At 69.1% G+C, this 46,089-nt stretch carries 39 protein-coding genes; 24 read left to right on the top strand and 15 right to left on the bottom strand.

Annotation, left to right across the window (positions count from 1 at the left end):
* The first annotated feature begins 79 nt into the window (after positions 1 to 79).
* From J7U37_RS20715 to J7U37_RS20700, 4 genes are read left to right on the top strand one after another with little or no spacing between them, the layout of a single operon-like run.
* A complete protein-coding gene (locus J7U37_RS20715) occupies positions 80 to 1,165 on the top strand; it encodes a BMP family ABC transporter substrate-binding protein (RefSeq protein ID WP_247636935.1) in 1,086 nt (361 codons plus the stop codon).
* Complete coding sequence (locus J7U37_RS20710; protein WP_247636934.1) at positions 1,162 to 2,742, top strand: ABC transporter ATP-binding protein; 1,581 nt, start codon at positions 1,162 to 1,164, stop codon at positions 2,740 to 2,742. The genes J7U37_RS20715 and J7U37_RS20710 overlap by 4 nt, the downstream gene beginning before the upstream one ends.
* Positions 2,735 to 3,895, top strand: coding sequence for an ABC transporter permease (locus J7U37_RS20705; protein ID WP_082503903.1), 1,161 nt, complete (start codon positions 2,735 to 2,737; stop codon positions 3,893 to 3,895). Before J7U37_RS20710 ends, J7U37_RS20705 begins: the two co-directional genes overlap by 8 nt.
* Entirely contained in the window at positions 3,888 to 4,823 is a 936-nt protein-coding gene (locus J7U37_RS20700; protein WP_056178617.1) for an ABC transporter permease, read from the top strand. Before J7U37_RS20705 ends, J7U37_RS20700 begins: the two co-directional genes overlap by 8 nt.
* 18 nt (positions 4,824 to 4,841) lie before the next feature.
* Here J7U37_RS20700 and J7U37_RS20695 read toward each other — a convergent pair whose 3' ends face one another.
* Positions 4,842 to 5,966, bottom strand: coding sequence for a glycosyltransferase 61 family protein (locus tag J7U37_RS20695; RefSeq protein WP_247636933.1), 1,125 nt, complete (start codon positions 5,964 to 5,966; stop codon positions 4,842 to 4,844).
* 270 nt (positions 5,967 to 6,236) lie between these two features.
* Between J7U37_RS20695 and J7U37_RS20690 the strand changes: the two genes are divergently transcribed.
* The gene (locus tag J7U37_RS20690) at positions 6,237 to 6,725 is read left to right on the top strand and encodes a cupin domain-containing protein (RefSeq protein WP_082503905.1); all 489 of its coding nucleotides are present in this window, start codon (positions 6,237 to 6,239) and stop codon (positions 6,723 to 6,725) included.
* Positions 6,726 to 6,785: 60 nt separating this feature from the next.
* On the opposite strand, the gene J7U37_RS20685 is transcribed toward J7U37_RS20690, so the two are convergent.
* A complete protein-coding gene (locus tag J7U37_RS20685; RefSeq protein WP_056483551.1) occupies positions 6,786 to 7,382 on the bottom strand; it encodes an SH3 domain-containing protein in 597 nt (198 codons plus the stop codon).
* 288 nt (positions 7,383 to 7,670) lie between these two features.
* Here J7U37_RS20685 and J7U37_RS20680 point away from each other — a divergent pair, with 288 nt between their 5' ends.
* The 3 genes from J7U37_RS20680 to J7U37_RS20670 all read left to right on the top strand — a co-directional run bounded on the left by J7U37_RS20680 (position 7,671) and on the right by J7U37_RS20670 (position 10,369).
* Positions 7,671 to 8,675, top strand: a complete 1,005-nt coding sequence (locus J7U37_RS20680) for a D-glycerate dehydrogenase (protein ID WP_056178628.1) — start codon at positions 7,671 to 7,673, stop codon at positions 8,673 to 8,675.
* A 144-nt stretch (positions 8,676 to 8,819) separates the two neighbouring features.
* Positions 8,820 to 9,860, top strand: a complete 1,041-nt coding sequence (locus J7U37_RS20675; RefSeq protein WP_247636932.1) for a PAS domain-containing protein — start codon at positions 8,820 to 8,822, stop codon at positions 9,858 to 9,860.
* An 83-nt stretch (positions 9,861 to 9,943) separates the two neighbouring features.
* Positions 9,944 to 10,369, top strand: coding sequence for a SufE family protein (locus J7U37_RS20670; RefSeq protein WP_056178633.1), 426 nt, complete (start codon positions 9,944 to 9,946; stop codon positions 10,367 to 10,369).
* A 16-nt stretch (positions 10,370 to 10,385) separates the two neighbouring features.
* Here the strand turns inward: J7U37_RS20670 and J7U37_RS20665 are convergent, their stop codons facing one another.
* Both J7U37_RS20665 and J7U37_RS20660 read right to left on the bottom strand, forming a co-directional pair.
* Positions 10,386 to 11,261, bottom strand: coding sequence for a DUF6456 domain-containing protein (locus tag J7U37_RS20665; protein WP_247636931.1), 876 nt, complete (start codon positions 11,259 to 11,261; stop codon positions 10,386 to 10,388).
* A gap of 223 nt (positions 11,262 to 11,484) precedes the next feature.
* Positions 11,485 to 11,919: a MucR family transcriptional regulator gene (locus J7U37_RS20660; protein ID WP_056178636.1), complete on the bottom strand. Its 435-nt coding sequence runs from the start codon at positions 11,917 to 11,919 to the stop codon at positions 11,485 to 11,487.
* Between the two features lie 454 nt (positions 11,920 to 12,373).
* On the opposite strand from J7U37_RS20660, the gene J7U37_RS20655 reads away from it, so the two are divergent.
* Positions 12,374 to 14,527 carry a S9 family peptidase gene (locus J7U37_RS20655; protein WP_247636930.1) on the top strand — a complete coding sequence of 718 codons (2,154 nt, stop codon included), beginning with the start codon at positions 12,374 to 12,376 and terminating at the stop codon, positions 14,525 to 14,527.
* A 110-nt stretch (positions 14,528 to 14,637) separates the two neighbouring features.
* Here the strand turns inward: J7U37_RS20655 and J7U37_RS20650 are convergent, their stop codons facing one another.
* Together J7U37_RS20650 and J7U37_RS20645 are read right to left on the bottom strand one after the other, a co-directional pair.
* Positions 14,638 to 18,213 carry an AsmA family protein gene (locus J7U37_RS20650; RefSeq protein ID WP_247636929.1) on the bottom strand — a complete coding sequence of 1,192 codons (3,576 nt, stop codon included), beginning with the start codon at positions 18,211 to 18,213 and terminating at the stop codon, positions 14,638 to 14,640.
* A 158-nt stretch (positions 18,214 to 18,371) separates the two neighbouring features.
* A complete protein-coding gene (locus J7U37_RS20645) occupies positions 18,372 to 18,623 on the bottom strand; it encodes a hypothetical protein (RefSeq protein WP_247636928.1) in 252 nt (83 codons plus the stop codon).
* A 197-nt stretch (positions 18,624 to 18,820) separates the two neighbouring features.
* Between J7U37_RS20645 and J7U37_RS20640 the strand changes: the two genes are divergently transcribed.
* The 4 genes from J7U37_RS20640 (at position 18,821) to J7U37_RS20625 (ending at position 23,504) form a co-directional block, all read left to right on the top strand.
* Positions 18,821 to 21,193 (top strand): UvrD-helicase domain-containing protein, encoded by a 2,373-nt coding sequence (locus J7U37_RS20640; RefSeq protein ID WP_247636927.1) that lies wholly within the window; start codon positions 18,821 to 18,823, stop codon positions 21,191 to 21,193.
* 412 nt (positions 21,194 to 21,605) lie between these two features.
* A complete protein-coding gene (locus J7U37_RS20635; protein ID WP_056178653.1) occupies positions 21,606 to 22,322 on the top strand; it encodes a PhoH family protein in 717 nt (238 codons plus the stop codon).
* Between the two features lie 135 nt (positions 22,323 to 22,457).
* On the top strand, positions 22,458 to 22,715 hold the full coding sequence (locus J7U37_RS20630; RefSeq protein WP_056178656.1) for a hypothetical protein: 258 nt from the start codon (positions 22,458 to 22,460) through the stop codon (positions 22,713 to 22,715).
* A gap of 162 nt (positions 22,716 to 22,877) precedes the next feature.
* Positions 22,878 to 23,504 (top strand): LysE family translocator, encoded by a 627-nt coding sequence (locus tag J7U37_RS20625; RefSeq protein WP_056483567.1) that lies wholly within the window; start codon positions 22,878 to 22,880, stop codon positions 23,502 to 23,504.
* Positions 23,505 to 23,529: 25 nt separating this feature from the next.
* On the opposite strand, the gene J7U37_RS20620 is transcribed toward J7U37_RS20625, so the two are convergent.
* Positions 23,530 to 25,005, bottom strand: a complete 1,476-nt coding sequence (locus tag J7U37_RS20620; protein ID WP_056483570.1) for a murein L,D-transpeptidase family protein — start codon at positions 25,003 to 25,005, stop codon at positions 23,530 to 23,532.
* 351 nt (positions 25,006 to 25,356) lie between these two features.
* Entirely contained in the window at positions 25,357 to 26,319 is a 963-nt protein-coding gene (locus J7U37_RS20615; protein WP_056178664.1) for an acetyl-CoA carboxylase carboxyltransferase subunit alpha, read from the bottom strand.
* A gap of 335 nt (positions 26,320 to 26,654) precedes the next feature.
* On the opposite strand from J7U37_RS20615, the gene J7U37_RS20610 reads away from it, so the two are divergent.
* From J7U37_RS20610 to J7U37_RS20600, 3 genes are all read left to right on the top strand, one after another.
* The gene (locus J7U37_RS20610; protein WP_247636926.1) at positions 26,655 to 27,773 is read left to right on the top strand and encodes a patatin-like phospholipase family protein; all 1,119 of its coding nucleotides are present in this window, start codon (positions 26,655 to 26,657) and stop codon (positions 27,771 to 27,773) included.
* Positions 27,774 to 27,842: 69 nt separating this feature from the next.
* Positions 27,843 to 28,586 carry an acetoacetate decarboxylase gene (locus tag J7U37_RS20605; protein WP_247636925.1) on the top strand — a complete coding sequence of 248 codons (744 nt, stop codon included), beginning with the start codon at positions 27,843 to 27,845 and terminating at the stop codon, positions 28,584 to 28,586.
* Positions 28,587 to 28,700: 114 nt separating this feature from the next.
* On the top strand, positions 28,701 to 29,486 hold the full coding sequence (locus tag J7U37_RS20600) for a 3-hydroxybutyrate dehydrogenase (RefSeq protein ID WP_056178671.1): 786 nt from the start codon (positions 28,701 to 28,703) through the stop codon (positions 29,484 to 29,486).
* A gap of 81 nt (positions 29,487 to 29,567) precedes the next feature.
* Here the strand turns inward: J7U37_RS20600 and J7U37_RS20595 are convergent, their stop codons facing one another.
* From J7U37_RS20595 to meaB, 3 genes are all read right to left on the bottom strand, one after another.
* On the bottom strand, positions 29,568 to 29,912 hold the full coding sequence (locus J7U37_RS20595) for a CsbD family protein (RefSeq protein ID WP_056178674.1): 345 nt from the start codon (positions 29,910 to 29,912) through the stop codon (positions 29,568 to 29,570).
* A gap of 236 nt (positions 29,913 to 30,148) precedes the next feature.
* The gene (locus tag J7U37_RS20590; RefSeq protein WP_348773010.1) at positions 30,149 to 30,772 is read right to left on the bottom strand and encodes a peptidase C15; all 624 of its coding nucleotides are present in this window, start codon (positions 30,770 to 30,772) and stop codon (positions 30,149 to 30,151) included.
* A 6-nt stretch (positions 30,773 to 30,778) separates the two neighbouring features.
* Entirely contained in the window at positions 30,779 to 31,777 is a 999-nt protein-coding gene (meaB, locus tag J7U37_RS20585) for a methylmalonyl Co-A mutase-associated GTPase MeaB (RefSeq protein WP_247636923.1), read from the bottom strand.
* 264 nt (positions 31,778 to 32,041) lie between these two features.
* Between meaB and J7U37_RS20580 the strand changes: the two genes are divergently transcribed.
* Positions 32,042 to 33,100 carry an alpha/beta hydrolase gene (locus J7U37_RS20580; protein WP_200935857.1) on the top strand — a complete coding sequence of 353 codons (1,059 nt, stop codon included), beginning with the start codon at positions 32,042 to 32,044 and terminating at the stop codon, positions 33,098 to 33,100.
* A 93-nt stretch (positions 33,101 to 33,193) separates the two neighbouring features.
* Entirely contained in the window at positions 33,194 to 33,553 is a 360-nt protein-coding gene (locus tag J7U37_RS20575) for a hypothetical protein (RefSeq protein WP_056178680.1), read from the top strand.
* Between the two features lie 104 nt (positions 33,554 to 33,657).
* Here J7U37_RS20575 and zigA read toward each other — a convergent pair whose 3' ends face one another.
* Positions 33,658 to 34,878 carry a zinc metallochaperone GTPase ZigA gene (zigA, locus tag J7U37_RS20570; protein WP_056483574.1) on the bottom strand — a complete coding sequence of 407 codons (1,221 nt, stop codon included), beginning with the start codon at positions 34,876 to 34,878 and terminating at the stop codon, positions 33,658 to 33,660.
* 168 nt (positions 34,879 to 35,046) lie between these two features.
* A complete protein-coding gene (locus J7U37_RS20565; RefSeq protein ID WP_247636936.1) occupies positions 35,047 to 36,627 on the bottom strand; it encodes a L,D-transpeptidase family protein in 1,581 nt (526 codons plus the stop codon).
* Between the two features lie 256 nt (positions 36,628 to 36,883).
* On the opposite strand from J7U37_RS20565, the gene J7U37_RS20560 reads away from it, so the two are divergent.
* From J7U37_RS20560 to J7U37_RS20550, 3 genes are all read left to right on the top strand, one after another.
* Positions 36,884 to 37,741 (top strand): SDR family NAD(P)-dependent oxidoreductase, encoded by an 858-nt coding sequence (locus J7U37_RS20560; RefSeq protein ID WP_247636922.1) that lies wholly within the window; start codon positions 36,884 to 36,886, stop codon positions 37,739 to 37,741.
* Between the two features lie 197 nt (positions 37,742 to 37,938).
* The gene (gene zwf / locus J7U37_RS20555) at positions 37,939 to 39,417 is read left to right on the top strand and encodes a glucose-6-phosphate dehydrogenase (RefSeq protein ID WP_247636921.1); all 1,479 of its coding nucleotides are present in this window, start codon (positions 37,939 to 37,941) and stop codon (positions 39,415 to 39,417) included.
* Between the two features lie 108 nt (positions 39,418 to 39,525).
* The gene (locus J7U37_RS20550; protein ID WP_247636920.1) at positions 39,526 to 40,224 is read left to right on the top strand and encodes a GntR family transcriptional regulator; all 699 of its coding nucleotides are present in this window, start codon (positions 39,526 to 39,528) and stop codon (positions 40,222 to 40,224) included.
* Positions 40,225 to 40,236: 12 nt separating this feature from the next.
* Here J7U37_RS20550 and J7U37_RS20545 read toward each other — a convergent pair whose 3' ends face one another.
* Together J7U37_RS20545 and J7U37_RS20540 are read right to left on the bottom strand one after the other, a co-directional pair.
* On the bottom strand, positions 40,237 to 41,913 hold the full coding sequence (locus J7U37_RS20545) for a methyl-accepting chemotaxis protein (RefSeq protein WP_056178700.1): 1,677 nt from the start codon (positions 41,911 to 41,913) through the stop codon (positions 40,237 to 40,239).
* 150 nt (positions 41,914 to 42,063) lie between these two features.
* The gene (locus J7U37_RS20540) at positions 42,064 to 42,720 is read right to left on the bottom strand and encodes a GntR family transcriptional regulator (RefSeq protein ID WP_056178703.1); all 657 of its coding nucleotides are present in this window, start codon (positions 42,718 to 42,720) and stop codon (positions 42,064 to 42,066) included.
* Positions 42,721 to 42,902: 182 nt separating this feature from the next.
* Here J7U37_RS20540 and dctP point away from each other — a divergent pair, with 182 nt between their 5' ends.
* The 3 genes from dctP to J7U37_RS20525 are packed head-to-tail and all read left to right on the top strand — an operon-like array spanning position 42,903 to position 45,945.
* The gene (gene dctP, locus J7U37_RS20535) at positions 42,903 to 43,925 is read left to right on the top strand and encodes a TRAP transporter substrate-binding protein DctP (RefSeq protein WP_056483582.1); all 1,023 of its coding nucleotides are present in this window, start codon (positions 42,903 to 42,905) and stop codon (positions 43,923 to 43,925) included.
* Positions 43,922 to 44,596, top strand: a complete 675-nt coding sequence (locus J7U37_RS20530; protein WP_056483584.1) for a TRAP transporter small permease — start codon at positions 43,922 to 43,924, stop codon at positions 44,594 to 44,596. Before dctP ends, J7U37_RS20530 begins: the two co-directional genes overlap by 4 nt.
* Complete coding sequence (locus J7U37_RS20525) at positions 44,593 to 45,945, top strand: TRAP transporter large permease (RefSeq protein ID WP_247636919.1); 1,353 nt, start codon at positions 44,593 to 44,595, stop codon at positions 45,943 to 45,945. The genes J7U37_RS20530 and J7U37_RS20525 overlap by 4 nt, the downstream gene beginning before the upstream one ends.
* Positions 45,946 to 46,089 lie beyond the last annotated feature (144 nt).

Below are 46,089 nucleotides of genomic sequence, written 5' to 3'. Positions count from 1 at the left end.
AGAGACAGCGTCCACCCACCACCCCTCACCGCTCTCTGCGCCCCCATCCGGCGGCGTTTCTCCTGGAGGTTTCCACGACATGACACGACCCTTCTTCAAAGCCGCCGCGGTGGCGCTGGCACTCCTGCTCCCGCTCGCGCCGGCCGTCGCGGCGCCCTTCAAGCTGAAGGCCGAACCCAAGATCGCCATGGTGATCTTCGGGCAGAAGAACGACGGTGGCTGGTCGCAGGCCGCCGACGAGGCCCGCGTGAAGATGGAAGCGGCGCTGGACATGAAGATCCCGGCCGTGGACGGGGTGAAGGAGAACGCCACGGCGATCCGTCCGGTGGTCGAGCTCTTCATCAAGCGCGGCTACAACATCATCATCGGCACCGCCTTCGGCTATTCCGACACCTTCAAGGAATTGTCCGAGAAGTATCCCGACGTCGCCTTCCTCAACCTGTCGGGCACCACCAACGGGCCGAACCTCGAATCGGTCTACGGGCGCACCTACGAGAGCCAGTATCTGTGCGGCATGGCCGCCGGCGCCGTGTCCAAGACCGGCAAGCTCGGCTTCGTCGCGGCCAATCCCTTCGGCGTCGTGAACTGGACGATCAGCGCCTACGAACTCGGCGCCCGCAAGATGAACCCGAACGCCACGCTCAACGTGGTCTATACCGGCATCTGGAACGACCCGGTGAAGGAGCGCGCCGCGGCCGAGGCCCTGGTCGACCAGGGTGTCGACGTGCTCGGCCAGCACGTGGACACGCCCGCCACCCAGATCGTCGCGCAGGAGCGCGGCATCTACGGCACCGGCCACCACCGCGACATGCGGGAATTCGCCCCCAAGGCGACCATCTGCTCCTCGGTCTGGACCTGGGACAAGGCCCTGCTCCCCGAGATCAAGAAGATCATGGCCGGCACGTGGGTGCCGGCGCCCAACGGCGCCTTACTCAGCATGGCCAAGGGTGGCACCGATATCGCTTGCTGCGGGGCGGCCGTGCCCCCGGCGGCGGTCAAGGAGATCCTGGCCGAGCGCAAGGCGATCATCGAGGGCAAGCAGATCTATGCCGGCCCCCTCGAGGATCGCGACGGCAAGCTGCGGGTCCCGGCCGGACAGGTCCTGAGCGACGCGGACCTCTGGAAGATGGACTGGTACGTGAAGGGCGTGATCACCCAGAAATGACCGTTCGGCGGCCGGGCTTCGCACCCGGCCGCCATCCCGTGTCCGACGAAGCGATCAACCCCATGGACGGTGCAGCGATGGGCATGGCCCTCGAACTTCTCGGCGTCTCGAAGACCTTCGACGGCTTTCAGGCGCTCGCCGAGGCCGACTTCGCGGTGGAAACCGGCGAGGTTCACGCCCTGCTGGGCGAGAACGGCGCCGGCAAATCCACCCTCATGAACGTGGCGGCGGGCCTCTATCGGCCCGACCAGGGCCGCATCCGCGTGCGGGGCCGCGAAGTCGAGCTGAGCGGGCCGGTCGCGGCCCGGCACCTCGGCATCGGCATGGTCCACCAGCATTACAAGCTCGTCAAAGCCTTCAACGCCGTCGAGAACATCCTGCTGGCGCAGGGGGCGCCCCGCTACGGCACCGGCCTCGCCGAGGTCGAGGCGGCCATCCGCGCGCAGAGCGAGGCGGTGGGCTTCGCCGTCGATCTGCGGCGGCCGGTCGGAAGCCTGTCGGTGGCCGAGCAGCAGCGCGTGGAGATCCTCAAGGTGCTGGTGGCCGGCGCCGGTATCCTCATTCTCGACGAGCCCACCGCCGTGCTCACCGACCGCGAGGCGGAGGCGCTGCTCACCACCATGCAGGCCCTGGCCCGCCAGGGTGCGGCCGTCATCCTCGTCACCCACAAGCTCGGCGAGGTGCAGCGCCATGCCGACCGCGTCACCGTGATGCGCGGCGGCCGCATCGTCGCCAGCGCCGATCCGGCGAGCCTCACGGCGGCCGAACTCACCACCCTGGTGGTCGGCGCCACCGCGAACCCCGTCCCTTGCCCGGCCACCCGGATCGAAGGCCCGGTGCTCGCGGTCGAAGGCCTCGCGGGCACCCGGTCGGACGGGCTGCAGACCCTGCACGGCCTGAACCTGACGATCCGCGCGGGGGAGATCTACGGCATCGCCGGCGTCGGCGGGAACGGGCAGACCGAACTCGCCGAGATCCTCATGGGGGTGCGCCGCGCCGGGGCCGGGCGCATCGCGCTCGCGGGCGACGACGTCACCGCCACCGGTCCCAAGCTACGCCGGGCGCGGGGGCTGGCCGCGATCCCGGCGGACCGTCAGGTCTACGGGCTGGCCGGCGACCTCTCGGTCGCCGAGAACTACGCGGTGGGCGGGCTGACCTCCGGGCGCTTCGGCGGCTGGCTCCGGGTCGATCGCGCCGCGATCCGCGCCGGCACGGAAGCCGCCATCGCGGCCTTCGACATCCGGGGCGCGCGCAGCCCGCGCCAGAAGGCCAGCCTGCTTTCGGGCGGCAATGCGCAGAAGCTCGTCATCGCCCGCGAATTCGCCGGCCGGCCCCGCTTCGTCCTCGCCCACTCTCCGGCCCGCGGGCTCGACGTGCGGGCGACGGCCGATATCCACCGCCGCCTGCGCGAGGCCCGCGACGCGGGCGCGGGCGTGCTCCTGATCAGTGAGGATCTCGACGAGGTGATGCTGATGTCGGACCGGATCGGCGTCATGAGCCGGGGCCGGATCGTGGGCGAGTTCGACGCGCCCGCCGACCGGCAGGCCATCGGCGTCGCCATGGTGCACCATGCCTGAAACCCTTCCCATTCCCCTCCTGTCCCCCGCCCCCGAGCTGCCGGTGCCGGTGCCCGAATTGCCCGCGGCCAAGCTGGCCGGGCGCGGCCGCGTCACGGTCGAGATCCGGCAGCACGTCTCCGGCTGGTATCAGGGCGTCGTGCTCGCCTGCGGCCTCGTCGTCGGGATCGGGCTCGCGACCGCCATCCTGGTCGTCTCCGGCGTCGGCCTCTCGGATCTCTTCCAGGAATTCGTCGTCTCGATGGTGACCAGCCGGTCCAGCCTGGCGGCGGTGCTGGTCCAGGCGGGTCCCCTCGCCATCGTCGGGCTCGCGGCGGCCGTCGCCTTCCGCGTGCGGTTCTGGAACATCGGCATCGAGGGTCAGATGATCCTGGGCGCGATGGCGGCGACCGCCATCGCGATCCACGATGTCGGTCCGGCGCCCGCGCGGCTCGGCCTGATGATGCTGGCGGCGGCGCTGGCCGGGGCAGCCTGGGTCCTGGTCCCGGCCGTCCTCAAGATCCGCATCGGGCTGAACGAGGTCATCTCGACGCTGCTGTTGAACTACGTCGCGTTCAACGGGCTGCTGCAGCTGCTGTACGGGCCCTGGCAGGACCCGGTGAGCAGCTTCCCGAATTCCAAGCAATACGACCTCGCCGAGCGTCTCGGCAGTCTCGGCTGGGGTGACCTGACCTGGGCGCTGCCGCTGGCAGGTCTCCTCACCCTGCTGTGCTGGTGGCTGCTGAACGTCAGCCGCTTCGGGTTCCTCTCCCGCGTGGCCGAAGCCAATCCGCGCCTGGGCGAGGGTCAGGGCCTGCCGATGACGCGGGTGATGCTGGCCGCCGCCCTGCTGTCGGGGGCGCTGGCGGGCCTGGCCGGCTTCAGCATCTGCGCGGGCGTCGAGTACCGGCTGACCCAGTCGTTCTTCAACGGCTACGGCTTCTCCGGCATCCTCATCGCGTTCCTGGCCCGCAACAATCCGCTCGCCACCTTCGTCACCGCGGTGCTGGTCGGCGTGCTCTACGTGGTCGGACAGAGCCTGCAGGTGTTCTACGGCATCCCCAGCGCGATGGTGCAACTCATCCAGGCGGTGATCGTCATCGGCGTCGCCGCCTCCGATTTTTTCTTGCGGCACCGGGTGCGATGGGTGCCGGGAAGGCGTCCCGATGTTTGACTTCCTCGTCAACTGGCTGGCCAACGTGCCGATCTTCGCGCTGCCCTACGCGCTCGCCGCGCTCGGCCTCATCATCACCGAGAAGGCCGGCGTGCTCTCCCTGGGGGCCGAAGGCTTCCTGCTCATCGGCGCCATGAGCGGCATCGGCGTTCTGCTCGGGGTCGGCGACTATCCGCTCCTCGCGCTGATCGTGGCGGCGCTCGCGGCGGCTCTGCTCTCGCTGGTCTATGCGCTGCTCGTGGTGACGCTGCGGGTCAACCAGGTCATCGGTGGCCTCGCCCTGGTCTTCCTGGCGCAGGGCATGACCGGCGTGATCGCCACGCGGGCGGGCTGGACCAGCCGGCCCGTGGCGGGCCTGCACAACGTTCCCCTGGGGTCGCTCGCCGAGATTCCGGTGCTGGGGCCGATCCTGTTCCAGCACGATCCCCTGGTCTTCGCCACGGTGCCCCTCGTCGCCCTCGTCGCCTATGTCCTCAACCGCACGATGTTCGGGCTGCGGCTGCGGGCCGTCGGCGACGGCCCCGACGCGGCCGATGCCGCCGGCATCGGCGTCGCCCTGACCCGGTACGGGGCCATCGCCCTCGGCTCGGCACTGGTCGGGCTCGCGGGCGGCTATCTCGCGGTCGGTGTCGCCAAGATCTGGGTCGAGGGCATGACGGGCGGGCGCGGCTGGATCGCCGTCGCCCTCGTGATCTTCGCCCGCTGGCAGCCCTGGCGGGCGCTCGGGGGCGCACTCCTGTTCGGGGGCATCGAGGCGCTGATCCCCCGCATCGCCGCCGCCGGCCTCGCCCTGCCGCAATACCTCCTCCTGATGACGCCCTACCTGGCCACCCTCGCGGTCATGATCTGGATCTGCCTGCGCCAGGACGGCCGGAGCCTGGAGCCGAGGGCCCTCGGCGTCGCCCACATGCGCGAGGAGCGTCGCTGAGCCGGCCCGAAACCCCCGTCACCGATCCCGCGGCCAGCTCAGCCAGTCGAAGGCCAGGGCGAGGTCGGCGGGATCGACCGAGAATCCGCCCCCGCCCTCCGGGTCGGGGGCGCCGATCAGGTAGCCGGTCTGATGGCCCATCACGGCGTCGAGGCCCGATTGCAGGAAGCCGAGGTCGGCCTGATTGTCGCGGGCGGCCAGGACGAGGCTGCCCGGCTCCGCGAAGATCGAGCCGTGCAGGCCCGAGCCGTACTCGCCGACCAGGATTTCGGCCGACTGGAACAGGGCGACCTGCTCGCGCAGGCCGAGGCGCTCCGGTGTCACGCGGGTGAAGCCGCGGGCCACGGCCAGGTCTTCGAACAGCTGCCGCTGCACCAGCTGCCGGGGGCTGTGGGTGAGAGCGTTGGCCGAGCGCGCCACGAACAGCTTCGTCCGGGTGCGCGAGCCGCGCCCCCGCCCGAGGGCGGCCCGGCGCAGGCCGGCGGCGGCCTCGGCGAACAGAGGCGACACCCGCGTGCCGAACCGCAGCGTCGAGGGCACCAGGAGTTCGTCGCAGGCCACGCGGTCGCGGGTCCGGTCGTAGAACCGGCACTGGCTCTCGCCGATGCCGAGGAGCGCCAGCCAGGCCCGGGCGAAGCCGGGCGTGTCGTCGGGCAGCAGGAAGCTCAGGCGCTCGACCCGGTAGCCGGCTGCCCGCAGCAGGTGGAGCTTCGGCAGGAAATCGACGAGCCAGTGGCCGTAGCCGAGATGACCGGGGCCGGCGAGCAGCACCGACCGGCCGGGGGCTTGGACGCGCCTGGCCTCGGCCTGCCGGGCGCGCGTGCCCCGGTGGTGGCGGTTGAGGTAGTCGAGGTCGGTCTGCAGGTCGAGGCTGAGGTTGAACCGGCCATCGGTGAGGATCATGCCCTCGCCGACGATCTCGGCGTCGGGCAGCGCGTAGACCGCCGTCCCGAGCACCACGTGCTGGGCGTGATAGAGCCGCAGCAGGTCCGGTGTGACGGCGCCTGCCAGGAAGGCCGGCGGCATCAGGCGAGAGCGCTCCGCCCGGGTCACGTCGATCACCGTGCCGCGCCCGCCCTCGACGTTGCGGCGGAGATCGATCACGTCGTCGGCCGACAGGAGGTCCGGTTCACTCACCGCCATGGGCCGCTCCGTCCGCTCCGCCTGCCAAACCCGCTCCCTCGCCGGCCTGCGGCCTTGCGCCCGGGGCGCCGCGCCGGGGGCACGATGCCCAAGGACCCGCCGCCGTGGCAAGCCGGACTGGGCAAGCCGGACTGGGCAAGCCGATCCGGGCCTGCGAACCGGTTACGGCCCCGGTCCATCGTCCGGGCTCCCGGGCAGCGCTTTTTCCGCTAGGATGGCGCATCGCGCGCGAAAACCCGCGCCATCAGGACCGAATGGGGCACCCGAGTGATGCGGACCGACACCCTCGCGGAGAATGCGGACCACCCGACAAGCCTGTCGGCGGACCTGACAAGCCTGCCGGCGGACCCGGCCAGCCTGACGGCGCATGGCGTCTTCGACGTGGCGGCCTATGCGGCGCGCCTGCCCGAGACCTCGGACACCATGGTGGCGGATCATCGCTTCACCGACGATCCGGCCGCGAGCGCCCGGGTGTTCCGGGTCTACCACCCGACGCCGCCCCACAGTCATGCCTCCTGCGACGAGTACCTCTACGTCCTGTCCGGCCGCTGCCGGATGGCGTTCGGCGACGAGGCCCCGGTCACGGTCGGCCCCGGCACGCTGGTGTTCTTCAAGCGCGGGGTGGTGCATTCGGTGCCCGAGATCTTGGAGCACCCGATGGTGTTCCTCTCCGTCGACACCCCCCGACGCGAGCCCCGCGACATCCGCTTCGTCACCGACGGAACCGGGACCCCCGACACCTTCATGCGGCAATCCTGACCGGCACAACTTCTGACTGACAGCAGTGCCGAGAGGCAAAAATCCTGACGGGCCGATCGCCTAATCGACCTTCTCGTTGGGATAGACGCCCCAGAGCCGGTCCTGGCGGATGTAGCCGTCGACGTCGCCCCGCTTCGACGGCAGGGCCACGACGATGCGGCACCAGGTCCCGGTGCAGGATTTGACGTTGCCGATCACGCCGGCCTGGAGGCGGGCTTCCTCGCCGGAGGCGGCATCGGCCTTGGCGTAGAGCGGCACGGCGGCCTTGTCCGGGTTCTTGTCCGCGCCCTTTCCGGCGGTGACCACGGAGGTGCGCCGCCCGGACAGCAGCGAGTGCAGCACCCAGCCCTCGGTGCCCTCGGAGTCGCGGATGCGACGCCAGGTCTCGAACTCCGCCACGATCTCGATCGGCAGCCCCGCCCGCTGGAACACCCAGAGGGTGCGGTGGTCCTTCGAGGGTCCCTCGCGCAGGTTGACCCGGTCGGTCTTCAGGCTGGCGTAGCGCGGCAGCGGCAGCTTGGTTACCGGCCCGAGCGCGACGTCGGGGCCGGCGCCCGCCGCCGAGGCCGCCGCGACGGGGCCGGTGGACAGGAGGGTGGCGAGCAACAGGGCCGGCAAGGCGGTGGAAAGGGTCGGGAGCAGGGCAGGCGCGCGCATCGTCCGGTGATCCTTCACGCTGTCCGGGGCGGGCGTCGCCCCAGGGTGGCGGCGGGCCCCGGCGTGCATTGTGTTCCGCCGCCTCTCTGGTAGAGAGGCCCACAGGGTCGCAAGACCCCCGGGGTCGCCACAGCCTTGTGGGCTGCCGGCCCGTCGTCTCGAATGTCTTGACCGGTGCGTGGTTAACGCACGGTAAGCTTGCGGCGTCGTCCGCCGCGTCGGATCTCGGGCCGGGTCTCGGCCGGATCGGACGTGGACGCCGAGCGACACCGTGCGCGGGGAGGGTGCATGTCGTCGTTGAAGCGCAAGCCGCTCGTGGTCGTCACGCGGCGTCTGCCCGAGGCCGTGGAGACGCGCATGCGCGAGCTCTTCGAGATCCGGCTCAACACCGACGATGCCGCCCTGGCGCCCGACGCCCTTGTGGCGGCCCTGCGCGAAGCCGACGTGCTCGTGCCCACCGTCACCGACGAGATCGATTCGGGCCTCCTCGCCCAGGCCGGCCCGAACCTGCGGCTGATCGCCAATTTCGGCAACGGTGTCGATCACATCGACGTGGCCGCCGCCCTGGAGCGCGGCATCACCGTCACCAACACCCCCGGCGTCCTCACCGAGGACACCGCCGACATGACCATGGCGCTCATCCTCGCGGTCGCCCGCCGCGTCACCGAGGGCGCCCGGATCATTCCGGACGACGCCTGGACCACCGGCTGGTCGCCGACCTGGATGCTGGGTCGCCGAATCACCGGCAAGCGCCTCGGCATCGTCGGAATGGGTCGGATCGGCCAGGCCCTGGCCCGCCGGGCCAAGGCGTTCGGCCTGCAGATCCACTATCACAACCGCCGCCGGGTTCCGGCCCAGATCGAGCGCGACCTCGACGCGACCTACTGGGAATCCCTCGACCAGATGCTGGCCCGCGTCGACATCGTGTCGGTCAACTGCCCGCACACCCCCGCGACCTACCACTTGCTCTCGGCCCGCCGTCTCAAGTTGCTGAAGCCCGAGGCCGTGGTGGTGAACACCGCCCGCGGCGAGGTCATCGACGAGAACGCCCTCGCGCGCCTGCTCGAGGCCGGCGACATCTCCGGCGCCGGGCTCGACGTGTTCGAGCAGGAGCCTGCGGTCAGCCCCCGCCTCGTCAAGCTCGCCCGCGCCGGCAAGGTCGTGCTCCTGCCGCATATGGGTTCGGCGACGCACGAGAGCCGCGTCGATATGGGCGAGAAGGTCATCATCAACATCAAGACCTTCATGGACGGGCACCGGCCCCCCGACCGTATCCTTCCCAGCATGCTCTGAACGCAGGCCTCCCGGCGATCGGCACAGGTCCCTGGGGATGACGGCGTTCGTCACAACGTAGGATCGGAACGGGCCCATGCCCGGCACGTTGACCGGCACTGGCCATGGCGGGGTCGGTACCAGGAACGGGTGGATCAAAGTATCATGGCCGCGGACACACCGTCGACCGAGGCGGCATCGGTGAGCGTAATGGGGTGCGGCGAGTTCCGCCGTTTCGCGGATTTCGTGCCCTTGATGATGTGGCGTGCCGATCATCTCGGCGCCGCCGTTCATCACAACGAATCCTGGCTGGCCTTCACGGGCCGGTCGCCGGACGAGGAACTCGGCCACGGCTGGCGCCGCGGTCTCCATCCCGACGATCTTGAGCGTCACGCCGCCCTCGTGGCGAAGGCGTTCGAGGCGCAGGAGCCTTTCACGGCCGAATTCCGTCTCCGGCGTCACGACGGGGCGTACCGATGGCTTCTCGATACGGCCAAGCCCCTGCGGGAGAACGGCGATTTCGTCGGGTTCCTGGGCACCTGCTTCGATATCACCGATCGCAAGCACGCAGAGGAGGATTCCGAGCGCGCCCTGGTGGAGAAGGAGGCCTTGCTGGCCGAGGTCTACCACCGCGTCCGCAACAACCTCCAAGTGATGGTCAGCCTGATCGGTCTCTACGGGCGTGCCGCGCCGGCCCCGTGCCGGGGCAGTTTCGAGGCGCTCGGGCAACGGGTGCGCGCCATCGCGCTGGTGCAGCAGCACCTGCATGAAGCGCCGCACATCGCCTCTATCGACCTGCGCGACTACCTGCACCGCCTCGCCTCCGGCCTCGGGCAATTGCGCCGGGCCGGGCGGATCGGTGTCACCGTCGGCGGGCGCGGGACCAGTCTCGTCGAGCCGCGCACCGCCAATGCTCTCGGCATGATCGTGGCCGAAGTGGTGTCCGAGTGCCTCGACACCACGGCCGAATCCGTCGCCTGCGCCATCGCGATCCAGATCGATGCGGCGGCCGGCGGTCCGGTGCGGCTGAACATCGTGTCCGGTGCGGGCGAGGGCGCCGCGCCGGGGAAGCTCGAGGTGCCGAACCTCGGTCCGCGCCTGATCGCCGCCTATGCGTCGCAGGCCGAGATCGCCGTGCGGGGCGTCGGCACCGCCGCCGAGCCCCTGGAACTGCAATTGCCCGAGGTGCTGGCCCAGCCGTCCTGAGGATCGCATTGGCGCGCGCAGGGACTATATGCGGAAGACACACGACGCAGAAGACATCCGACCCAGGCGAGCCCACCCGGACCATGCTTCCACCCATCGAGACCATCGTCGACAATTTCGGAATCCTGGATGAGGGGCCGGACCGTTACGAGTATCTGATCGAACTGGGGCGTGCCCTGCCGCCGTTTCCCGAGGACATGCTGACCGAGGACAATCGGGTCCACGGCTGCGAAAGTCAGGTCTGGGTCGAGTCCCACATCGATCGCTCGCAGGAGCCGCCCCGCCTCCATCTGAGGGGAACCAGCGACTCGGTCATCACCAAGGGACTGATCGCCCTGGTGATGGCGCTTCATGACGGCAAGACGCCGGAAGACATCGCAAAGGTCGATGTCTTCCAGGTCTTCAAGGAGATCGGCCTCGGTGCCCATCTCACCTCGAAGCGCTCCAACGGCGTTCGCGCCATGGCGGAGCGCATCCACCGGGATGCGGTCCGTCTCACGGCAGCCTGAGGCAAGGCGCACCGCCTCAGTTCAAGCCTGCGACCGGCTCACGCCACTGGCGCAGGCGGCTGCGGTTCGGCCCCACGGCCTCGCGCTCCAGGCCATAATGCTCGGCCAGCCGTGCCAGGGTGATACGAGCGACAACCTTAGCCGAGCGTGCCGGCCATCGCCGCTCCGCCTCGATCCGCTCCAGTCCCTTCAGGAAGCCGCAGAGGTCGATCAGCAATCCGGACAGGTCGTTACCGACGGCACCGAGGGCTGCACGCACGCGCTGGCGCGCAGCCAGCATCGCGTCGGACCCGGCGGCCGGATCGCGCGGACCCGAACCATCGACCTTCACGCCACTCCAGTCCTGTCCCATCCGGGGCATGAGCGCCGCCCCCGCGAGATCGCGGCGCAGGCGCTCGCCCGCCTCGAAGCAGGCCGCGTCGATGAGAGGCTTACCGTCGCGGTCGCGTCGGCGTGCCATCCAGGCGAGAGGACTTTCCGTGGCGTCCCGGACGGGTCGGTCTGGCCCGGGACCCCGTCCCACGAGTTCGAGATGCTGGGCGAGATAGGGCGGATGGGCGCCCGCGCTCTCGCGCCGCAAGCGGGCGCGTCCGGCTGGGCTGATCGTCAGCCGGGCACGCCGGCCCGTGCCGCGTTCCGCGAGATCCCGAGCCAGCAGTTCGGCTCCGGCGCCCTGGCGGAACCGGCCACCTCCCACCGAAATCCCGCTGCCTCCCTCTCGAACGATCCAGCCCTCGGCGTCGGTGGAATCGGGAAGCGCATAGGCGCCTTCCGGCGCCAAAGCCGCGAGCAGACGCTTGGCCTCCGGCCCGATCGTCGTCCCCTCGGGACAAGCGGACGGATCACGTCCGGTGCCGCGGTCGGTCGACGGGGTCGTGCGATATTTGTTCATGATTTGTTCCATTACTCAGAACGGTGGCGGGCAAGCGCCATGTCGTCGATAGTAAGGGAAAAAAAGCCTAGATCAAGTCTTGACGCGTTTTCCAGGAAAGCGATTCCGGTTCGGCGCATCGTCGGCGCCCGGACCAGACAATCCTGGGATCGGTCCCCGAGACGGGGGTCGATACCCCCGCCGCGGTAGCGATCGCAGCGACCGGAGGCCGGTCGCGGCCTGTTCAGGCGGCTTCGTCGTAATTCCCGTTCCGGGTCTGGCCAAGGCCAATCGCCTTCGCGAGGTCGGAGCGCGCCTTGGCGTAATTCGGAGCGACCATCGGATAATCGGACGGCAGGCCCCATTTGGCGCGGTATTGCTCCGGGCTCATGTCGTACTTCGCGCGCAGATGACGCTTCAGCGACTTGAAGGTCCGCCCATCTTCCAGGCAGATGATATGGTCTGCCGTGATGGATTTTTTCACAGAGATTGCCGGCTGAAGCGGTGCAGACGAGGCCTTCGCCTCGATCTGACCGGTGGCAATCTGCTTCAGAGCGCTGTGGGTCTGCGTGATCAACTGCGCCAGCTCACCGGAAGGCACCGGGTTGTTGCTCACATAAGCTGAAACAATGTCGACGGTCAGCTCGACATAATCCGCAGAATGTTCGATGTCGCTCATGATCGGAAGAATTCTCCTAATGCGATGCGTTTGAAAGGGTTACAGGGAGTTCGAACGCTTGCGCGTCCACGCCCATAGGCTCTGCGGATCGGTTCCGCCGCGTCGCCATCTGTCCCGCATGCGCTATAGAATGCGCAGCAACTTCGCCCGCCACGATTTCTGGATATGCTATTCCTGATCAGGTCGCAAGACGGCAATGCGCGTCTTCGGTAATCTTAAGCAACACCTTAGAACAATATTTCAACAATCTCTGATCACCAGAATTTGACATCGAAACCATTGGGGGATGGTCTCGGGCCACTTGGCGGGTCGATTTGGCAATCTTGTCCGTGCCGATCCGGCAGAGGGTGAGCCTGTCTCCGGGCTGCTTGCCTGTCGGCCTCGTCCGGGCCACATGGCAGGACGAAGGGACCGAGACGGCCCTTTCTCACGCACCTGTGACAGGATTTTCGCGATGGCGTCCCAGTCCGCATCGATTTCCACGCCCTCCGTTGCTCCCATCGCGGATGTGAGGCCGCACAGCTACGAGGTTCACGGTCGTGTGTTGAGCGATGATTACGCTTGGCTGAAGGCTGAGAACTGGCGCGACGTCCTGAAAGATCCTGCCGCTTTGCCTGATAGTATTCGGGAGTATCTGGCGGCTGAAAACGCCTACTCGGAAGCGGCTCTAGCCGAGAGCGCGGACCTGCGCCGGACGCTCGTCGCCGAAATGCGGGCGCGCATCCGCGAGGATGACAGCAGCGTGCCCGAGCCGGACGGACCCTATGCCTATTACACCCGGCATCGTGAGGGCGGCCAGCATCCGCTGGTGTGCCGGCGCCCGCGCACCGTCGTCGTCATGCCGGGTCAGGGGGCTGAGACGGCGGCGGATGGTGGACCGGAGGAGGGGGAAGTGATCCTCCTCGATGGGGATCGGGAGGGGGAGGGACTCGCCTTCTTCGAGATCGCCTCGGCGGTCCACTCCGAGGATCACGCGTTGTTGGCCTGGAGCGCCGACACCAAGGGATCGGAACTGCATACCATCCGGGTTCGCACGCTCGAGACCGGAGCGGATTTGCCCGACCGCATCGAGGCGACCACCGGTGAGGTCGTCTGGACGGCCGACAACCAGGCGTTCTTCTACGTCGCCGTCGACGAGAACCATCGCCCCGCCCGGGTCATGCGCCACCGGATCGGCACCGGGCAGGAGGCCGACACCCTCGTCTACGAGGAGCCGGATTCCGGTTTCTTCGTGCATATCGAGGAGACGCAGTCGGGCGATTTTCTGACGGTCACCGCCAGCGATCACGAGACCTCGGAGGTCCATCTGCTGGACCGGCGGGTGCCCGACGGAACCCTGATGGTGGTGCAGCCGCGCCAGCCCCTGTTGATCTATTCCGTCGAGAACTGGGCCAATCACCTCTTCATCCTCACCAACGCGGAGGGTGCCGAGGACTTCAAGATCGTGACCGCCCGCCTGGAAGCGCCGGCGCGCGCGAACTGGACCGATGTCATCGCCCATCGACCGGGCGTGATGATCCGCCATCAGCACGTGATCGCCGACCATCTGGTCCGTCTCGAGATCGAGAATGCACGCCCTCGGATCGTCGTACGCGACACGCAGGGCAGCGAGCACGTGGTGGCCTTCGCCGAGGAAGCCTATTCGCTGGGTCTCCAGCCCGGCCACGAGTTCGAAACGGCGGTGATCCGCTTCACCTACTCGTCGATGACGACGCCGGCCGAGACCTACGATTACGACTGCGTGACCCGGGCGCGGCAGTTGCGGAAGCGGCAGACCGTGCCGAGCGGGCACAAGCCGGAGGATTACGTCACCCGCCGTCTCTTCGCCACGGCGCCGGACGGCGAGACGGTGCCGATCTCGCTGCTGCACCGCCGTGACTGTCCCCTCGACGGCTCGGCGCCGCTGCTGCTCTATGGCTACGGCTCCTACGGCACGCTGATGCCGGCGGCTTTCCGCACCAACCTCCTGTCGCTGGTCGATCGCGGGTTCGTCTACGCCATCGCCCACGTGCGCGGCGGGACCGAGAAGGGCTGGCGCTGGTATCTCGATGGCAAGCGCGAGAAGAAGCCCAACACGTTTTCGGATTTCGTCGCCTGCGCCCGGACGCTGATTGAGGCGAACTACACGGCCGAGGGCCGCATCGTGGCCCATGGCGGCTCGGCCGGCGGCATGCTGATGGGGGCGGTGGCCAACCTTGCGCCGGAACTCTTCGCCGCCATCGTCGCAGACGTGCCCTTCGTCGATGTTCTCAACACCATGCTCGACGGCGAACTGCCGCTGACGCCGCCCGAATGGCCCGAATGGGGCAATCCACGCGAGAGCCTGACGGCGTTCGAGACGATCCTGTCCTACTCGCCCTACGACAACGTCGCGGCGAAGCCGTACCCGGCCATCCTGGCGCTTGGCGGGCTGACCGACCCACGGGTGACCTATTGGGAACCGGCCAAATGGGTCGCGCGCCTGCGAGCGACCATGACCGGCGGCGGCCCGATCCTGCTGCGCATCAACATGGAGGCGGGCCACGGCGGCGCGGCCGGACGCTTCGACCGCCTCGAAGAGGTCGGGTTGATCCAGGCCTTCGCCCTCCGGGCCGTCGGTAAGGCCTGAGCCGGATTTCTCAGGCCTGTCAGGTTCATTCTGAACCAACCAGACTCGCGAGCCCCTCGTTTCCGTTTGTCTGGTCGGGATCACCGGTTTCCGCTGATCCCTGACAAACTCTAGGGCTGAGGCGTCGCCTCGGGCTGCGGTGCCTCCGCCTCCGGGCGCAGGCGCCGCGCGGCCTCGCGGGCGGCTTCCCGGGCAGCTTCGGCCTCGCGAGCCTGCGCGTCCCGTGCCTGACGGGCGGCCTCCTCGGCCGCACTCTTATCGGCGGCTGCCTTCAGGGCCGCCGCGCGAGCCTTGTCCATCTCGATGCGGGCGCGGCGGCGCTGGCGCTCGCTCTGGTCGGCCTCGAAGATCTCGATCTTCTCGAGTTCGCGCTGGAGCACCAGGGCCGCGAGGCCGTTCGTCGCCGGCCCGGCATCGATGCTGCGTTCGGGGGCACGGATCGGCCCGCTGAAACCGAGCTGGATCGCCGGGTTCCCTCCGGTCCAGCCTTTCGGCGCCTGTCCTGCGCTGAGCGTCCCACGTGCGTCGAGACGTGCGGTTCGCAGGTCAAAGCCCCACGTGCCGCTCCACTTGGCGACACCCAGCTCCAGGGTGAGGGGACCGGCCCGCAGGGTTCCGCCGACGAGGCTTGCCGGGCTGGAGACCGGCCCCGGCACCGTCAGCGGGCCTGCGCCGAGTTCTTCCACCACGAGGGCCTGGAGCCGCCCTTCGCGTAGGGGATCGTCTTCCCCGAGCACTCGCGTCACCGCCCGATGGAGTCCCGCCGGATCGGCACCCGGCAGACTGAGGCCCGCCAAAGTGATCTCTCCGCTGCCGCCGAGATTGTTCATCAGGCCGGTGAGGCTGGTACCGGAGGCCCCGAAGCGCAGTTGCGCCGTGACGCGACCCGCCACGGGGCCGCCACCGGCAAGGATGGAGATCGCCGCATCGGTGAGCGTGCCTTCGCCCGAAACGGCCGCACCGCCGCCCTGACGCGTCACGGTCGCGCTGCCGGCGACCCGACCTTTCGCGAGGGTCGCGTCGAGGTCGCGGAGGGTCAGGGTTTCCCCGTCGAGGCTGACACCCAGGGCTGCGCCGGTCGCGACCAGTCCGCGTCCGAGATCGAGGGTATCGACCCGGAGGGCGAGGAAGATGGGGGCTTGCGCGGCCGGAACCGGCGCGAAGCGCGCGCTAGCCGGATCGGAGGCCGCGGCCTTGGACGGTTCGGGCGGCAGGACCGTGGCGGCGGCCAGGAGCGGCAGCGACAGGCGCGCGAGGCTGGCGCTGCCGTGGATTTCGCCCTCCGGCGTGCGCGTGAGGTCGGCCGACACGGGCGTGCCGTCGACTCGGCCGACGAGGCCCACCCGCGCATCCGGACCGGCCCGGGACAGGCGCAAACCGAACTCGCCCGGAAGCGGGCCCGGAATCGGCACGGCACTGCCGGCGAGGGTCAGGAACGGCGCCACGTCCGGCAGGCTGAGGTGCAGTTCGCCGGCGCTGGGCAGGCTCTCGCGGCCGTCCAGCAAGATGGGCTGCACCGTCGCGATCGTGACGTCGGCGACGGACCCGCTGACCCGCAGGGCGAGCCCGGACGGTCTGCCATCGGCTTCGGCGGGGCCGGGCGTACCGACGAGGCGCAGGCGGCCGGGGCGCCGCAGGGCCGGGATGTCGCCGCGTCCGAGCCAGGTCCCCGCATCCGCCGTCGCGAGGGTGAGGTCCAGGCTGTCGATGCGGCCGGAACGGCTCCGGAGGTCGAGGTCGAGGGGGCCGCCGGCGGCCTCGCCCTTGGCGGCGACCCGGAGGGTATCGGCCGTGCCGGCATCCCGTTCGAGGCTGACGGCAAGGTCGAGGGCTCCGGCGCGCAGAAAGGCCGGGATTCGCTGGGCTTCCGCCAGCCAGACCCGGTCGAGGAGCGCGAACAGGGGGGCGGCCACCGCCGCCGAGACCCGCCCGGCGATCCGGCCCGTGCCGTCCGGATCGATGCGTCCCGACAGCTTGGCGTTGGCTCCTGCCAGATCGCTTATGTCGAGGCTGTCGACCACGAGGCTCGGGCCGTCCGACTGGAGGCTGGCCGCGATGGTGCCGCCACCCGAATGCGCGCCGGACGGGCCGTAGCGCACGTCGCGGGCCAGGAGGGTGAGCCCGACATCGTGGCCCCGCAGGTCGGCCAGCGTGCCTCCGAGGACCGGCAGGGTAGCGATGTCGAGGCCCTGCGCGACCAGTTGTGCATCGAACCGCCCCCGATGAGCGCCGTCGGCTGCCGCGTAGCGGGCATTGCCGGTGACGCGCGCCTCGCCGAGGCCGAGCCGCAGGTTGCGCAGCGACACCGTCAAGGCGTCCACCGACAGATCGGTAGCCAACTGCACCGGTCGGCCATCCATCACGGCCACGGCCGGACCCTCGAACCCGAGACGGCGCAGGTAGCGGCCGAAGCCGTCGGAGGCCGGGGCGTCGACGGACAACCGTCCAGTGAAGCGCAGGCCCGCTTCGGTGTCGATCTCGCCGCTGGCCCCGAGCACCGCCGCACCCGGCGCGGTCACGTCGAGCCGACGCAGGACGACCCCGCCGGTCCGGTCGAGGGTGCCGCTGGCGGCGAGCCGCGACCATTCGTCGAGGCCGAGGGCCAAGCTCTCCACCGCGAGGTCCAGATCGACCATCACGGGCAGGCCGAGGCCGTTCCGGCCGCCGATCGCCGGAACGCCGCGCGCGATCAGCGCCTGTCCGGCCGCCGAGGTCAGGAAGGCATCCAGGTCGAGGCGCCGGGTCGAGAGGGCGAGGCCGGCGCGCCATTGCTTCAGGTCGAGCTGCCCCGTGCCGCCGAGGCGCAGGGCCTGTCCGCCGGGATCGATCTCCAGGGCGACATCGGTGAACCGGGCTGTGAGGCCGCGCCCGGTGAACTTGCCCCCGAGAGAGAACGGCAGATAGGCGCCTGCCGCCTGGACCGGTGGCCCGACGACGATACGGGCGCTGCCTTCCGCGACCACGGTCGCCAAGCGCCGACCGGACGCGCCCGTTCCGGCGGGCGCAAGGCTGAGACGGGCATCGGCTTCGAAGCGCGGCCGCGTATCGCCACCGCCGGCGATCTTCACGCTGACGCCGTCGGACCCGATCTCGCCCGTCGAGAGCCGGAAGGGCACGCCGCGGCTGGTTCCCTCTGCGCGCCAGGGGCCGACCAGCGCCGGGGCCGAGATCTGCAGGGCTTCGGCATAGAACTGCTCGGTCCGCCCCGTCGCCGGCACCTGGGTTGTCAGGACGAATTGCCGGATCGTCAGATCCTCGATGGCGAGGTCGCGCCGAAGAGCCTCCGCCAAGCCGCGGGCCGGCAGTACTATGGCCTCACCGTCGGTGACCGGCAGCTTGACCTCGGCCCGGCCGATCCGGGTCTCGGTGAAGTGGATCTCGCCCTTCAGCAGAGGTGCCAGTGCAAGTTCGGCCCTGACGCCCTGGAGATCGAGGAGCGGGTGATCGAGCTTCGGCGCCGATCCGGCGGCGGCGCCGAGCCGGAGGCGATCGAGCTTCAGCCTGGGCGAGGGAAGGAGGCGGACGCCGATCCGGCCCTCCGTCTGCGCCGTCACGCCCAGCGAGCGGCTGATCGTGCGGTCGAGGGTGGCGCGATAGCTTTCCCAGGCCACGAAGGGTGGGACGGCGAGGGCCGCAACGAGGAGCAGGATGACGGCGCCCGCCAGCGCGGTCAGGATGTCACGCACCGTGTTTGTTCCGCCTCGTCACCCGGGGGCTCGCCCCTGCTCCGTTCGCGGACATAGCACAGGCGAGGCCGACGCGCGCCAGAGCCCTGGCGCGGTCAAAGTCGCTCCGCCCGACACGAGGCCTACGTCAGTCCCGCCGATCCCGGCCCGGCCGCAGCTCAGCGCCGGCCCGGAACCACGATCGGTGCCGCGGGTGCGCTCGGCCGGAACAGGTCGCTGCGCTGGATCTGCATCCGCGTCTGGTTGGTGTCGAATTGTTGGCGCTGCTCGATGCCGCGCAGCTGGCTGCGGTCGGAGAGCCGGTCGTTGGTGGCGTTGAGGCTGTCGATGGCGCGCGAGGATTGCGCCAGGGCCGGGCCGGCCGTCAGGAGCGCGAGGCCGGTGACGAAAAACAGGCGGGGGCTGAGCATCGGAACGTCCTTGTTCGGTGGGGTTTCGTCCTGATCTGGTGAGACCACGCGTCGATGGAAAGGCGGCTTCCCGAATCTCGGCATCCTGCCGCACGTTCCGAACGGCACCGGGACCGACCGGTCGGCCGACCCCCGAAGACCGGGAGGGGACTGGCATCACTCTCGACGCCGTTCGCGTTTTGGTCCAGGGATGCGCGATGACGAAGCCTCTCGACGCGGCCGGCGCTTCCGCCTCCGACGCCGCCCCGACCTCCATCGCCGCCCGTGCCATGGCCTCCCTGCGGCCGCAGGCGAGCCCTTATCTCGAAGGGCTGAACACCGAGCAGCGCCGCGCCGTCGAGGCCACGGATGGCCCGGTCCTGGTGCTCGCCGGCGCCGGTACCGGCAAGACCCGGGTGCTGACGACGCGCATCGCCCACCTCATCGCCACGGGCAAGGCGCGGCCCTTCGACATCCTCTCGGTGACCTTCACCAACAAGGCCGCCCGCGAGATGAAGCACCGCATCGGCGGGCTCATCGGCCCGGCCGGCGAGGGCATGCCCTGGCTCGGCACCTTCCATTCCATCGGCACCAAGATCCTGCGCCGACACGCCGAGCTGGTCGGCCTGCGCTCGGACTTCACGATCCTGGGCATGGACGACCAGCTCCGCCTGATGAAGCAGGTCATCGTCGACCAGAACATCGACGAGAAGCGCTGGCCTGCACGCGCCCTGTCCTCGGCCATCGACGGCTGGAAGAATCGCGGCCTCCTGCCCGAGCAGGTGCCCCCGGGCGAGGCCCAGGCCTTCGCCTTCGGCAAGGGCGGCACGCTCTATTCGGCCTACCAGGCCCGGCTTCTGACCCTGAACGCCGCCGATTTCGGCGACCTGCTGCTGCTCTGCCTCAAGCTCTGGCGCGAGAACCCCGACGTCCTGGAAAACTACCAGAGCCGTTTCCGCTACATCCTGGTGGACGAGTACCAGGACACCAACGTCGCTCAGTACCTGTGGCTGCGCCTGCTGGCCCAGGGCCACCGCAACGTCGCCTGCGTGGGCGACGACGACCAGTCGATCTATGGCTGGCGCGGGGCCGAGGTCGACAACATCCTGCGCTTCGAACACGACTTCCCCGGTGCCGTGGTGGTGCGCCTGGAGCGCAACTACCGCTCCACCGGCCACATCCTCAGCGCCGCCTCCGGCCTCATCGCCAAGAACGAGGGGCGCCTGGGCAAGACCCTGCGCACCGAGGATGTCGCCGGCGAGAAGGTGACGGTCTCCGGCGCCTGGGATTCGGAGGAGGAGGCGCGCCAACTCGCGGAAGCGATCGAGAGCCTTCAGGCCAAGCAGCATCCGCTGTCGGAGATCGCCGTGCTGGTGCGCGTCTCGGCGCAGATGCGCGAGATCGAGGACCGCTTCGTCCAGCTCGGGCTGCCCTACCGGGTCATCGGCGGGCCCCGCTTCTACGAGCGGGCCGAGATCCGCGATGCGCTGGCCTATCTGCGCGTCACCGCCAACCCGGCCGACGACCTCGCCTTCGAGCGCATCTTCAACACTCCGAAGCGGGGACTTGGCGACGCCACCCTGCAGGCGCTCCACGCCTATGCCCGCGCCGAGCGGGTGCCGCTGCTTCAGGCGGCCCGTCTCGTGGTCGAGACCGACGAGCTGAAGCCCCGCGCCCGCTCCGGCGTGCGGGCCCTGGTCGAGAGCTTCTCACGGTGGTCGCGCCTGGTGGGTACGCAGCCGCATTCCGAGGTGGCGCAGACCATCCTGGAGGAATCCGGCTACACCGAGATGTGGCAGAAGGATAAGTCCGCCGACGCGGCCGGACGCCTGGAAAACCTCAAGGAGTTCGTGCGCTCCATGGAGGAGTTCCCCGATCTCGCGGCCTTCCTCGAGCACGTCTCCCTGGTGATGGAGGCGAGCGAGCAGGAGGGGGCCGACCGCGTCTCGCTGATGACGCTCCACGCCGCCAAGGGCCTGGAATTCGACACCGTGTTCCTGCCCGGCTGGGAAGACGGCCTGTTCCCGAACCAGCGCGCGCTGGACGAGAGCGGCCGCGCCGGACTGGAAGAGGAGCGCCGCCTCGCCCATGTGGGCCTCACCCGGGCCCGCAAGCGCGCCAAGCTGTCCTTCGCGGTCAACCGGCGCATCCACGGCCTGTGGTCCTCCACCGTCCCGAGCCGCTTCATCGACGAGCTTCCCGAGGACAGCGTCGATGTGCTCGACGCACCCGCACACTTCTCGGCCGGCGCGTCGCGCTTCGATCGCAACCCGACTCCGTTCGGCTCGTCCTATGGCACGCCGGGCTGGCAGCGGGCGCAGGCCAACACGGCGCAGAACGCCAAGGCGAACCCCAACGGCTTCGGCGTCGGCAACCGCGCTACCGCTGCGCGTGGCGGACCACGCCAGATCGAGGGCGAACTGATCGCAACGTCGACCGGAGCGCCGTCGGCCTTCTCGGTCGACATGCGGGTGTTCCACACCAAGTTCGGTCCCGGCACTGTCGCGGGTGTGGACGGCAACAAGCTCACGGTGGATTTCGACAAGGCCGGCCGCAAGATGGTGCTGGACAGCTTCATCCAGGCGGCCTGATCCCCGAGGCCCCGGCGAAGCGCCGGGGGGCGCGACCGATGAGGGCCGAAACTGCGTCTTTGCCGACACAGGGCCGACGCAATCGACGTCGTTGCTGCATTGCACCCGGCGCGCCAGGATCAGCGCAGACTTTTTACATCATTGCCAAGAATAGTGGTTGTCACGCCCCTGTCGCGCCTGTCGCGGCATGGTGCGTGCAACGCAACGGTCCGCGGCCCGCCGGGTCGCGACGGGCATCCACAGGCACGATGGTCCTTGCCGGAACTCGCGGGCAAGATCCGGATTGGCTGTGAAGCGGGCGAAGCAGAAAGGATCGCCGGAACGGGATCGGTTGTAAGATGACGCGAAGCAAGTTCAGCAAGTCAGGCTCAGATTGAATCCAGGTTGGCAAGTCCGGTTGGAGTGTTGATCGATGAAAAGACGCCGTACACGACTTGAACTCGTTGAGGACCGTCCGGTCCGTCTGCACAAGACCCGTTTCGACGAAGAACGTAATCTCAGTCCGATCCAACCACTCACCGACCGGCAGGCGCAGTATCTCGACGCCCTCGCCCTCCACAAGCAAGTCATCGTCCTCGGGCCCGCCGGCACCGGCAAGACCTACATCGCCGGCACCCGCGCCGCGGACCAGCTCCGCCAGCGCCGCATCGCCAAGGTCATCATCACCCGCCCGAACGTACCCTCCGGCCGCTCGCTGGGCTTCTTTCCCGGGACCCTGGAAGAGAAGATCGCCCCCTGGGTCGCGCCCCTCACCGAGACCATGAAGGAGCGCATGGGCGAGGCCGCCTTCGAGATCGCGGTCAAGACCGGCGACATCGAAGTGGTGCCCTTCGAGGTGATGCGCGGACGCACTTTCAAGAACTGCCTCGTGATCCTCGACGAGGCACAGAACACCACTACGGCCGAGATCAAGATGTTCCTCACCCGCATCGGCGACGATTGCCAGGTGATCATCAACGGCGACGTGTCCCAGACGGACCTGCGCGAGACGTCCGGCCTCCGGACCGTCATCCACCTCATCAAGAGCCGGATGATGCCGGTGCCCGTGGTAGAATTTACCCTCGACGACATCGTGCGCTCGGGAATTTGTGCTGAATGGGTCCGGGCTTTCGAGGAAACGAATCTCTGACTTGCGGGTTGGGATAGCGGCGGACCGGAACGGGGTCCGCCGCGTACTCCGGTGCGCGACAGATTTTCCCAGGCCCTGTGGCCTCGGGAACAAACCGGGTGCCGCGCTCGGACACAAAAGAATGGGAGTCTTCACGTGAGGAAACTGACCCTTGCTTTCGCCGTGCTCGCCTCGCTCGGCGGTGCCAGCCTCGCCACCTCCGCCTCTGCCGCTCCCGGCGCCCCGATCGGCGTGACCGCCCCCGAGACCGTGTCCACGGTGCAGATGCGCATGGAGCGCCGGATGGAGCGTCGCATGATGCACCGTCGCATGGAGCGTCGGATGATGCGCCGCGATATGGAGCGCCGCATGATGCACCGTCGTATGGATCGCCGGATGATGCGCCGCATGTAATCGATCGCTCTGATCGATGGAGAGAAGGGTCCCTCGCGGGGCCCTTTTTTCGTTGCACGCTCGGCTGCCCCGCGTGTCGGCGGGGGCGTCACGCCGTGCGAAGGCCTGATAGGACGGGAGCGATCGTCGCGTCGGAGCGTACGCGATCAGGAGTGCCCGGCCGTGACCTTTCAGACCTGGTGGCTGTTCCTCAGCGCCGTCTTCCTCCTGTCCGGCACGCCCGGCCCGAACATGCTCCATGTTCTGGCTCGCAGCGTCCGCGTCGGTCTCCGCCGCAGTGTCGCCGCCATGGCAGGTTGCCTCAGCGCCGTCATCCTGGTGCTCGTCGCCTCCGCCGCCGGATTGAGTGCGGTTCTCCTCGCGTCGCCCGTGCTGTTCAACGGATTGCGCTACGCCGGCGTCGCCTACCTGGTCATCCTCGGCATCCGGGCTTGGCGCGGCCACGACGGGGCGCTGGAACTGCCCGGCGCCGCGGGTGCACCGGCATCGGTGAACTTGAGGCGGCTCTATCGTGACGGACTGCTCATCGGTCTGAGCAACCCCAAGCTCCTGCTCTTTGCCAGCGCCTTCCTGCCGCAATTCGTCGATCCGGCGCGACCGCAAGCGCCGCAATTCGCGATCCTCGTCGGCACCTTCGCGGGGGCGGAACTGTTTTGGTACGGAGTCTATGCCCTGGGCGGCCGGCGGCTCGCCGCGTCGCTGACCCGTCCGGCGCTGCGGCGTGCCTTCGACCGCATCACCGGTGGGATTTTCCTCGGCTTCGGAGCGATGCTCCTCGGCACGCGCTGAGCCGGAATGATCCGGGTCGGCCGCGTCAGTTCTTGGGCGTGGTGGACCCCGTGGTCTTCGGCGAGGCGCCGATGGACGAGATCACCTTCGAGGCCGGTTTCACCGCCTTGTCGTCCGCGGGCTTGCCCGTCTTGGTCGGGGTCAGCGCGGCATGGGCGGCCTTCGCCGGCGCGTGCTTCTGTGCGGGCTTGGCCGCGCCGACCTCAGGCGTCGCGGCGACGGCCGGCACGGTGGCGGCATCGGTGGCCGGGGTCGCCGGTGTGCCGTTGCTGAACAGGTTCCCGAGCACCTTCTTGTAGGCGGCCGGGTCGCCGTCCGCATCCGCCACCATCACGCGGGCGGGCTTGGCGGGCTCGGCCACCACGGGCTCGGGCTTTGCCGCCGGGCCGGCGCCCTTCCTGGACAGGTTCGCGGCGGCGGCTTTGGTCGGAATCGTAGCGGCGGTCGCCATCATCACCGGGCGGCCCTTGGCGTCGACCTCGATCTCGCGCTCGCCGGCCGCCAGGCTCTCGGGGCGGCTGACGTCGCCGAGCCGATGCTGGGCATATTCCTTCGGGTCGATCGGCAATTCCGGCTCGGGCTTGCCGAGGCTCGCGAAGGTCAGGGTGTTGGCGGGGGTCTGCTGGCTGCGGAACACCGGGTTCTGGCTGCCGTCGTCATAGACGAGGCGGGTGGCCGGCGTGCCCTTCGCGATGAGGTCGGCAACCTCGCGGTTGTCGCGCTCACGCTTCTCGGCGACCATCGGATCGACCTTGGGTGCGCAGGAGCCGGCCGCCGCATCGGCCCCGCCGAAGACATACTTGGTGCCGCAGAGGCCCACGCGCGGCTCCTCGCGCAGGGCCTCGAAATAATCCGACCCCTCCTTGAGGTTCTTCCAGAACGGCGCGTTCGGGTCATTGCGGAATTTGGCGATGTTCGCCGCCGTCATCCGGAAGGGATAGGACTGAAACTGGAATGCGCGCTGTCCACCCGCGAAGGAGTCGCGCGCGAGGGCGTAGAGTTCACCCATCGACTCGTCGGTCATGGCAAAACAGCCGGCCGACGAGCAGGTGCCGTGGACCATGATGTAGTTGCCGGTGCGCCCATTGGCCCGGTCGTAGGCGTTCGGATAGCCGGTATCGAACGAGAGGTAATAGGACGAGTTCGGGTTCATCTGACCCGGAGTCACGGTGTAGAACCCCTCGGGGGCCTGTCGGTCGCCTTGCTTGGTCTTCGGACCGAGTTGGCCCGACCAGCGGCAGATTGGAAAGGTCTTGAGCAGCGCGTACTGGCCGTTGGAGGCCCGCTTCCACACCTCCATCTCCGCTTCCTTCTTGAAGGCGCGGATCAGGATCGGGTCGTTCTGCGACATGCCCTTCTGGGTCATGAGCGCAACGGTCTTGGGAGACACCGGGGCGAGGGCCCGAAGCGGAACGCCGCCGCCCGTCGAACCGTCCTGGCAGGCGCCGAGCGACAGGGCGAGCAAAGCGAAACCGGCGGCCACGAGCGGGCGCATAGCCATGGGGAACCTATCCTCAGTCACGCGTTCCGGGGGCTCACCCCTGGAATGCCACTCCCCAACCCCTTAGCGTCGTTAAACTTACCCGGTTGTTACCGCAAGGCGACGCGGCGGGCCGGCCCGGCCGCATGTGGATTGCGGTCACGATCCCTCGATCTCCCCGATCCTGCCGCAATTGGACCCGGGCTTCCCCGCAGACGGGTTCAGGGCCACCAGCCGGCTTGATTCCGCAGGGCTTTCCCGGCCTCGCCGGTCGGCACAGGTGTGGCGAAAATCAGGCCGGCGCTCGGAGGAGGAAGTCCGATTGGTTCCAAGGCTCGGATGCGGCAGGGTGTCGCATCGGTCTGCTGTGCCTCAGAGCTTTCGCCCGATGTCGAGGAACTTGGCGGCTCGGCGGTCGCGGATCTCGTCGGGGCTCAGGCCCTGGAACTCGGTCAGGGCCGCCACGATGGCGGAACCGGCGGCCTCGATGGCGGCCTCCCGCCCGCGATGCGCCCCGCCGGTGGCCTCGGGGATGATGCCGTCGATGATTCCAAGGCGCAGCAGGTCCTGCGCAGTGATCTTCATGGCGGTCGCGGCGTCAGCGGCGCGGCCCTGATCGCGCCACAGGATCGAGGCGGCGCCCTCCGGCGAGATCACGCCGTAGATGGCATGCTCGAGCATGAGGACCCGATTGGCGGTGGCCAGCGCGATGGCCCCGCCCGATCCCCCCTCTCCGATGATGACGGCGATGTTCGGCACGCCGAGCGCGAGGCAGGCTTCCGTCGAGCGGGCGATGGCCTCGGCCTGTCCGCGCTCCTCGGCCTCGATGCCCGGAAAGGCGCCGGCCGTGTCGACGAAGGCGAGGACGGGCAGGCCGAAGCGGTCGGCGAGCTGCATCAGGCGCACGGCCTTGCGGTAGCCCTCCGGTTTGGCCATGCCGAAATTGTGCCGCAGGCGGGTCTCGGTGGTGGAGCCCTTCTCCTGTCCCAGGACGCAGACCGGACGACCGCGAAAGCGCCCGAACCCGCCGACGATGGCCTGGTCCTCTCCGAAGGCCCGGTCGCCCGCCAGGGGCGTGAAATCCGTGATCAGGCCGGCGCAGTAATCGATGAAGTGCGGCCGCTGCGGATGCCGGGCGACCTGCGTCTTCTGCCAGGGCGTCAGCCCGGCATAGATGTCGGACAGGGCGGCGGCGGCCTTGGCCTCCAGGCGTCCGACCTCCTCGCTGATCGAGACCGCGCCGTCGCGCGCCGCCATGGTCTTCAGCTCCTCCAACTTAGATTCGAGTTCGGCCACCGGCTTCTCGAAATCGAGATAGGAGCGCGTCACCGACATGGGTCAGGGATCCTTGTTCGTCGCCCTCGCGCGCGGGGCGGCCGGGTCAGGGACGATCGCGGCGGAGGGCGTGCGGCAAAAGCCGCGACTGGGCGGGGGGTGTTGGCGAAGCAGCCCCGCCTGTCAACCATCGGTGCGTCCTGCGAGGGGCCTCGGTCCCACCTCGGCTGACAATGAGCGCGGTTCGTCCCGCCCCTGGATGGCGATCACGGTGGCCCTGCGTCATGGTGGCGTCACCCGGATCGAGCAACCATCGGTTGGGTCGCGGGCGGCGGGTCGGCTCGGGAGACCCGCCGAGGCGACACCCGCTTCGGAGGATTGAGAGGGCCCTGGTCGTGACGGCATTTCCCAGCGGAGAATCCAACGTCCTCGTACTTCAGGGCGGCGGAGCGCTCGGCTCCTATCAGGCCGGGATCTACGAGGCGCTGGCCGCCGACGGCCGCACCCTGGATTGGATCGCGGGCATCTCCATCGGCGCCATCAACGCGGCTCTCATCGCGGGCAACCCGCCCGAGCGCCGCGTCGAGCGGATGAGGGCCTTCTGGGAACTCGTTTCCTCGGCGGTGACCGGGGTTCCCTGGTTCCCGGGCGAGAAGGCCCGGGCGGCGTTCAACGAGGCGAGCGCGGGCTGGATCGCCACCTTCGGCGTGCCCGGTTTCTTCAGCCCCCGCATCCCTCCCGCCACCCTCTATCCCGCCGGCGCGCCGGAGGCCCTGAGCTACTACGAGACGGGGCCGCTCAGGGCGACGCTGGAGCGGTTCGTGGATTTCGATCTGATCAACGAAGGCCGAACCCGGCTCAGCGTCGGCGCCGTCAACGTGCGCACCGGCAACTTCGCCTATTTCGACAACCGGTGCGACCGCATCACCCCCGAGCACATCATGGCCTCCGGGGCCTTGCCCCCGGGATTCCCGCCGGTCACCATCGACGGCGAGCCCTACTGGGACGGCGGCATCGTCTCGAACACACCGCTGCAATACGTCCTCGACGAGGAGAGCCAGCGCGACCTGCTGGTGTTCCAGGTCGATCTGTTCTCCGCGCGCGGAGCCATGCCCCGCACGCTGATCGAGGCGGCCGAGCGCGAGAAGGACATCCGCTTCTCCAGCCGGACCCGGCTCAACACCGACGTGACCATCGAGATCCGCAAGGCCAAGGCCGCGACCCGCAATCTGCTGGCCAAGCTGCCGCCCGAATGGCAGGGCGATCCCGACGTCGAGTTCCTGCGGCGGATCAGTCGCGACAACGCCGTCACGATCATGCAGCTGATCTACCGTCGCAAGGCCTACGAGGGAAACTCGAAGGATTACGAGTTCTCGCGCACCACCATGCTGGAGCATTGGGCCGCCGGTGTCGGCGACATGCGGCGCTCCCTGCGCAGCCCGACCTGGCGCGACCGGCCGCACGACGCCAGCGGCGTCTCCGTGTTCGACCTCACCCGCGACGCGCGGGATTGAGCCCACCGCACCGTCCCGAGGGATCCCCGCGTGCCCAGGGGATCCCATTCTACAAAGGGAGATGACCCCGTGACCCGCGACGACATCCTTCAGGTCCCCTCGATGCCGGCCTTCAGCCCGAGCTATCCGCGCGGGCCGTATCGCTTTCTCCGGCGCGAATACCTGATCGTGACCTACGAGACCGATGCGGACGCCCTGCGCCGGGCCCTGCCCGAGCCGCTGGAGCCGCATCCGGACAACCTCGTGTATTACGAGTGGATGAAGATGCCGGATTCCTCGGGGTTCGGCGATTACGAGGAGAGCGGCTCGGGCGCGCTCGCCACCTACAAGGGCGAGGCCTGCAACTTCTCGATCCAGATGTATCTCGACGACGAGCCGCCGATCACGGCGGGGCGCGAGATCTGGGGCTTTCCGAAGAAGTGGGGCGTGCCGCGCCTCAAGCTCACCAAGGATACGCTCACCGGCACCCTCCATTACGACGACGAACGGGTGGCGATGGGCACCATGACCTACAAGCACCGGAGCCTCGGGAGCGATCTCGGCGCGGTGAAGGCGGGCCTCGGCAAGCTCAACGTCAACCTCAAGCTCCTGCCCGACGTCGACGGCGGGACCAAGGTCGCGCAGCTCGTCGGCTACCGCCTGGAGGACATCACCGTCCATGGCGCCTGGGAGGGCGAGGCGCGGCTTCACCTCATCCCGCACGTCAATTGCCGGGTGGCCGACCTGCCCGTGCGCCGCATCGTCGGAGGCCGACACATGGTGGTCGACTTCACATTGCCCTACGGGCAGGTGCTGCACGATTATCTCGCCTGATCGCCCGGACGTCTCGACCCGTGCTCCGGCTCGCCGGACCATGGGTCCCGGGCTTCGTTCGCCCGCGCTCGCCGAACCGGCATCCGCCTCGGTAGAGCGTTCAAGGAGGTTTTCATGATCCTGACATCCAAGACCGCCGTCGTCACAGGCTCCACCAGCGGCATCGGCCTCGCCTATGCCCGTGCCTTCGCCAAGGAGGGCGCCAACGTCGTCATCAACGGCTTCGGCAAGCCGGAGGACATCGAGAAGGAGCGGGCCGGGATCGAGGCCGAGTTCGGCGTGAAGGCGGTCTACTCGCCGGCGGACCTGACCAAGCCCGGCGAGATCGAGGGACTGATCCGGCTGGGCGCGGACAGCTTCGGCTCGGTGGACGTGCTCGTGAACAATGCCGGCGTTCAGCACGTCGCGCCGATCGAGGAGTTTCCGCCGGAGAAGTGGGAGCAGATCATCAGCCTCAACCTGTCCTCGGCCTTCTACACCATGCGGGCGGCCATTCCGGGCATGAAGCAGCGCAGCTGGGGCCGGATCATCAACACCGCCTCGGCACATTCCATGGTGGCCTCGCCGTACAAGTCGGCCTACGTCGCGGCCAAGCACGGCCTCGTCGGCCTGACGAAGACGGCGGCGCTCGAACTCGCCACCCACGGCATCACGGTGAACTGCATCTCGCCGGGCTACGTCTGGACGCCCCTGGTGGAGAGCCAGATTCCCGACACCATGAAGGCGCGCGGGATGACGGAGGACGAGGTCATCAACGAGGTGCTGCTCAAGGCGCAGCCCACGAAAGCCTTCGTCACCATCGATCAGGTCGCCGCCCTGGCGGTGTTCCTGGCCTCGGACGCGGCGAGCCAGATCACGGGCGCCAACATGGCGATGGACGGCGGCTGGACCGCGCAGTAGCGCGGCACCTCTCCGTTCCGTGACCCTCCGTTCCGCCCTGCCTCGATGGAGGGCGGAACGGAGGCCGTGACGATCCTGCGATCAGCGGCGGCTGTGCAGGAGCAGGGCGAGGCCGTAACCCACGGCGCCCGCGATCACGAGGGCGACGAAGGGGTTCTCCTCGACGCGGTGACTGACGACGCGGCCGCCATCGCGCAGGTAGGAGCCGCCACGCTCATAGGCGTCGCCGGCATAATCCGAGACGTTGTCGGCGACATCCCGCAGGGTGTCCTTGGCCTGACCGTAGATGTCCTGGGCGCGGCCCTCCGCCTCGCGGTAGCGGCCCTCGGCCGAGTGGCGCGAGGAGCCGGCGAGGTCTCCCGCAGCGCCCTGAACCTTGCCGCCGACTTCCTTGGCGGCGCCGACGATGCGATCCGTATCGACCATTCTCTCTCTCCTCAACGCGGATGATGCGGGCGGCCCGTCCGAGGCAGTCGTATCCGAGGCCGGGGTACCCGCATCCGACCTTCACAGAACGCCCGACGGCGCCAACGGGACCCATGCGGTGAGATGAAAATCTTCCGGCGCCGGCAAACCACCACCGACAAACCGAGACCCCGCGATCTGCGCGGGTGCAAGTCAGCGGCAAGGCAGCGGCAAGCCAGCCGCAAGGCAGCCGCAAGTCAGCGGCGGGCGCGGGCGCGCAGGACGAGACGGCGCGCCACCTCCACGCAGGCTTGGGCGAGGGTCTCCCCGGGGGCTTGGCGTAGCCTGCGAACGGCCTTGGCCGGCCGCCTGATCCTGGGCGGCAGCGGGATGTGCAGGAACAGCGCCGGAGGCCCCTCCCGGAGGGCGCGGAAATAGGTGGCGTTGCAGAGATAGCGCCCGGCATCCCGCGACGGGATCGCGGCGATCCCGCTCCGGCGCAAAATCGCCAGGGCGGGCGCCGCCGCCGGCGAGCGCCGGGCGGCCGGGCCGCCGGGTTCCAGCGTCGGTCGCGCCGCGATCCGCCCCGAGGCATCGGGGAACAGCCGGCTGGTGCGGTTGCGGCCCTGCACCTCGACCCGGACCCGCTTGGCGCGGGACGCGACCCCGAACAGCAGAATCGCGGCCGGAGCCTCGGCCAGGGCCGGCTCCAGCATCGCGGGGAGCGCCGCGTAGGTTGTGGGCAGGATCAGGACCCGCACGGGTTCGCCACCGACCTTGGCACGCGCGAGGGCGCCGACGCGGCGGGCGAGCGCCGCGCTCGGGTTGCGAGGCACGCCAGGAAACGGGCCGAAGCCGGTGATCAGCAGGCCGCCGGGCACTGGCCCCTACAGGCCGATCAGGGTGGCGATGGCCTCGGCCCCGGCGGCGGGCGAGGATTCCCCGCGTCCCACCGCGCCTTCGGCCTCCGCCGTCTGGCGCCGCACCTCGGCCGAGCCGACGAGGCGCTGGTGCAGGCGCTCATGGACGAGGGCCCACATCCACTTCACGTCCTGGGCACGGCGCTTCTGGGCGATCTCGCCGGTGGCCGTGAGCTTGTTGCGGTGATCGACGATCCGCTCCCACAGGCCGTCGAGTCCCTTGTTGTTCAGACCCGAGATCGTGACCACGGGGGGCGTCCAGGTCGAACTCGGGGCCGAGAGGATGTGCAGGGCCGCGCGGTACTCGGAGGCGGCGGCGCTGGCCCGGCGCTCGCCCTCGCCGTCATCCGCCTTGTTGACCGCGATCATGTCGGCCAGCTCGAGAATGCCCTTCTTGATACCCTGCAGTTCGTCGCCGGCTCCGGGCAGCATCAGCACGAGGAAGAAGTCCGTCAGGTCGGCCACCGCCGTCTCGGACTGGCCGACGCCCACCGTCTCGACCAGGATCACGTCGAAGCCCGCCGCCTCGCACAGCAGCATGGTCTCGCGGGTCTTGGCTGCGACGCCGCCGAGCGTGCCGGAGGAGGGGGAGGGCCGGATGAAGGCGTTCGGATCGAGGGCGAGGCGCGCCATCCGGGTCTTGTCCCCGAGGATCGAGCCGCCGGTGCGGGTGGAGGAGGGGTCGACCGCCAGCACCGCCACCTTGTGCCCCGCCGCCGTTAGATTGGCGCCGAGGGCGTCGATGGTGGTCGACTTGCCCACCCCGGGCACACCCGTGATGCCGACGCGGATCGCGGTTCCGGTGTGCGGCAGCACCGCATCGATGAGCGCCCGTGCCGCCGCCCGGTGATCGGCCCGCTTCGACTCCGCCAGGGTGATGGCCCGCGCCAGGGCGGCGCGGTCTCCCCCGAGCAGCCGCTCGCGCAAGGCATCGATGTCGAGGGCGGGTGCGGATGAGACGAGCATGGCTGCTTCTTTGCCGGTCCCGCCGGGTTTCGTCGAGGGGGGCGCGCCTGCGCGGGAGCGCTTCCCCCGCAAACCGGCGTGATCCCAGCCGGGTCCGAGACAGGTCCGAGTCCTGTGGGATCGGGGACACAGGACTGCCTGTGCCCGCAATCCACATCGCCACGGCCACGCTCACGCCCCGCCATGGTCACGATCCTCGTCGACAGGATAGCTCCACGTCAGGCCCGCCCCGGGGCCGCCACGTTCAGGGCTGCCTTGCACGACATGATTCGATCCGAGATCCGCCCCCACGCTCCCACCCGTCGCGCGCTCCTGCGGTTCGCCGCCCTCTCGGGGGTGGCCGGCCTCACGCCGGGGCTGGCGGGCTGCGTGGCAGACGGTCTCGTCAGCGACGCGGTGGGCGGCGGGGTGCCCGAGCGCCAGTCGGCCCTCGACGTCAGCCCCATCCTCCTCGTGGCCACCACGCGCAAGCCGGTCGGCTCGCCCCCGAAGAGCCCCTATTTCAGCTCCGAGCGCGGGCGCGGCCTCAGCTTCGCGGAAGTGCGGCTCTCGGCGCCCGACCGCTCGCTGATCGGCAAGGTCTCCTCGGTGGTCACCGGTGACTGGGCCGTGACCGCCGTGCCGCAGGTGGAGACGGGTCCGGGCGCGGCCGCGGCCTTCGCCCAGGCCGCCCTCGGGCGCGACGTCCTGATCTACGTCCACGGCTACCGCGAGAGCTTCCAGTCGGCGGCGGTCAGCGCCGCCAAGCTCTCGGACGGCATCCGCTTCCGCGGCGCCTCGGCGCTGTTCACCTGGCCCTCGGCCGCGGCCACCTTCGATTACGGCTACGACCGCGAAAGCGCCCTGTGGTCGCGCGACGGGTTCGAAGACCTCCTGAAAGCGCTCGCGAACTCGTCATCCGGCGGGCGCATCAACATCGTCGCCCATTCCATGGGCACGTTGCTGACCCTCGAGACCCTGCGCATGCTGCGGGCCGAGGCCGGCGAGGCCGCCATGGCCCGCATCGGCGCGGTGGTGCTCGCTGCGCCCGACATCGACATCGACCTGTTCACCAGCGCGGTCGAGCGGATGGGGCCGGACGTGCACAAGATCACGGTGATCTCCTCGACCAACGATCGCGCCCTGGAACTCTCCGGTGCCATCGCGGGCGGCGTGGTCCGGGCCGGGGCGGCGGATCGCGAGCGCCTGGAGGCGCTGGGCGTGCGCGTGGCCGATGCCTCCGACTATGGCGGCGGGCTGATCAACCACGACCTGTTCCTGTCGAACCCCGACGTCCAGGGCGTGGTCAAGCGCGCCATCGCCCGGGCCAGCGGCGGAGCCTGAGTCGCGGCTGCCGTCGGGAAACCAGCCCTTGGCCTGCGCCGCGTTCGCCCCTACACGGACGGCGGCCCCGGCCGCAGACAGGAAGGATTCGCGATGTTCACTCTCGAGATCGATGGCGTGGCCATCGCGGTCATCAATGGCTCCGAGGAGGTCGCCAACGACCTCTTCACCTGCGATGGCTTCAAGGACGACATCCAGACCATGAAGAGCGACGGCAAGGTGCTGTGGAACGGCACCTCTCCGCTCAAGATCCGCCCCGCCACCGAGGAGGAGACCGAAATCTTCGAGGACGCCCTCGCGGAGGACGATTCCGAGGAGGACGAGCCCTTCGAGCCGGATGCCCACCACGCCCAGGCGTCGAACGACGACGAGGACGAGGACGGCGATGAGGAAGACGACGCCGACATCGTGTTCCTGGTCGATATCGACGAGGATGGCGGCCTCGATTCCTGACCGTCGACGGGTCCGGTGACCCGATCGCGGGTGACCGGACTGAACGTCGCCTTCGTTGGCCCCGCGCCAGGCCCCGCCGGTCGCGATGATCGGCGGGACGGAGGTCAGGCCGCGCGCTGCCAGGGCGGGAACGGATCGGGCAGCGCGCGATAGGGGGCGGCATCGAAGGTGCCCCGGTCCGGCCCGGTGTCGATCAGGCAGGCATCAAGGGCGGCCCGGATGGCCGCCTCGTCCATGCCCGTCCCGATGAAGACCAGCTCCTGGCGGCGATCTCCCCAGGTCTCGCTCCAGACCGCGTCGAGACGGCTGCGGAACTCCGATTCCTCCGGCCACCGGCTCCGCGGAATCGCGTGCCACCAGAAGCCCATGGCGCTGACCCGGGCCACGGCTCCCGCCAGGGAGAACTCGCCGACCCAGTCCGGCCGGGAGGCGAGCCAGAAATGCCCCTTGGCGCGGATCAGGCCCGGCCAAGTCGCGTCGACGAAGGCGTTGAACCGCGTCGGGTCGAACGGGCGCCGCGCCCGGTACACGAACGTGCCGATCCCGTATTCTTCCGTCTCCGGCACATGCTCCGCGGCGCCGTAGAGCTCCTTGAACCAGAGCGGGTGTTCCTGGGCCTTGTCCTCGTCGAAGAGGCCCGTGTCCAGGACCGTCGACAGGGGGATGCGGCCGTGGGAGGCCTCGACGATCCGCGCATCGCCGTTGAGGCCCCGCACCACGGAGCGCACCAGGGCGAGCGCTTCGGGTGAGACATCCGTCGCCTTGTTGATGACCACGACGTCGGCGAACTCGATCTGCTCCACCAGGAGGTCGACCAGGGTTCGTGTGTCCCCTTCGCCCGCGGTCTCGCCGCGATGGCTCAGGAAGTCCGCCGAGCCGTAATCCTTGAGCAGGTTCACCGCGTCCACCACCGTCACCATGGTGTCGAGGCGGGCCACGTCGGAGAGCGCCCGCCCCTCCTCATCCCGGAATGAGAAGGTCGAGGCGACAGGCAGCGGTTCGGCGATGCCGGTGCCCTCGATCAGGAGATAGTCGAAGCGCCCGGCCTCGGCGAGGCGCCGGACCTCCGCCAGCAGATCATCCCGCAGGGTGCAGCAGATGCAGCCATTGGTCATTTCCACCAGGCGTTCGTCCGTTCGCGACAGGTTGGCCTCGCCACCCCGCACCAGGTCGGCATCGATGTTCACCTCGCTCATGTCGTTGACGATCACGGCGACGCGCCGCTGCTCCCGATTGTTCAGGACGTGGTTGAGCAGGGTGGTCTTGCCCGCGCCAAGAAAGCCCGACAGCACGGTCACGGGCAGGCGTAGATCGGGGTGCAGCATGAACACAGCTCCTTTAGGAATGTTATAACGTAACATTCGTAGGAGTTGCTCGGCGTTGTCAAGGTTGTGGCTCCCCGTCCGTCGCCCGTCCGCCCGAGTGGATCGGACGGACCCTCCGCTCATTTCCGGGTTTTGGAGCCCCGGATCGCCGCGTGGGCCGACAGCCGATCAATCCACAGGCGGAAGCGCGGCGCGACTCGGGATCGAACGCGGCGGAACCGGATCGTTCGTCGCGGCCGTCTCGGTGACCGGAGCGGACCGGGCCGGCTTGGCCGCGCTCGATTTGGCCGCGCTCGATTTGGCGACTGTCGGCTGGGCGATGGTCGGTTTGGCAACGGTCGACTTAATATCCGTTGACTTGATATCCGTCGATTGGGCCTTGGCCGGCGGAGCGATCGTGCCCGTCGCCGCCACATCCGGCATCGGCACCGCCGGGCTGTCGATGCCGTAGATGTCATCGCGAAAATGGGCACGGCCGTCCGGCGTCGCGTAGCCGGTGAGATACACGAAGGTCACCGGGATCTGCTTCGGCAGCTTGATGTCCAGGCGCTCATTGGTGGCGATGCTGGTTTCGATCTCGATCGGACCCCAGGTCGAGCCCTGGCCGTTGGGGCCGGGCGTGCCTTCGAGGAGCCAGCCGGCCAGCTCCTTCACCTGGGCGACGCGCACGCAGCCATGCGAGTGAAACCGGACCTCGCGGGCGAACAGCGATTTCGACGGCGTGTCATGCATATAGACCGCCTGCTTGTTCGGCATGTCGATGCGGACCTGACCCAGGGAGTTCTCCAGGCCGGAATCCTGACGCAGGGTGTAGTTGGCCGCCTTTTCAGTCGACCAGTCGATGGCGGTCGGATCGACCTCGACGCCGCCGGGGCCGAGGATGCGGATGCGCTCGCGGGCGAGATAGCCCGGGTCTTTCCGCATCTTCGGAATGATCTCCTTCTTGATGATGGAGACCGGCAGCGTCCAGGTCGGATTGAGGTTCACGTCGGTGATGCGCGCCTCGATGCGGGGCGTCGCCTTGTCGGGCTTGCCGACCACCGCCACGTAGCGGCGCACCACCATGCCGTGATCGACCGCCTCCACGGTCGCCGAGGGAATGTTCACCACGACGTAGCGGTCGCCGTAGGGGAAGTTCGAGCCGATCTGCCGGGCCGCGGAGGCGGCGAGCTGGCGCTGGCGCGTGGCCGCCGGCACGTTGAGCGCCGCCACCGTCTGGCGCCCGATCAGGCCGGTCTCGGGCAATCCGTGGCGGGCCTGGAAGGACTTGACCGCCGCCACCAGGGGCGCGTCGAGCTGATCGCTCATCGCTGTCTCGGCGGGGAGATCGCCGACCAGGACCAGATGCTTGCGCAGGGCGGGGATCGCCGGATTGCTGGCACCGGGCTTCACCACGAGATCGGCGGGCAGCGCCGTCCATCCGCCGGCATCGACCATGGCCTGGTAGCGGTCGGCCATGCGCAGGGTATCGAGGAAGGTGGCGGGGCTGAGGGTCGGGACCGGGTCGGTGGAGACCCGCGCCACCACCAGGGGCGGCAATTCCCGCGACTTCTTCACCGGGGCCGGCGCCGCGTCGGCCGCATTCGGCACGATGGCCTGGACGGCGGGCGTCACCGGCGCGGTGGCCGACAGGGTCTCGACCTTCGGAAGCTCCGTCGTCACCCTGGCGGGAGGCTCCGACGGGGCCTTGGCCGGCATGCGGGCGTCCTGCGCCCAGGCCGTGCCGCCGAGGGCCAGGACGAGCGCCATCTGCGACAGGCCCGTGCGCAGGCGGATTGATCGAGCGGGTGGGCGGACGGACCGCGCCGGTAGGCGGAGGAGAACGGCACTGTGGCGCGAACGCATCGCGGGTCTCTCGCGTGTGAAGTCTCCCCAACCATGCGCATAGAGGGTTACCAATCTCCTGTGCCCGGCTGCCGGCTTCCTCGGGGTGCCCTAGCTGACGCGTGCAACGGCACCTCCACACAGGGCGTGCCCCGCAGACTTCCGTCCGACAGGAGACAGCATGAGCAGGCATCCGGCATTTCAGGCGGGGCGAACCGCCATCGTCACCGGCGCGGCCAGCGGGATCGGGCTGGCGGCGGCCAAGCGCTTCGCCGCCGAGGGCCTGGCGGTCTGGCTGGCCGACCTGCCCGGTTCCGCCCTGGACGCCGCGCAGGTGGCGGTCGCCGCCGTGGCGCGGGACACCGCGGTCCAAGCCCCGGTCCACGCAATGCCGACCGATGTCGCCCGTCCCGAAGACGTCGCTGCCCTTCGCGACGCCGCCACCACCGGCGGCGCACCGGCCGTCGTCTTGCTGAATGCGGGAATCGAGGCCGGCGGGACGCTGTTCTCGGACGCGGAGACCTGGCGGCGCATCCTCGACACCAATCTGTGGGGCGTCCTCAACGGTATCCAGGCCTTCGCGCCCGGGATGATCGCCGGTGGCGCGCCCGGGGCCATCGTGGTCACCGGTTCGAAGCAGGGCATCACCACACCGCCGGGCAACACGCCCTACAACGTGTCGAAGGCGGGGGTGAAGGTCGTCACGGAGGCGCTGGCCCACGACCTGCGTGGACGGGAGGGCGCCCGGGTCACCGCCCATCTGCTGATCCCGGGTTTCGTCTATACCGGCCTGACCCGGGCGCGGGGCGTCACCGAGAAGCCCGAGGGGGCCTGGACGCCGGAGGAGACGGTGGATGTCCTGATGGCCGGCTTGGCGCAGGGCGATTTCTACATTCTCTGCCCCGACAACGAGACGACCCGGGCGCAGGACGCCAAGCGCATCGCCTGGGCCGCCGGGGACATCATCGAGAACCGTCCGGCGCTCTCGCGCTGGCACCCCGACCACGCCGGCGCGTTCCAGCGCTTCGCCGGGTCCTGATCGCCGCGACCGACGCTCGCCCGGACCATCTCCGTTCTGCACGCCACGCAGGTGGCGGACGCCTTGCATAGCGGCGCCGGGAAGCCGACACAGCGGGTGCGATTCTTCGCGCCCTGTCCGTGCAGGGCAACCGCGTGACGATCCTCCTGCGAGCCGACGTGCTGCGGGCCGACTTGTAAACCGAACGGGAGCCGCCCTTGGCCACCATCATCCCCGTCGCCTCCTTCGACTGTGTCGTCTTCGGCGCCACCGGCGACCTGACGACGCGTAAGCTGCTGCCGGCCCTGTACTACCGCTTCAAGGATGGGCAGATCCCGGGCACGAGCCGGATCATCGGGGCGTCGCGCTCGGAGATGAGCGCCGAGGCGTTCCGCGAGCGGGCGCGCGATGCGATCAAGCGCTTCGTCCCCGCCGCCGATCTCGCCGAGGACACGATCGCGGCCTTCCTGGACCATCTCGACTACGTGGCGGTGGACGGGGCCGGGGACGAGGGCTGGGAAGATCTCGCCGCCAAGCTCGCCGAGCGTCCGGATCAGGTGCGGCCCTACTATCTCGCCACCTCGCCCGACCTCTACGGCTCGATCTGCCAGAACCTCGCCCAGCACGGCCTGATCGGGGAGAAGTCCCGCGTCGTGCTGGAGAAGCCGATCGGCAAGGACCTGAAATCGGCGCGCGCCATCAACGACGCGGTCGGAAAGGTGTTTCCCGAGGAGCAGATCTTCCGCATCGACCACTACCTCGGCAAGGAGACGGTGCAGAACCTTCTCGCCCTGCGCTTCGCCAACACCATCTTCGAGCGGCTGTGGACGGCGGACGTCATCGACCACGTCCAGATCACGGTGGGCGAGACCGTCGGCGTCGAGGGCCGGGCCGGATATTACGACACCTCGGGCGCGCTGCGGGATATGGTGCAGAACCATATGCTGCAACTCCTCTGCCTGATGGCGATGGAGAGCCCGCTCTCCCTCGACGCCAATTCCGTGCGCGACGAGAAGCTGAAGGTGCTGCGGGCCTTGAAGCCGATCACCCCGCACGACGTGCAGACCGTGACGGTGCGGGGCCAGTATGCCGCCGGCGCCGTCGCGGGCAAGCCGGTGGACGGATACCGCACCGACCTCGGCGGCGACACCGACAGTCGCACCGAGACCTTCGTGGCCCTCAAGCTCGAGGTGCAGTCCTGGCGCTGGGCCGGGGTGCCGTTCTACCTGCGCACCGGCAAGCGTCTGCCGCAGAAGCTCTCCGAAATCGTGGTGCAGTTCCGCGCCTCGCCGTTCTCGATCTTCCCGGAGGAAGCCTTCGGGCGCGAGCCCAACCGCCTCGTCATCCGGCTCCAGCCGGAGGAGGGGATCAAGCTCGAAGTCATGACCAAGGACCCGGGGCCGGGCGGCATGCGTCTGCGCCCGACCAACCTGGACATCTCCTTCGAGGAGACCTTCAAGCAGCGTTACCCCGATGCCTACGAGCGCCTGCTCATGGATGTGGTGCGCGGCAACGCCACCCTGTTCATGCGCCGGGACGAGGTCGAGGTGGCCTGGGCCTGGGCCGATTCGCTGCTCAAGGCCTGGGCCGACCGGCCCGAGCCGCCGCGTCCCTATCCGGCCGGCAGCTGGGGGCCGACCGCCGCCATTGCGCTGATCGAGCGCGACGGCCGGACCTGGCACGAAGAAATCCGATGACGCCGGGGCGAGGACCGGGGGTATAATTCCGCACTCTCTCGACAGGTCTCAGACGAGGGATTACCACGAAGACGTATTCTTCATTTCTCTTCCAGACGTCGTGGACCCATGAACAAGATCGAGACGGGCCTCGGCATCAACCGGCGCTACCTTCACGATGAGGTCGTCGACCGCATGCGCGACCTGATCTGTTCGGGCGAGCTCGAACCGCGCGCCCGGATCAACGAGAGCGAGTTGACCGAGCGCTTCGGTATCTCCCGCACGCCCCTGCGCGAAGCCATCAAGATCCTCGCCACCGAGGGCCTGCTGGAACTGCTGCCGAATCGCGGCGCCCGGGTCGCCAGCCTGTCGCAATCCGAGATCGAGGAAATGATCGAGGTCATCGCCGGCCTCGAGGCGACCGCCGCCGATCTCGCCTGCCGCATCATCACCGATGCGGAGATCGACGGCATCTCCCGCGACCACGACGCCATGGTGACGGCCTGGAAGGCCGGCGAGGAGGGCGTCTACTTCGCCCTGAACCGGGCGATCCACGAGGGCATCATGCGGGCGAGCCGCAATGCCACCCTGGGGGGCATCTACGACAGCCTGTCGGGCCGCATCCAGCGCTCGCGCTACGCCGTGCACCAGACGCCGGAGCAATGGGCGCAATCCGTCCGCGAGCACGAGCAGATGATCGCGTTGCTCCGCGCCCGGGACGGCGAGGCGCTGGCTCCGCTGATGCGCGCCCATATCCGGGCCCGGACTCCGGTGATCGCCGAGAATTTCGGGACGGCAGGCCAGGACGCTTCCGGCACAACGGCCTGAGCCGGGCGCCGGTCAGGCCGCCCGGACCGTCCCGAGGAAGCGTGCCAGTTCCTGCGCCAGATGCTCGGATTCGTGTGAGAGTTCGGAGGCCGACGCCAGGACCTGGGACGCGGCTGCGCCGGTTTCCTCGGCCGCTCCGGCGACCCCGGTGATGTTCGTGGTGACCTCGCCGGTGCCGGTGGCTGCCTCGCCCACGTTGCGCACGATCTCCTGCGTCGCCGCGCCCTGCTCCTCGACCGCCGCCGCGATCGAGGTCGCCACGGTGCTGATCTCGCGGATGCGGCTGCTGATGCCCTCGATCGCGGAGACGGCCTGACCGGTCGAACCCTGGATCCGGCCGATCTGCCCGCTGATCTCCTCGGTGGCCCGCGCGGTCTGGTTGGCGAGTTCCTTCACCTCCGCGGCGACCACGGCGAAGCCGCGACCCGCCTCACCGGCGCGGGCCGCCTCGATGGTGGCATTCAGCGCCAGCAGGTTGGTCTGGCCCGCGATGCTCGCGATCATCGCCACCACGTCGCCGATCCGCGCGGCCGCGGCGCTCAGTTCCTGAACCTGCGTCGCGGTCTCGGCGGCCTCGTCCACCGCCCGCTGGGCGAGCTGGGTCGAGCCGTCGACCTGACGCCCGATCTCCTGCACGGAGGCTCCGAGTTCCTCGGCTGCCGCCGCCACCATGCCGACATTGGCCGCCGCCTGTTCCGCCGCCGCCGCCACCGTGGTGGATTGCTGCGCCGTCGCGGAGGCGGTGCCGGCCATGCTCTGGGCCGTTCCGCGCAGCTGGCTCGCCGCCGCCGTCACCCGGCCGAGGATCCCGCCGACGGCGCCCTCGAACCCGTCGGCCATCTCACGCATCGCCGCCTTGCGCTGGGCTTCGGCGCCCGCCCGGGCGAGGCGGGTTTCATCCTCCAGAACCCGGCTGCGCACGAGATTCGCCCGGAAGGTGTCAAGAGTGTCGGCCATGGCGCCGATCTCGTCGCGGCGGCCCACGCTGGGAATCTCGGTTTCGGCGTCGCCATCCGCGACGCGCCGCATGGCCGCCGTCATCGCGCCGAGCGGGCGGGTCACCCCCAGGAGGGTGTAGCCCATGGCGGCCAGCGCCATCAGGGCCGACAGCCCGAGCATGATCTGGGTGACCCGCATCGCGCTGGCCTGTTCGGCACGCGCGGCCGCCTTGGCGGCTCCACCGACCTGGTCGTTGAAGGTGACCAGCTTGCGCAAGGCGCCCGAGGTCGCGAGATAGTCGGCGTTCATGGCACCGCGAAACAGCGTCAGGATCTCGTCGCGCCGGGCCGGGTCCATACCCTGAAGCCGGCTCCAATCCTGGCTCATCAACGCGAGTTTGCCGGTGACGTCCGCGTACAGCGCCCCCTCCTCGGGGGAACTCACCAGGGCCTGGTAGGCGGCCCGCTTCGCCTCCAACTCCTTGGCCAGACCGGCGGCCTGGGTGACGCTGTTGCCGCGCTCCTCGGCGGTCTCGGCCAGGACGTAGCGGAACTGCCAAAGGCGGATGCGCATCACCAAAGCATTCATCGTGTGCGCGGAATCAACCGAGGGTAGAACGTTGTCGGACAGCACTGTGATGCGGTCGCCGATGGTGTCGAGCTTTGCCAGCGAGACGAGCCCTTGGCCCGTCGTGATGACCGTCAGCAGACCGAAGAGTCCGATCAGCGTCTTCTTGAGGGAGGGGCGCATGGCAAGGGTCCGAATAGCGGCAGGTCTGTCAGTGTCACCACACGGTTAGAATGACGCCCTTAAGAATGGCTTTCCGGAATCTTCTCGGATTCAACCTGTGGGATCAGAGTTGCGTGCCGCGACAAGGACTTGCGTAAAGCCCGGCGCCGGTCAGGCCGCGGCGTTGATCGAGCGCAGGCCGGCCACGAGGTCGGAGAAGCGGTCCCCCTGAACGATGACGTGGGCGCGCAACCGGTCGGATGCCGCGGCCTCGTCACCCGATACGATCGCGGCGACGATGGCTTCGTGCTCGGCGAGCGATTGTCCGAGGCGGTTGCGGGCGCGGAGCTGGAGGCGCCGGAAGGGCGCGAGCCGCCGGTGCAGCTGGCGCGCCTGCTCCTCGAGAAAGCCGTTCCGGCAGGCCCGGTAGACCACCGTGTGGAAGACGTAGTTCTCGGCATAATACGTCTCGGGATCGCCGGCCGCCGCCGAGACGCCGCAGGCCGCCAGGGCAGCCTTCAGGGCCGCCTCGTCGTCTGGCACCAGACGCCGCGCCGCGAGGCGGCCGCACGAGGCCTCGATCTCCGCCATGGTTTCGAACATGGCGATCAGGAGCTGCGGATCCGGGGCGCTGACGATGGCGCCCCGCCGAGGCTTGATCTCCACGAGGCCGGTCATCGCCAGTTGCAGCAAGGCCTCGCGGATCGGCGTGCGCGACACCCCGAAGCGCTCCGCCAGCTCCGTCTCGTCGAGGCGTGCCCCGATGGACAGACGCCCATCCACGATCTCGGTTTCGATGGTGTGCCTGAGGCGACGCGATTGGTTCATGCGCGGAGATCCCAGTCCGGTTTTCATCCTGCCCACTCACAACAATCAGGCGCGCTCCATTATTCATCTTCGTTGACAAAATATACAAGACGTCGTTTCATGTATAAAGAAGTGGCGGTGCAGTATAAATGCTGCGCTGCAAAAAGGAGGCGGCCAGAGGCCTGCCCAGGGAGAGACTCGCCATGATGTTGACGCGCCGTGCCCTCGTCGCCGGCGGCCTCGCCGCCCCCGCCATCCTCTCGCTCGGCTCCCGCGCCCGGGCTGCCACCACCACCCTGAAGCTCTCGCACCAGTTTCCCGGCGGCACCATCGATGAGGGCGATTTCCGCGATCGTCTGTCGCGGAAGTTCGCCGCCCTGCTGGCCGAGCGCTCGAAGGGCGCCATCGAGGTGCAGGTCTATCCGGGCTCGTCCCTGATGAAGACCAACGCCCAGTTCGGCGCCATGCGGAAGGGCGCGCTCGACCTGTCGCTCTACCCGTCGCCCTATGCCGGCGGCGAAGTGGCGGAGATGAATATCGGCCTGATGCCGGCGCTGGTGAGCTCCTACGAGCAGGCCATCGCCTGGAAGAAGGCGCCGGTCGGCCGGAAGATCACCGAGATCCTCGATTCCAAGGGCATCCTCCTCGTCTCCTGGGTCTGGCAATCGGGCGGCGTCGCCAGCCGCGAACGCCCGCTCTACACCCCGGCGGATGCCAAGGGCCTCAAGGTCCGCGGCGGATCGCGCGAGATGGACCTGATGATGAAGCAGGCCGGCGCCGCGACCCTGTCGATCCCCTCCAGCGAATCCTACGCCGCCATGCAGACCGGGGCCTGCGATGCGGTCATCACCTCGTCCACCAGCCTGATCTCGTTCCGCCTCGAGGAACTATCGAAGGCCCTGACCTCGGGCCGCGAGCGCTCCTACTGGTTCATGCTCGAGCCGCTCATGATGTCGAAAATCGCGTTCGAGCGCCTGCCCAAGGACCAGCAGGACCTCGTCATGGCGATCGGCGAGGAGCTCGAGCCCTTCGGGCAGGCCGGTGCCAAGGCGGACGACACCAAGGTCGAGGAGATCTTCGGCAAGGCCGGAGCCAAGGTGCAGAACCTCGACGAGAAGACGCTCGGCCAGTGGCGCGACATCGCCCGCGAGACGGCCTGGAAGGACTTCGCGGGCAAGTCGGCGAACTGCGCCGAGCTCCTCAAGCTGGCGGAGCAGGTGTCGTGAGCCACGCCTTCGACGCGGCCTCGGCCGCTTCCGAGACCGCGTCGGTCGCCCCCGAGCCCCGGATTCCCGGCCTGCTCGGGCATCTCGACCGGGGCATGAAGGCGATCAACCGGGTGATCATGCTGCTCGGCGGCATCGCCCTGGTCTGCGCCTGCCTCGTGCTCAGCTACAGCGTGGTGGTGCGTTACGCCCTGCACGAGCCCACCGACTGGCAGGACGAGATGGCGGTGTTCCTCATCGTGGGGGCCACCTTCTTCTCGGCCGCGGCCGTCCAGGCCAAACGCGGCCACGTGGCGATCGAGGCCTTGAGCGGGCTGCTCTCGCCGCGCGTGAACCGGGTCCGCCTGCTGGTGGCCGACCTCATCAGCATCGTGTTCGTCACCTTCTTTGCCTGGAAGAGCTGGAGCCTGCTGCACGAGGCCTGGGTCGACGGTCAGGTCTCGCAATCCTCCTGGGGGCCGCCCCTGTGGATTCCCTACGCGCTGATGGCTTTGGGCATGAGCTTCCTCGGCCTGCAATTCCTGCTGCAGATCATCGAGGCGCTGACCTACGGGCCGCGCGCCGCCGGCTGGGCCAACCCGAAGGTCGGCCTCGGCGCCGATCTCAACAAACCTTCTCTGAAGAACCCTTCCCTGAACAACTCTTCCCTCAAGACGGGCTCCCACCCATGAGCGTCGCCGCCATCGGCTTCCTGTATGCGGGCGCAACGCTGAGCGCGATGCTCGCCGGCATCCCCATCGCCTTCGCCTTGGGCTTCGTCGCCCTGGCCTTCATGTATGTCTTCATGCCCGGCGCCTCCCTCGATACGGTGGCGCAGAACGTCTACGAGGAGATGGCCTCCATCACCCTGCTGTCGATTCCGCTCTTCATCCTGAAGGGCGCCGCTATCGGACGGAGCCGAGCGGGCCAGGATCTCTACTCCGCCATGCATGCCTGGATGCACCGCATCCCCGGGGGGCTCGGCATCGCCAACGTCTTCGCCTGCGCGCTCTTCGCCGCGATGGCGGGATCCTCGCCCGCCACCTGCTCGGCCATCGGTTCGGCGGGCATCCCCGAGATGCGCAAGCGCGGCTACTCGCCGGGCTTCGCCGCCGGCATCATCGCGGCGGGCGGCACGCTCGGCATCCTGCTGCCGCCCTCCATCACCATGATCCTCTACGCGGTGGCCGCCGAGCAGTCGCTCGGGCGCCTGTTCCTCGCCGGCATCGGGCCGGGCCTGCTGCTGGTCGCCCTGTTCGCCACCTGGTCGGTCTATCGCTTCCGCGCGGAATACGCCGCCGCCAAGGACGCCTACGAGCGCCACGGAACCCCCTCGGCCATTCTGGCGGAGGACACCTACAGCATGCGCCAGCGCTTCTCGACGCTGCCGCGAGTGCTGCCCTTCGTGATCCTGCTCACCGGCGTGATGGTGGCGCTCTACGGCGGCTACGCCACGCCCTCCGAGACCGCCGGCCTCGGCGGCCTGCTGGCGCTCGGCCTGATCGCCCTCATCTACGGTGTCTGGCGCCCCCGGGACGTGAACCCGATCCTCGCCGCGACCCTGCGGGAATCCACCATGCTGATGCTCATCATCGGCATGTCGCTCCTCTACGCCTACGTGATGAGCTACCTGCACATCTCGCAATCGGCCGCGAGCGCGATCGTGGCGATGCAGCTCTCGCCCTGGGTGCTGCTGGTGACGATCCTCGGCCTCGTGATCCTGCTCGGCTTCTTCCTGCCGCCGGTCTCGATCATCCTGATGACGGCACCGATCATCCTGCCGCCGCTCAAGGCGGCCGGATTCGACCTCGTCTGGTTCGGCGTCGTGATGACCATCACCATGGAGATGGGCCTGATCCACCCACCGGTGGGCCTCAACATCTTCGTCATCAAGAACATCGCCCCCGACATCCCGCTCAAGGACATCATCTGGGGCACGCTGCCCTTCGTGATCCTGATGGCCGTGGCGATCCTGATCCTCTGCCTCGTGCCCGGCATCGCCATGTGGCTGCCGAACTGGCTCCTGCCCACCACGCGGTGAGGGCCGGCGCCGCGCAAAGGGCCGGCGCCGCGCAAGCCGCGCCATCGTCGAATCGACCCGGCCCCGGATGGGGCGTGCGACAGGGGCAGCCCGTCGCGCGCCCCGCCCGGGGCCGATCCGTTTCCGGGGTGCGGGGAGGGGATC

It is taken from the genome of Methylobacterium sp. 37f, from assembly GCF_023093475.1.
In the GTDB taxonomy this organism is placed as follows: Bacteria; Pseudomonadota; Alphaproteobacteria; order Rhizobiales; family Beijerinckiaceae; genus Methylobacterium.
This window is presented reverse-complemented; position numbering and strand designations above follow the sequence as displayed.

What these genes read in the sequence shown, in the direction of transcription:
- J7U37_RS20715 (WP_247636935.1), top strand. Translation starts at nt 80, where the DNA reads ATGACACGACCCTTCTTCAAAGCCGCCGCGGTGGCGCTGGCACTCCTG.
- J7U37_RS20710 (WP_247636934.1), top strand. Translation starts at nt 1,162, where the DNA reads ATGACCGTTCGGCGGCCGGGCTTCGCACCCGGCCGCCATCCCGTGTCC.
- J7U37_RS20705 (WP_082503903.1), top strand. Translation starts at nt 2,735, where the DNA reads ATGCCTGAAACCCTTCCCATTCCCCTCCTGTCCCCCGCCCCCGAGCTG.
- J7U37_RS20700 (WP_056178617.1), top strand. Translation starts at nt 3,888, where the DNA reads ATGTTTGACTTCCTCGTCAACTGGCTGGCCAACGTGCCGATCTTCGCG.
- J7U37_RS20695 (WP_247636933.1), bottom strand. Translation starts at nt 5,966, where the DNA reads ATGGCGGTGAGTGAACCGGACCTCCTGTCGGCCGACGACGTGATCGAT.
- J7U37_RS20690 (WP_082503905.1), top strand. Translation starts at nt 6,237, where the DNA reads ATGCGGACCGACACCCTCGCGGAGAATGCGGACCACCCGACAAGCCTG.
- J7U37_RS20685 (WP_056483551.1), bottom strand. Translation starts at nt 7,382, where the DNA reads ATGCGCGCGCCTGCCCTGCTCCCGACCCTTTCCACCGCCTTGCCGGCC.
- J7U37_RS20680 (WP_056178628.1), top strand. Translation starts at nt 7,671, where the DNA reads ATGTCGTCGTTGAAGCGCAAGCCGCTCGTGGTCGTCACGCGGCGTCTG.
- J7U37_RS20675 (WP_247636932.1), top strand. Translation starts at nt 8,820, where the DNA reads ATGGCCGCGGACACACCGTCGACCGAGGCGGCATCGGTGAGCGTAATG.
- J7U37_RS20670 (WP_056178633.1), top strand. Translation starts at nt 9,944, where the DNA reads ATGCTTCCACCCATCGAGACCATCGTCGACAATTTCGGAATCCTGGAT.
- J7U37_RS20665 (WP_247636931.1), bottom strand. Translation starts at nt 11,261, where the DNA reads ATGAACAAATATCGCACGACCCCGTCGACCGACCGCGGCACCGGACGT.
- J7U37_RS20660 (WP_056178636.1), bottom strand. Translation starts at nt 11,919, where the DNA reads ATGAGCGACATCGAACATTCTGCGGATTATGTCGAGCTGACCGTCGAC.
- J7U37_RS20655 (WP_247636930.1), top strand. Translation starts at nt 12,374, where the DNA reads ATGGCGTCCCAGTCCGCATCGATTTCCACGCCCTCCGTTGCTCCCATC.
- J7U37_RS20645 (WP_247636928.1), bottom strand. Translation starts at nt 18,623, where the DNA reads ATGCTCAGCCCCCGCCTGTTTTTCGTCACCGGCCTCGCGCTCCTGACG.
- J7U37_RS20640 (WP_247636927.1), top strand. Translation starts at nt 18,821, where the DNA reads ATGACGAAGCCTCTCGACGCGGCCGGCGCTTCCGCCTCCGACGCCGCC.
- J7U37_RS20635 (WP_056178653.1), top strand. Translation starts at nt 21,606, where the DNA reads ATGAAAAGACGCCGTACACGACTTGAACTCGTTGAGGACCGTCCGGTC.
- J7U37_RS20620 (WP_056483570.1), bottom strand. Translation starts at nt 25,005, where the DNA reads ATGGCTATGCGCCCGCTCGTGGCCGCCGGTTTCGCTTTGCTCGCCCTG.
- J7U37_RS20615 (WP_056178664.1), bottom strand. Translation starts at nt 26,319, where the DNA reads ATGTCGGTGACGCGCTCCTATCTCGATTTCGAGAAGCCGGTGGCCGAA.
- J7U37_RS20600 (WP_056178671.1), top strand. Translation starts at nt 28,701, where the DNA reads ATGATCCTGACATCCAAGACCGCCGTCGTCACAGGCTCCACCAGCGGC.
- J7U37_RS20595 (WP_056178674.1), bottom strand. Translation starts at nt 29,912, where the DNA reads ATGGTCGATACGGATCGCATCGTCGGCGCCGCCAAGGAAGTCGGCGGC.
- meaB (WP_247636923.1), bottom strand. Translation starts at nt 31,777, where the DNA reads ATGCTCGTCTCATCCGCACCCGCCCTCGACATCGATGCCTTGCGCGAG.
- J7U37_RS20580 (WP_200935857.1), top strand. Translation starts at nt 32,042, where the DNA reads ATGATTCGATCCGAGATCCGCCCCCACGCTCCCACCCGTCGCGCGCTC.
- J7U37_RS20575 (WP_056178680.1), top strand. Translation starts at nt 33,194, where the DNA reads ATGTTCACTCTCGAGATCGATGGCGTGGCCATCGCGGTCATCAATGGC.
- zigA (WP_056483574.1), bottom strand. Translation starts at nt 34,878, where the DNA reads ATGCTGCACCCCGATCTACGCCTGCCCGTGACCGTGCTGTCGGGCTTT.
- J7U37_RS20565 (WP_247636936.1), bottom strand. Translation starts at nt 36,627, where the DNA reads ATGGCGCTCGTCCTGGCCCTCGGCGGCACGGCCTGGGCGCAGGACGCC.
- J7U37_RS20560 (WP_247636922.1), top strand. Translation starts at nt 36,884, where the DNA reads ATGAGCAGGCATCCGGCATTTCAGGCGGGGCGAACCGCCATCGTCACC.
- J7U37_RS20550 (WP_247636920.1), top strand. Translation starts at nt 39,526, where the DNA reads ATGAACAAGATCGAGACGGGCCTCGGCATCAACCGGCGCTACCTTCAC.
- J7U37_RS20545 (WP_056178700.1), bottom strand. Translation starts at nt 41,913, where the DNA reads ATGCGCCCCTCCCTCAAGAAGACGCTGATCGGACTCTTCGGTCTGCTG.
- J7U37_RS20540 (WP_056178703.1), bottom strand. Translation starts at nt 42,720, where the DNA reads ATGAACCAATCGCGTCGCCTCAGGCACACCATCGAAACCGAGATCGTG.
- dctP (WP_056483582.1), top strand. Translation starts at nt 42,903, where the DNA reads ATGATGTTGACGCGCCGTGCCCTCGTCGCCGGCGGCCTCGCCGCCCCC.
- J7U37_RS20525 (WP_247636919.1), top strand. Translation starts at nt 44,593, where the DNA reads ATGAGCGTCGCCGCCATCGGCTTCCTGTATGCGGGCGCAACGCTGAGC.